Genomic DNA, 57,671 nt, shown 5'->3' with positions numbered 1-57,671 from the left:
GACCTGTGCGCCCACGTTCACCTGCACAGAGGGTTTAAGAATGCCGGTGGCCAGCACGGTTTTTTCAATATCACCGCGATCGATCACCTGCGAGACCTGCGGCACAACGCGGTCAGACAACATGCTGTGCAGCACCCAGGCGCCGCCCGCCAGCAGAATAAGCAGCAGTGCGACCAGCAGAAAAACGGGTTTAGAGAATTTTGCGCTCAGCACGGGACGTTTTTTTATGACGGCACTCACGCCGGTTCCCCCTGAGGCAGCCTGCCCGTCTCCGCCGCGTCCTGAACCTCTTGCATCTGTTCATTTCTCAGCACGCAGATGCGGTCAAACAGCGGCAGTGCCGTTTCACTGTGCGTCACGGCGATCAGCGTTTTGCCGTATTCACGACAGTGGTCGATCAGGGTTTGCATCACCTGCAGCGCGGTCTGTTCGTCAAGGTTGGCGGTGGGTTCGTCCAGCACCATCACCGGACAGTCGCTGTACATGGCACGCGCCAGCATCAGCCGCTGACGCTGCCCCAGCGACAGGGCGGGATGGCTTTCGCGGATCAGCGCGTTTTGTTTCCCCGGCAGGCTGTCAATCACATCGGTGAGCTTCAGGCCGCGCAGGGACGCATCAATGCGCAGCTGTTTTTGCGCGTCGTGATGGCGATCGAACAGCGTGATATTTTGCAGGACGCTGGTGTTGAACAGGATGTCCCCCTGGCTTTGCAGGAAGAACAGCTTCTGTGCCTGACGGGCGCTTACCGGCTCGCCATCCACCAGGATTTCGCCGGACTGGGGCGCGATAAGCCCGGTGATCACTTTCAGCAGCGTACTTTTACCGGCCCCGGACTCGCCGACAATCGCCAGGGTTTCCCCCCGGCATAACGCCAGAGACACGTTGCTGAGCACCGGCTTGCCCGGCTCGTAGGCAAACTGCAGCGCACGGTAATCGAGCCGCTGGGTGAAGTGGACGGGCGCTACGAGCGCCCCGGCGTCCTCGTCTTTTTCTGCCTGCGGAAACAGATCGGCAGCCCGCGTATCAATGACGTGCAGCTGGTTCTTCTGCAACACCGAGAAGAAAATCTGGGTGATATAGGCGGTAAAAATCTGGCGCACAAAGCTGTAGGCGAAGAACTCCCCCAGCGAGATGTGGTTGTCTTTCAGCAGCGGTAAGGCCAGCAGCATGAAAAACACCATCTCCAGGCTGCCAATCAGCTGGTACAGGCTGCTCTTGACCTGTTCGTACACCTTCTGCTTCTGCCTGACGTCAAACAGGGACGCGGCAAAACCGGCAAACGCCGTCTGACGCTGAGCGCTCAGGCCCGCCGATTTCAGCGTGGCGAAGCCCTGGATCGACTCCAGCAGGAAGTCACTTTGCTCCGCGCTTTTCACCTGCACCTGCTGGGTGTAATAGCGATCGCGAAAAATCGCCCAGACGCTGACCAGGCCCATTAAGGTCACGCCCACGGCGGAGATCGTGGCAAGCAGCGGGCTGATGTAACACATCACCGCCAGCGCAATCACGCCCACGATCCAGTCTGTGCGCAGACTGTTATCCAGCTCGATTTTCTGGGCCGCCGCCATCTGCCAGTTGGCGAAGCGACTGTAGATCTCACCCGGACTGCGTTTTTCAAAGTACGCGAGCGTATTGCTCAGCAGGCTGGCGAACCCCCTGACGCTTTGCATCACCACAAACCGTTTGATAAAGCGCTCGGTGACGCTGCGCACGACAAAGGCCAGCAGGGTTGATACCACAAACGCCAGCAGGTAGTAGAAGTACGGGAAATCGCGTTCACCGCCGGAGGAGAACACATTGTTGATGGCCGAACTGACCATCACCGGCATGATAAACAGGGTCAGCGACACCAGAAACGCCAGCAGCATCAGGCGGTAAATGCCCGGAATCCCTGCCGTCTGTTTCAGGCTCATGCAGTCCAGCGCGCGGAAGCGCCGCGTACGCTTGTGGGCTGCCACGGCGGGCTTTTCGCCGATGGCGTCTTTATCCAGCACCAGCGCATAGCCGCTGATTTCGGATCGCAGCGCGGCAATGGGTAACAGCTGCTCGCCAATCGCCGGGTTCATCACGCACACATAGCTGCCCTGGCGGTAGGCCAGCAGGACATAATGGCTGGCGCCGTAGTGCAAAATGGCCGGTAACGGCAGTTCTGCCAGTTCATCCAGGTCGAAAGCCACCGGATACGCCGGAATACCCAGGTCGGACAGGATGGTGCACAGGGTTGACAGTGCGGTGCCGTGGGCCGACGCCGGATACTGTTCGCGCAGCACGTCCAGCGGCACATCCATTCCCTGGGTTTCCGCCAGCATAGCAACACAGGCCAACGCACATTCATTGGTTTCCGCCTGATAAACGATTTTTGGAATACTATTTTCCATAATTTAACCCCTAAAACGCCCTGTTCTTTTCTCTTGTGATGGCTGTTTAGTCATTAATAAAAAACAGTGAGTGGGAATGCCACAGCATCCAGTCAGTCGAATAATCCCGAATGCTTTGCTCGATAATGCGCGGCATATCATCCTTGAGTTTTCTGGCTGCTAACGGATCGTGCACCTTTATTTTTAATCCGTTATCAAAATAAAGATGATAAAACACCACCTGCGCGGACATCATTCTGGCCAACCGGATAATTCCGCTGTGTAAACTGGCCGGACGATCAAATAAACGGCAAGGTAATTTCTCGGCTTTGTCTTTACTGGCAAACTGGGTGAAGTCCGGCGTAATGTCGGGGAATAAAATAATATTGCGTTTATTCTCCGCCGCCGCCATCACCGAGGTCATTAAGTTTCCGGCAATATTTTTATTATCTTCATGAATCGAACAATAGGTGAGATCTAACCCACCCAGCCGCCGCTCGGCTTCGGAATGCGCATCCGCACTGCGGGAGGTGATCACCGTGGCTTTCCCCGGATAGGCCGCCGCGCCCACCATTGTAGTCAGAACGTCCGAGACCATGTGCAGCGGCGCCAGAAGCACCGGCTGCCCTGCGCGCTGGAGCGGCTCCACCACGTCGTTAAGCTGTGCCGAACAGGCCGCCAGCTCGCGCAACAACCGGCGATTCTGCCCGTAGGTCACTGCCTCAATCAGCAACTTTCGCCGCTGGGTCAGCCAGATATAATCAAATTTTTTATTATCCTGCAGCAGACACTGACGGTTAGCTTCCGCCACCGCTGCGCGCCATTTCACATCACGCGGGATTAATTTTAAAAAACGCCTGACGTGGGCAAACGCAAAAATAATACGGTAATGAAAACACCGAAATAATAAACAATGCGCCCTGTAGCCAGCCAGCTGGAACTTATACGCCAGCCACTGACTTCTGGCGGTGAGGTTCCGCCAGAACAGCGCGCACCACAGGGCATAAAATTTCATTATTACTCCGGTGCCTTACCTGTTTCTAAAATAGAGAGCAGTTTGTCAGAGAAGGCCGGGAAATCACGATCCTGAATCGCCATCCATTTTTTCGCGACAATAAAGGTCGGCGTGGCGTTGATATCGTAATACTGCGAAACGCGCGTCATATAATCCAGACGCGCTTTCACGTCGGCGGACTGACTGACTTTGTGATATTCCGCGACGTTAATCTTATTTTTTTCCAGCCACGCGTCACGCTGAGTCGCATCACTTAAATCAATCTTGTCTTTCATCACCGCATCATAGGCGCTCTGGCGATGGGCTTCTTCAATCCCCATGACTTCCAGCGTGGCGAACACCGGCGCATAGCGCGCCAGCCCGGCCTGACTGTCCAGGCTGAGATGTAAACGCACCAGCTTTTTACCCGCCGGCATCCGTTTTTCCAGCTCGTCTACGTTCTTTTCGTTGATCTCACAATAATGGCAGCCGTAAGAGAAGATCTCGATAATATCGTCGCCGTCGGCAATCGGGCTTTTATCCAGTTTGTCGGTAGAAAGCGAGGTCAGCACCTGCTGCTCTGCACTGCTGGTTTGATTTAACACGAAGATATGGAACCAGGCGGTGGTAATCACTGCTGAAATAACCGCAACAAAGACGGTATAGGCCAGCACGTAAGAAATTCTTTTTTTCATGGCGGGCTTCGATCCTGAATACAACAATAAGGCACATTCAGTATTTATCAGGAAGGCGTTGTATATAATACACAACGCCTTTAAGAATAAATATTACTGAAATTTACTCTTATTTAGTGATAAAGAGCGATATCTTAGCCTGCGTTTCCGCAGTTGATGATAGCGGCTGGGGTGAAAGTTTTCGTCACCACACCATTTTTATCGGTACAGGTTTTTACTGCGTTACATACCGTGGCGTCGCCCACCAGGTTCAGCTCAAAGCTGTTTACACACGTTGTTGTTCCACCGACAACTGCGCTTGCTTCAGACATATTGATTTTTTTCATCTGTGATTTCCTTATTTTATTATTACGATTAAGTAATATGAGCATGATATCAGATGGCATATTTCATGCTATGCCATGCCAGGGTGATCGAGGGAATTGCCTCCCTGGCATACCGTAATGATCGTCTTACATAAACATGTTACAGAACGTCATTATCGGACACGGCGCATTCTAGTGGCGGTTTTTTAATTAGGCAATACACTTAAAACGCCGCATGTTAATTAAAAAGAGTTATTGTGTTATTAAGGCCATCAGATCTTTCTTATATAAGATACTGCCTTATTCCGAAGGCAGACTTTATTTCCCTATCTGACACCGATTTTATTTTTATCTACCAGGGATATTTCTGAGAAAAAAACAGGCTGAATGGATCGTAAAAAATAATTTTTTTAAAATTTTTTTGATGTGGGTGGGGATGGGGCGGGTTTTGGGTGAGTGAGGGGCGCACTGGGCATGTCGCACAGAACGAAAAGCCTGAGAAAAGCGCTGGTCGCGTGAAGGAGATGAGGCGTTAACGCTCAGGGCTGTGTTCACGAGCAAAACCCCTCCCTGTCTCATGGGTTGCGTTCTGCGCGGACCTGGGTGATCCGCTCAGGGAGGACAGGCTGCAAGCGTTACGTTGAGGCACGGCGTTTATTATCAAACCGGTTCAGTAAACCTGTGACTGGCAGCCATGTCTGAACACAGGACAGGCTGGTTAACTGGCTTATGCTGAGGAGCGTGTGCCAAACTTTAGGTTGGGTGGCCCTGTGGATGCTCTGCTGTGCAGGTATCGGGCCATGCCTCACAAAATCTCTGCGCATCCTTCTCGCTCTAATTGTATAATAGACCGCCTATTGGTGATGAAGGTGTTAATCGATATGAAAGTAAGCGAAGTATTGAAAGCATCGACAACAGATGATCTCAGAAAATTTGGCTCCTACTTCGAGCTTAAGAACAGTTTTGAACAAGAACTGAATAATAAGCTCGAGGTTAATGGCTGGGATTCCTTCTTCATTAAAATTAAAAAGCTTAAGAACATTGTCTCTTCAAACAAAGAGGCATTAGAGTCTGCCTGTAATAAAGAAGACTTTAAGCAATCAAAACAAGAAGTGTCGGACATTCTGACAATCAATGTCAAAGCCAAAAGCTGGACGGAACTGAAGCAAAAAGTTGATTCATTCATTTTTGTTTTTTGTTCAAGCGTTTTTGATCCTTACGCGCATTACGAGCAAACAAAATTAAAAAAATTCAAAGGTAGCTCAAAGCTGGAAGGTATCGACATTGATATTTCAAATGAAAAACCATCGCTGGAAAGTGTCCTGAAAAAATACAGGAGGTAATGCTTATGGATAAGTATGATGCCGCTAATGATCATTACTGCTATCCGGGTAGCGCTGTATTAAAAAACAAGCTCAATATCGAAGAGACCGATGTGCTTGAAAAGGCTGAAAGAGAGATCACTGCGATAACAGTGAACGACATCGTGTTCAGCCAGCCACCCTACAACCTGGCTTATATGTGCCAGCTTCACAGACAGCTTTTTTCAAATCTCTATGAATGGGCAGGTACGCTGCGAACCGTAGATATTTCTAAAGGCGGGACACGGTTTTGTCATTGCGACAGGATCACCGCTGAAGCCAATAAATTATTCACTAAATTAAACAACGATAACTGGCTGTCGGGTCTTTCTAAAGATGCTTTCTGCGATAAAGCGGCTGAATACTACTGCGAATTTAACATGATACATCCCTTTCGCGAAGGGAATGGCAGAGTCCAGCGCTTATTATTTGAGCATCTTTCTCTTGCTGCTGGTTACGACCTTGACTGGGACCATATCGCACCAGAAGAATGGGTTCAGGCTAATATAGACGGTGTTTATGTGAACTACGAACCGATGTCTCAGATATTCAGGCGCATCGTTACACCTTACCCATGACAGCTAAAACAGCATTTTTCATGAACGCAGCACACATCCTTTAATGACGCGTCTTCATGACAGGGAAATGTGGTTATGCGACAGAAAACGCCCCCTTCCCTGACACCGGCTCAAATCGCGTGTTTTTAACAGTCTGCCCCAGCCTCAACCGCGCTTGAAACTGCCTTGATCTACCTGGATTTTCATATGTCTGTGAGATGGCAAAGAGGGAAGCTGGATACAGGTCGAAAATCGATGAACTTCTCTGAAATCAGCGAGATCTTTCTGCGTGCCCTTTCGCAGTTTTCTCTTTTCACACTCGATGCGTTCCCGCCTCCCTGATTAAATCATCAGGTAATTTAGCGCGATACGAATGTGGGGCAACACATCCGCATCGCTGATCACAATCACTATTAAGTAAGGAATAGTAATCATGACTGCCATCGATTGTATTTCAGGCCACCACGAAGCTAAAGAGACAAACTACACCCAGCGCTATGCGACCGTGGGTTATGTGACCCGCACTCCAGATTACCGCCGCATTCCGGCGATTACGCTTAAAGGCTGTTGGTTGAAAACAGCGGGTTTTCCCATTGGGGTGCAACTGGATGTGAAAGTGACCTGGGGGCGGATCATTATCAGCTTTAAGCCCAGGGACGTGATCAACGGGACGCGGGTGAGATCGATTGAGGAGCTGGCATCACTGCCTGTGCATATGAGAAAACGGGTGATGAAGGCGATTGGGTTGACTGACTGGTAAGGATTGATGGGCTTGCCCCTGCGGAGGTGGGGGCGAGTGGGGTTTGTTATGTTGTAAGCAGATGCAGGGTTGCTATGACGGAAGCAGATTTAGCGAAGGTGTATAGTGCCATACGCAATCACAGGAAATTTCGTATAGATAGTTATAAAATAGTCAGTGAATAATTAACTCTAATCATACATTTTAAATGCAGTGAAATGAAAACACTCAATAGATAAAAACAGGTTAAAATTATTCTTGTTTAAAATCATAATTTTCAAGAAGTGAAAGGGTAATAACATGTTATTCCAATTAAATCACAACAAAAACAAAGCTTGTCATTTAATATGAATAATGTATAATGGAAAAGTTTTAACCTTTATTCGGAAAGCCATGAAAGCATTAGATTTATTTGCGGGAGCAGGTGGTTTTAGTTTAGCTGCTCATAATTTAGGATATGTTGATGTTGTCGCTGCAATTGAATTCGACAAGGCTGCCGCTCATACGTATAAAGAAAATTTAATTAATCGTTTGAAACGAGAAACAAAGCTTTTACAAAAAGATATACTTTTAGTAAGCCCTAAAGAGCTTAGAGCTGAATTAAAATTAGAAAAAAAAGAATTATCATTGATTCTTGGTGGGCCACCTTGTCAAGGTTTCTCAAGCCACAGATTAAAAGATTCGGGCGTTAATGATCCACGAAATAAATTACTCTTAAGGTATTTTGCTTTTGTTGATGAGTTTCAGCCAAAAATATTCTTAGTTGAAAATGTATCAGGTCTTCTATGGGAGCGTCACAAAAGTTACTTAGACGATTTTAAAAAACTATCTAAAGACAATAATTATACACTTACTCATTGCTCCATATTGAATGCAAGAGATTATGGGGTACCACAGAATCGTAAAAGAGTTTTCATTTTGGGTGTAAGAAATGATATTTATAAAGATAAAAAAGAAATTCATTTCCCTCCTTTAAAAACACATTTTAGCCCATCTTCTTTTGAAGTTAAGTTTGATGGAAAAAAAGCGTGGCGTACAGCATCTTCCGTTTTCGAGAAACTGACTCCAGCTTTGATTGAAAGATATTTATCAGAACATTTTAGTAAAAAGAAAAACTATAATAAAGATGAAATTCTTAAAATGCTTGAAAGCTTAGAGTTTGAATCTAGTCCTGTAAATATAAATGATCCTTGTAACATACATATGAAACCTACTCCAAATATGGAGGCGCGTTTTAATGCTACAGTTTTAAACGGTAGTCGTGCTGATGCTGGATTAGAATTTCAATTAAAATGTCACAGTGACGGGTATGAAGGACACAAAGATGTATATGGCAGAATGATGATACATTTGCCCTCAAATACTATCACAACTGGGTGCCATAACCCATCTAAAGGAAGATTCGTTCATCCGTGGAAAAACCATGGAATTACCTTAAGACATGCAGCACGGCTTCAAACGTTCCCAGATGATTTCCTGTTTACAGGAAATACAACAGAACAAGCCAGGCAAATAGGCAATGCAGTCCCTCCTCTTCTCGGAGAAATATTAATATCATCAATCTCACAACTTATAGTCTAATTTTCAGAAAAATTAAAATAATCTCAAGAGGCGAAAATGGTTATTTCAGCTAATTTTCAAACAAGAGCAAGAACCATTGATCACTTAGGCAGAGAGCAAATAGCCGACTGTCCTACAGCTATTTCGGAGTTATGGAAAAATTCATACGATGCATATGCAACAAGTGTATCGCTTAATATTTTTGATGGAGAAATTCCTGTTGCCACACTTGTCGACAACGGTCATGGAATGTCAATTGAAGATGTAATCAATAAATGGCTAACAGTTGGCACTGAATCTAAAGCAACAAATAAAGAAGTTCCTATAGAAGAACGTAACGGTATAGTCGATAAAAGAGAGAAGCAAGGTCAAAAGGGTATCGGTAGATTGTCCTGCGCTGCTTTAGGCTCTTTGATGCTACTCATATCAAAAAAGAAAAATAATAATTATGTAGCATGTTTGCTTGACTGGAGATTATTTGAAAATCCTTTTTTAATGCTCAATGATATAAGTATACCCATTACCGAGTTCAATTCAAAAAGTGAGCTATCAAATATATTACCTGACATGTTTGATGCATTAATGAGTAATATTTGGGGGGATGGAAAAGATGCCTCACGTGATAAAAGAATTGAAAGTGCTTGGACTGCATTTAGCGAGTTAGAAACCGAGCAAAAGAAAGAAATTACGCAACTTGCAATTGAAAAAACCGCTATAGATGTTTATTTTACAGAAAAACATTTTCAATCTTGGCCCGTTTGGCAAAATAATTCAGAATGTGGTACTGCAATGTTCATTGCTGATATACATTATGATTTGACAGCCCAATTATCTTTAGAATCAGGTTCAGAGGCGGAAGGTTCTGAACTTAGAGCTAAAGAGCGCTTTATACAAACCTTAAATAGTTTCGTTAATCCATTCCGCCGTGACGATGAAAGTAAGGTTTCTGATTTTAAAACAAGCGTATTAGTGTGGAATGGTAACCTCCAGAGATTGATTATTGATGAGGTGAGAAATTTCGATATAACCGATTTTGAACAATTAGAGCATATAGTTGAGGGGAATATTGACGAAACTGGTTTTTTTAGTGGAAGAGTTAAAGCTTTTGGAGAGTGGTACGAAAATATAACTATAAAACCAAAAACTAATTATAAGACAAGAATTGATACTAGATTTGGTCCTTTCTTCATGAGGTTAGGTACATTTGAAGTACAAAAAAAGAATACGACACTGTCCGATGAACAACATACTAAATTTGATACAATACGTGAACAGTTTGGCGGCGTAATGGTATTTCGTGATCACTTACGAGTTATGCCATATGGTAGGGAAGATAACGATTTTTTTGAAATTGAAAAAAGACGTACTAAAAATGCAGGTCTGTATATGTTTAGTAATAGAGCCTGTTTTGGTGGTGTATCAATAACTAAAGAACACAACCCTAATCTCCGTGATAAAGCAGGGCGAGAAGGGATAATCGATAATAAAGCTTCCAAAATTTTTCGAGAAGTTGTAGAGCATATATTAGTTGAAGTTGCTAAAAAATTCATTGGCCGTTCTTCTCATATTAGAGAAGAAAAACTCGAAGAAATTAATGCAAAATATAATGCATCCAAGGCTGAAGAAGACAGGAAAAAACTTCTTAAAAAAGAATTAAAAAGAATTAAAGCATCCATACAAAATAATATAAACAAACTCAGTCTAATCAATAATAATTGATCCGAAATATCTAAAAGTTTAACCATCGAAAATAAAAATATAGATCAAGAAGAACTTCTCTTTTTACGAGAAGAAGTTGATAAACTCGATGCCGAGCTAAAATCTTATTCTTTAGGAGCTGTGCCACGGAGTTTAGGCAGTATTGAAAAAGATTACAGGGAATACAGAGATATAGAATTAGATGCAAAGCGCCAGTTAAAAGACATAAGTAGCTCATTGAGTTTCGCTTTAGAACAATTAGTTGTTAAAGATGATATTGAAATAGCTGCGAAAGATTTTCGTAGTAAAGCGGCTATATTGCATGCAAAGATACGAAAATTGGCTACAAAAGGAAGACAATCTCTTAAAGATGAACAAGAGAGATTTGAAGAAACAGTTAGTGCGATAAATAAAGCTTTTCATGAAAAGGTATCAGCGTATCTTACTGATCTTGATAATAAAAAAATTGGTCTTAAACAAACCCTCGAGTTAATAGAACTAGATTATCAAATTCAAGATATAGAAGTAACACAAAAATTATCTCCTTATATTTCAGCATTCGAAAACCTCAAGGAACAAATAGACCTGGAAAGTTTAGCTATTGTTTCAGTCAATGAAAACTCACGTTTGAAAAAGCAAGTTGAACAAGTCAATGCGTTAGCGCAGTTAGGGATTACTGTTGAAATAATAGGTCATGAGATTGAAGGATTTGACATGACTATTGAGCGCGGAATCAAAAATTTGAGTAGTTCGTCACTTGATCCATTGCAAAAAAGTGCATTGTTAAGTATAACTAATGCTCATGAGTCTTTAAGTGATTCTTGGCGGTTTTTAAGCCCTCTTAAATTATCTGGAGAAAAAGTCCGTGCGTTACTAACAGGACTGGATATATACACATATGTTAACAATTTTTTCAAAAACAAATTAGAAAATGATAGCATCTATTTTAGATGCACCAGCGATTTTGAAAAATTAGCCATATATGAGCAACCATCACGCATATATCCCGTTTTCATTAATTTGGTCAATAATTCAAGATATTGGGTAAAGGAAACCGAAACACTTACCAAGGAAATATTATTCGATGTTAAAGATGGCATTGTATATGTTTCCGACACTGGTCCTGGCGTTGACATGGATGATGTAGACGAGTTATTCACTATATTCTTTTCGAAAAAGCAAAGAGGTGGTCGTGGTGTCGGACTGTATCTTTGTAAACAAAATCTTGCAGTCAGTGGTCATTCAATTTTTTATGAAACCCGTGATGAAAAAAAGATTTTAAATGGTGCTAACTTTGCCATCATTTTTAAAGGATTGAAAAATGCAAACTAACATTGCTTTTGATTACAGGCCACATTTAAAGATAGCCTATATTGAGCCGATCCGAACGGTGACTGTAATTGATGATGAATATCCTACTTTAGATGAATTAATCTCAAGAAAGCCGAATAATTTCAAAGAAGAAAATATTGGAAGGCTTAGAGATATAGTAGAAGTGAGCCGCGATGTAAAATATAACTGGCTACTAGACATATACAATGGCCAAGAGACAAATATAGAATTAGGAACAGTCTCTAACAGACTTCACCATAGCGACCTTTTAATCCTTGACTATCATCTCGATGGTGAAGATTCAGGATATTGTAAAAAATCAATCGATATAATTAAAAACTTATCAAGTAACAGGCATTATAATATTGTTGCCGTCCATACTAAAGGTTATACAGGTGATAAAGGTACGGTTCAAGATGTACTGATTGATATAATTATTTCGTTACAAGAAAAACCTAAAATTTGTATAATTTCTGAAAGAGAATTAGCAAAAATAAATTCAGCTCTTGATGATTGGGAAATTGAAAACTACAACATAAAAGAAATGATTCTTTCTTCAATATCCACTATCGATTTGTTATTTATTATCAATACGTTCAAGAATAAAATTCAAGATCCTCGTTTTGAGCATGTATATTTAGATGTATTCAAATCTTTATATGATAGCAAGCCTGAAAGTATTGAAATAAGCAAACGAGACCTCTTGAGGTGGTTGTCGTTTGAAAAATTTAAATTCCATGAAAATTTCTTTTCGGAAAGCACATCAAAATTTTTCGAATGGGGAAAAAATGAAAAATGTAATTGGGTAAAAACTGAAGACTTATTTCTAACTGTGTTAGGAAAAAAAGATACACCTATTAGTGAAATTCCAGATCAACTTATTGAAGCGATGGCAGAGTCTAAACCTCACCCGCATAAATTGGTATTGTCTAAACTTAGACATGAAATTGAATCTAATGGCAGTTACGCTGCAAGTAATATTCTTAATAAAAAGTTACTTCAGGCGGCTTGGCTTAAAGAACTTTTAAACAATGATAATCTCGCTATCAAAACTTCTGCCTGGCAAGCGGTGACCAAATTGTGGGAAGAACTTGCTTACGAAATAAAACATAGCCTTGATGATTTCACTATTAGTTTAGTTAACTCAATAAATAAAATGGAAAATCCTCTTGACTACTTTATTGAAAAAGAGACACTTGAAAATATTACTGACCAAGTTATTCAAGCTAATTGTTTCAGTTGTTCAAAGAAAATCAGCACACATCACTTAGTAACTGGTCATATATTGACTTTTAATGGAAATTATTGGCTTTGTTTAACACCAATGTGTGATCTTGTTCCCGGCCAAAAAAATAGTGATAATGATCTTATATCTGTGACTTTAGTACAAATGTATGATGCAAGAATAGCCTTGAGGAACATGCGAGAAAGTATGTGCGATTCCCTTGGAATTTCTCAATTGCCAAAACTATCGAAAATAGATGAAACAAAAGAAATACTCAAATATGCAACACAGAATAATCTTCTTTTTATTCGTCATCATAACAAAGATGAAGAAATAAAAATACTTAGCTTTACTTATGGTCTCGATGGAAAAGCAAATCCTAAGGCGAGGGATTATTATGTTGATAGACAAGGCGTATTTAATGAGGACGATAAAAAGGTTACTTTAAAATATGCCGAACCCTCTCCTAAAGGTAACGATGTGAATATTTTGACCACAGACGCAGAGATAATAGCTGAGTTAAGATATGAATATGCCTTGAACTTACTAAGTAGATTAGGAGTATCAAAGTCAAGAATAGGCTTAGACTTTATTAATTAATAATATCATAGGACTACACTGCTGTTTTCAAATAAGAAAGCTGCAGTGTAGTCCTAAACATTTATCACTATAATTTTTAATTTTCAATGCTTTTCTTATTTTTTATAAAGCCCTTAACTATTGAAATTTTTTTAAAAAAATATTATTTCATCAAATGGGATTATAAATATTTAATCAGGGCTATATGATTTCTGATTTACACTGCGATATGAGATACAATCCGGAATGCCTTGATGGCCGCATAGTATTTATTAGATTAATTATTGAAACATACAAATTAGGTTAATTTAAAAAAATTTATGCATAAAAATATCGAACTAATTTCTAATTTCTAATTTCTAATTTCTAATTTCTAATTTCTAATTAATGAATTATGTACGTCCTCAAGGTTATAATTAGGTATTTGAAATAATTTTCAACTAAAAATTTATAATTTCAGACACAAAAAAAGCCGCCCTCAGGCAGCTTCTTAGTCCTACAACTCACTTCACTTGGTGCCGAAGGCCGGACTCAAACAATGATTCAAATCATTGTTTTAATTATTTTTTTTAAAAGAAAAACCTGAAATGCCCCCACTTATGCCCCCTACTTTATTTTAGCGATTTCAACTAGCAGATTCTCAATAAGGTTAAAAAATAGTCGTGCGGAAAACTAACAAACCCACTGGTTAGGTTCCTAAAGACGGAACCTAACAAAACTCTATGCCTTTTTGGTAGAGTTATATGCATTTAAATTGATTATTTGCAAAGCCAACGCCCAGCTTTTGCTGATTCTATAATCATATGAATAGTAAGAAGTTTTCGGTCAATATCTGGGGCTTATTGAGACTTAGGCTATAAGAAATACGTTCCACCCACCCCTTCTACTGTATCTATTTAGCAATGCACTAATGAATGTCTGAATATCATATCCGCCGAATTGGTGTTCATTCATAATCAAAATAGGTTAATTAATGCTCAATATTTTCTCGTAATCTCCACTGAAAAAAGATTTTATTAATAATCCTTCATACTGTTCACCATTAATTTTAATTCATTAATATCAGTCAGTTAAATAGTGACTAATGGGTGAAGGGTGATGCATATCCGTCACCACAGATGTAAGATAAACATAAAAAAGCCCGCTTTTACCTCGTCACGCTACTGTTCTGATCAAGCCTGAAACTTTACTGTCACTGGCCACAGACGTTCCGGATACGGACCGAATCGTCTGTGGCCAGCCTTTTCAGTTCTGCGGCCGCTTTTGCTTCGTACGTTCAGTATAAATCAGCAGTAGCAGGCTTTGTCACTGCGGGTCCGAAAGCATACCGCTGTCGTTTGAAGTGTGCTGAACGCAGCGTTTCATACCTTACTGTAACGATGTCGGCGAGATACGTCAGCTCATAGAGACCAACGCACGCAGTGTCGGTGAAGGTAATGAACTGGTGTTAAACGCCTCAGAAACCATGAAGGCATTCTGTCTGCGGTCGGCAGACTGACGGATACGGTCGAGGAAATCACTTCAGCCAGCGCTGAGCAGGCTCATGGTATTGAGCAGGTAGGAATAGCGGTGACTGAAATGGACAGCACCACGCAACAGAATGCGTCACTCGTCGAGGAATCTGCGTCAGCTGCTGCCAGCCTGGGCGGTCAGAGCGGCCCTTCGGTTTTATCCCCTGTCGCTCCGGCACGTCTTCCGGCGACGGTCATTAATAAACCTGAAACAACGGACGACGGCTGGACACATTTCTGATGTAACACGGTTCTCAGTATCTTGTCCCTAAAGCCACTGTAACTGATTTGGACATGCACCTTCCCGCATAAATCCTTTAAAAAAGGATTTATGCGGTAAAATGTGATACTCAAGTATTCTCGGCTTGCTGACAGCAGATTAACAATTGCGACAGCAGTGATCTGAACAGCAAATGGGCGTGCTCAATCAACGGATTTAGATAATCCTTTGAGTTCTGCAATACCTTCATGATGAATTTCTTCATCCGCCTCGTCAACAGCCCTGGAGATGGTCAGCAGACTCTGAAGTTCACTCAGCAGAAGCGCGGCGTCAGACTTAAGCAGGTCATCGCATTCAGCAGAGTCGATGACCGTGTTGATCGCCTTATTCGCGCTTTCGATCATTTCAGTGACACCACCCTCTTTACTCACAGCCAGAACAAGCGCACTGATAAGCAGAGACTGAGCCTCAACACGAGCTGTTAACTGCTTCATGTCGGCATCGATGTGAGATATCTTTGCCAGCATGCTGAGTACAACGTTTTTCATTATCTTCCCTTTGAAAATAAAGCCTAACTTTTAAAATCTCGTATTTAGGCCCTTGCTATCAAAGCGAGGCGGCTTTTTCAAGTCAATCCTGGCAAGTGCCCTTGAAATTTACCGCGTCAGGTGAACGCATCTGCCAAAAAACGACTTTTTTAAACATCCTGATGCAGTGACAGCGCATCAGGATGTTTGGTTTTCCTGAGAAGGCAGAGCCTGAATGATTTTTTCCTGTACGTGTCTTACCCCGTCGCGCAGGCGGGCCAGCGTTTCATAAGGTATGCCCATTTCACAAATCATCGCCGTCGGCACGCCGGCTGCCCGGCTTTCCAGTTCACGGCCTGCCTGGGTCAGGCGGATGATGACCCTTCTTTCATCATGACCGGTGTCGCGCGTGCGGCTGATAAAGCCGGCCTGTTCAAGTCGCTTAAGCAGGTGGCTGAGCGTGCCGGATTCCAGGTGCATGCGCTGCCCGACCTCGGACACCGTCACACCGTCTTTTTCCCAAAGTGCCAGCAGTGTCAGATACTGCGGATAGGTCAGCCCCAGCGGTTTCAGATGCGGCTGGTAAAGCTTTGTCATGGCCAGCGAAGCCGAGTACAGCGCAAAGCAGAGAAACTGCTCAAGGTTCTGGGGCTGAACGCGTTTATCTTCGCCGCTATCTTTAAAGTCTGTCATGCCGTTGCTCCTGATGAGGTTGAGGGCCGGCAGGCATTCGGTTAATCGTTTGATGCGACAGACGTCAGGGAGCCGGAAAAACAGGATATCACGGACAGGAATGGATGGCTTAAACAACTGCCAACTGCCGATGACAGCAACAATATCGACATCAATTAAATTGCACCCAATTTATTTTTGGTGAACTCTGGAGTTCCCCCCTGTTGCCGCCGATAGAGTCTGATACTGATTTGAGATCCGGTAAAAACGACAGAGTTTTCGACGCAACTGTGCCAACAGGCTTTGTTTCAGTAATCATCTGCAAGGGTATTTCGGGGAACGCATTCAGCCAGATAGAAGCTGGCCTCCGGCAGAATGTTACGCCTGACAGGCGCGGCAGCAGGCCCGGCTTAATATCAGTTAATGACAGCACTAACATATACACGGCAGCACTTCCTCAAAACGAGAAAAATATGAAAATATCTACCCGCCTGACCGCAGGCTTTGGCCTGCTTATTCTCCTGTTTATTATCTGTACAGGGACTGCACTAAATGCACTGAACCGGGCCCGCGAGGGTATGGACGTGATTGTAAACATCAAAATGAAGAAGTATCAGATTGCAGAAGAGATGCTGGGTGAAATAAGACAGATGGCCATTGACGTGAGAACGATTGGGCTACTGGCAGATACTAACGCAATGAAACCTCTGGCAGAGCGGATGCAGGAAACGCAAGCGCAGTTTACGGCCAACCGTCAGGCCCTGGGGGACCTGCTGGAGAAGGATTCACTCCCGGCCGGTCGTAAGGCATTTAAAAGGTTGACGGATACGGAGAGATCTTTCTTCGCCACCTTCTCGAAGGCCAGCCAGCTCGGTCTGGCCAATCGTGATAAAGAGTTTATTGAGTGTCTCACAAAAGAAGTACAGCCTATACAGGACACAATGTTGAGCGATTTGCTGATCGTGACTGGGATACAACAGAAAACCAGTAGTTCTGAAGTGGCGAAGAACAGCGCTTTAGCTTCGCAGTCATCTCTCATCCTGATTTTACTGGCTGGCGCATCAATTATTGTCAGCGTGGGTGCCTGCATTGTCATTATCAGAGTGCTGATGCGTCAGTTGGGTGGTGAGCCCGCGCAGGCTCAGGTGCTGGCATCGGCCATTGCGGCAGGTGACCTGACGACCCAGGTTATACTTCGCCGTAACGATTCAACCAGTATGCTGGCCTCTCTTGATGGCATGCAGGCAAACCTGCGCGGCCTGGTGTCGCAGATTAAAGAATCATCATCGTCCGTAGCGCTCGCCGCCGACGAAATCTCACAGGGCAACACCGAACTGTCCTCACGTACCGAACAGCAGGCTGCGGCCCTTCAGGAAACGGCCGCCAGCATGGAGCAGCTTTCGGCAACAGTAAAAAGTAACGCGGCAGGCGCTCAGCAGACGGCGGGCTCAGCGCGTGAAGCCGCGAAGCTTGCCCGCAGCGGTGAAGCCGATGTGCAGCGTATGTCTGACACGATGCATGACATCTCAGCAAGCGCCACAAAGGTGCGTGACATCACCTCCGTGATTGAGAGCATTGCCTTCCAGACCAATATTCTGGCCCTGAACGCTGCGGTTGAAGCGGCGCGTGCAGGTGAGGACGGTCGCGGTTTTGCCGTGGTAGCGGGTGAGGTCAGGATGCTCGCGCAGCGCAGCGCCACGGCAGCCCGTGACATCAAGGTTCTCATAGAACAGGCTGTCGCGCAGGTGGAAAGCGGCGTGACAGTGGCTTCTTCAACCGGACAAAGCATCCTGAAGATTGTCGGCATGGTCGGCGAACTGGCCGAATCCATGGACGAACTGTCGCTGGCGTCCTCTGAGCAAATGCAGGGTATCTCTCAGGTCAGTATCGCTGTCAGCCAGATGGACGGCGTGACGCAGAATAACGCGGCGCTGGTTGAGGAGTCATCCTCTGCCTCGCAGTCGCTTTCCGGGCAGGCTCACGCCCTGCGCAACATGGTGGAGACGTTTAAGGTATGAGTCACGATACAGACAACGAACGGGAAGCCGTACAGATGTACGAGACCCTTCACGCTATGAAGGAGGGTGTTGACTTTATGGTGAACCAGCTAACTCGGGGGAATTACCTGAAGACATCCACGTTTGCTAACAACCTGCTTCATCTGAACCGGGCTTTTGAGCCTGTGCAGTCAAGGATGGCGGAGCCCGGGCTTATGGTCGTGCTGCTGCGGGAAGACGTCCTGCTTGCCGCCGACCTGATTGCGACCGGCAGGGCGATTGCGATGATGAATAATTTTCTGGTCTGCGTCACTGGTCAGGAAGCTGACGGAATACCAGAGAAAACAAAAGTACCGGTTTAAGCTGACCAGCTTTACGGGCTTCATACTCTGCATCCCAGACAAAGTCCGGCAGGTGCTGCCGGGCCGCTCCGCTCAGGATGCTATAATTTAAGGCTATTTGCTTTGCGGAGGCTTCATGGGTTCCAGAGAGGATACCGACGAAAAAGCGCTGGCGTTGACAGGTTTAGTTACCAGGCAGTTACTAAGAGGAAAAGACAGCGTAAGGCAAGAAGACATTATTTCTGCGCTAATCTGCGCTAAACCGCCTCAGCCATGAAACCAGTGACAGTGACTGGGCGGTGCGGGTCAGATGTGAAAAGGCTGTGAAGATGATGAAGCGCATGATGAACTGACTTATGTTAATCATCACCTGCTCTCTAAACGAGCAAACGGTCAACCGCTGCTGTCAGTGTGAGTTGAGCTGTCCTGAGAACCTTTTTCCATTAGCAGAACTTCCTCTGGCGGCGTTAAGCTCCCCGTTTACCGCGCTGTTTAAGTAACCTCCGGTCTCCAGTATTGCATCCTTTATGGCCTGACGACGTGTATCGCAGGTCTCGGTTCTGAGCATCCGCTTTAGCCGGGCCGAGAGCATTTCCGAACTGACTTCAGCGTCATCATCCAGCAGCGATAATAGTGCTTCTCCAATGACAATGTTGATTATTTCTTCTTCACTTTTGAACATATAAACCTTCCTGTTTCCTGGCATAAAAGTCCATTTCAACGGACAAGCGGTATTGCTCTGGAGCGGCATTTCTTTTTGTTTGATTTTTAATCTACACCCTAATCCACCAAACTTATAATTTTAAATGGCACTGTTTTTTTCGTAGGGTCAGCAAAACATTAAGTTCTTAAGCTTTAGATGCTCTGATGTTAACTAATCAGCGTCATTTACCGAGACTCGATTTCTTCCGGCCCGTTTAGCCTGATAAAGGGCTTCATCAGCACGACTCAGACCATCTTCGCGCGCGCTTTCATTACCAATGAAAACGGCCACCCCGGCTGAAATAGTCATTTTTCCTGCCCCGGGGAAATGAGCCATGCTGACTGTGAGCCTTATACGTTCTGCAGTCATTATACCGTCAGCCAGGCCCGTGTGCGTAAGAATTACAATGAACTCCTCTCCCCCGAACCGACTGACAATGTCAGTGGGTCTGCAGGCCTGTCTGAGTAACGAACCAAGACTGACCAGAGCATCATCCCCTGCATCATGACCGAATGTATCGTTGATGTTTTTAAAGTGGTCAATATCAATAGCAATAACGCAGTGTTCCGAGGTGTTAATTAACCGATCAGCCATTACAGTAAAGCCGCGGCGGTTATACATACCGGTCAGTGGATCGGTCATTGCCTCATCACTAATAGCAGCCATATGTCCTGATACGGCCTTTCGGTGATCCCGAACGGCTTCAGTCAGACAATCGGCTTCGTAATACCATGCTTTTACGCCGCGAACTGACTCAGCGGTGGCATTACTACCGCCTTCACGCACCATTTCGGCAAGCTTTTCAAGAGGTAATGCAATTCGCCCTGCAAGCAGTACCATGATACCTGTGGTCAGTGCCAGGATACCGATAATGAACCAAAGGATATTCCGAACGGAGTGAAGAAGAATGGCATTAACCGTCTCAGAGGTCCCCGCCATAAAAACATTCCAGCCGGTTGTGCGCAGATTTGCATAACCGATAAGTAGTTTATGCCCTTCGTTCTCCGTAATGAACCTGCCGTTTTGCGTGTCGGCCAGTCGTTTTTGAAGTGATGCAGGAAGGACCATTTTCTCGCCGGTCTTTGACTGATCATGGCTGAAAATAATCAGCCCCTCGTTGCTGACAATACTGACCACGGCTTCTCTGTTTAAAAAATGCTGGCTCAGGATATCGCTCAGCATGCTTTGCTTTTTGAGATAAATTGTCCCCCCGATATAACCAAGATAATTGCCTTCAGGAGTGAAAAGCGGTTGAGAGATGAAAATGACGTAGTTGCCCGTCGCCGACGTAAACGGAGATGAGATAAATGGCTTTTTTGTATCAATAGACTGACGACTGGCAACCGATTTCAGCTTTACACCAACAAGTTTTATGCTTTCCGGAGATGTCGCAGCGATAACCGCATCACTATTGACGACTACTACGGTATTGAAAAAGCCGGACTGCAGTCTGAGTCTGTCGCTTTCATGAGCAAGATAGATAACATCATCCAGCGTTTTAATCTGAGAGGCGCTCCATTCCAGCTCCTGCTGCGCTGTCCTGAGATAACGGTCGGTTGTGTCAGCGAGCTTTTGAGCATAAGCAATATTGTTTTCAATCAGGCTTTCTTCAATGTTTTTTTTCTGAAAAAGAAAAATCGCCCCCATCATCAACAGGCACGTAACGATAATGCCTCCCGCAGTGAGTGATGTCAGCAGAAGCCGGAGATGAACTTTTCTTTTTAGCATGGCATAAACCCGGACAATTAATTTTTTTCAAATATACCTGTCAACAGTGCGTTGAAACGGCCGATTAGATTACTAAACAGGTTGTTTTTCTCTTCCTGAACTCACATCAGATCAAAGCGGTTAGCGGCATTTCGGGCCAGTTGAGAAGTAAGAAGTGATGTTTTTTCAAGTAAAGCCGAAGCGCCTTTTACTGCATTCGAGACGTAGCGAACAAAATGAGAACCGTTTTTCAGCGGCCTGAATCTACCAGGAAGAGCCGCTGAGAAACCGTACCTGAGAGCATCGTAAAGATGTGCTCAGTATCTCTATGGCTGATGAAGATCTCCCCTCGCGTCAACGCTGAGAATGGACACAAACAATAAATCTAATTCATGGATTGACAGGCACAAATATGCATTATTATGTCTACACTTAAGTAAGAAAGTTACTTCTTTGACAGAAGTGTAGAACAGTTTAAAAAAATACTTATAAGTACTGAAGCCTTAAAATTTCTCTTAATAAATTTATTAATAAAGCTGTATTTGCAGCTTTCACTTTTCCTTTTTTTCGTACCGGCTTCAGGGCGGTGCGGAGGTGCTACACATGCTGACCAATCTTAGCGGCGACGAGGAGCGACGGCATCGCGCGCTCCTTACGCTGCGCAGGCCTGACGAAAGCCGGGATGATGTACTTCAAAAGTTCGTGCGACTCGCCAGTCAGGCTCTGGGTATTCCTGGCAGCTTCATTTCTGTGCTGGATGATGAGAAGCAGTATGTCAGAGCAGCCCGGAATTTTAACCTGAAAGAATCCTCACGCGCTGACTCGCTGTGTCGGCACGTTGTCGATAATGATAAGGCAATGGTAGTGCCTGACACTCTCCACGATAAACGGTTCAGTACCCACCCCCTGATAACCGGTACGCCTTACATCCGTTTTTACGCGGGCACGCCATTGAAGAACAGCGAAGGCGTTATTCTGGGAACACTCTGCGTAACCGATACAGCACCGCATGACTTCGGCGCCGAAAAGGTTGCCACGCTTAAGTTACTGGCTGCGCTTGTTATGTCTTTTCTGGAGGTCTGGCATGCTGCAAGCTTCGCCGATCCCGTGACTTCCCTGCCAAACCGTCAGCGTCTGATGCGTGACCTTCAGTATCTGAAAGCCTCGGGGGATAAAACGCCACGGCGCCTTATACTTATTGACTGTATTGACCTGTCGCATGCTTACGAACTGGCGCGTTCAATGGGGATGGAGCCTGTGGAAAGCCTTTTGAAAGACGTATCCACGCTCCTCCCGCTGCGGCTGAAACCTGCACAAACGGATACGATTTACACGGTTGCAACGGGACGGTTTGCGCTCCTTACGCGTGCCGACAGCAAACTGAATGCGTCCTGGGTGGTGGACAAACTTCAGGGCATTCATGCTGATATCGGTGACGGGCTTACCGTGGCGCTGACTACCCGGGCTGGCGAGGTGGATTTTTCAGCAGATTTGCTGCCCTCTCAGGAGGTGCTTCGCCGTTCTGTCAGTGCACTGTATGAAGCTGCAGGAGAGAATACCGGGTGGAGGCGCTTCAGCGAAGCGTCAGACGAGCGTCGAACGCGTGATTTTACTCTGCTCAATGATTTGGCTTCATCGCTGCGTAATAACACCGGGCTGTATGTAGTTTACCAGCCTAAAATTTGTCTCAAAAAGGGTATTCCTGTCGGGCTTGAAGCACTGATTCGATGGCGCCATCCTGTATTTGGCGAACTCTCACCGGCGGCGTTCATCCCGCTTGCAGAGCAGACAGATTTACTCAGCGCCCTCACCGACTGGGTATCGGACCAGGCGATTGCACGTCTTGTCAGGTTTCGTCACAGCCCTGTCCAGTTACCGGTCTCGTTTAACGTGAGCGGTCAGGATCTGTCACGTCCGGATTTTGCCAGCGCACTTGAGGATAAAATGATCCGTGCGGGTATCCCTGCCGAACTTTTAGGGATTGAATGCCTGGAGACCGAGCAGATAATCGAAAACGCGGCTGCAATAAAGACACTCGAAGCGCTGAAATATAAAGGTTTCAGCATCTCTCTGGATGATTTTGGTGCCGGGCACAGCAATATTAACTATCTCCGCCGTATCCCGCTTGACGTTATCAAGCTGGACCGTTCACTCATTACCGGCCTTTCTTCTGACACAGCGTCGCGTATTATTGCCCGCAGCATTATCAGTATGCTCAAGGAGCTGAATTATGAGGTGCTGGCCGAAGGGGTGGAAAATGAGGAAACCGTTGCGGCTCTTACGCAGTATGGTTGCGATCAGGCTCAGGGGTTCTTTTACTCGCGACCTCTTGCCGACCCTGAACTCGAAGAATGGCTTACGTGGAGGCTACGTGAGCGCTATTAAAATGCTAAACGCTTACAGCTCTGCAGCCGATTTCGCACTGAATTGCAGGACGTTAAAAGTATTGCGCTGTAGCGCGGCCTGCCTTGAGGCTAAGACCTGTTATGTAGTTTAAAAAAAGGCTCAAACTGTTCTTTACCAGCTTTTGTAACATTAACTTTTTTGACCTGACCTGCTCCCTGGAAACTAACATACCATGATGCAAGCAACGTCCGCTTCTGGCTCTGGCTGAAGATTCATGGAGTTTGCAGGAAAAGATGGGACTGATTCGGAGCCCTGTATTGAGATCCGGAACATTTAAAGTTTCGGATAAGCGAGACGATAACTGTCTCTGTAACGCGAACTAACCTCTGAGAAAAAGTTGTACTGGTTACTTTATGCTGGCGGCTTTACCGGGCTGACAGCAATTTTTATGTGGCTTTTGTCCAGCCTGCAGCATCATCGCCTCTACGCCTTCTCGGCACAATGATAAAACCCGGAATTCCCCTCAGGCCCGTCATAGCTTATCGCGTTAACGTGTCCCGGATAAACGCATCTGACTTAACCTCATCCGCCCCTGGCCCTTCCGGCTTTTACTGAACGGATATACCTCAGGTGACAGAAGATAAGACAGGCAGTTTATTACGCGCGGATATGTCTGTGCCGCAATGATCGTTTCGGGCAAGGAGCAGACATTTCCCTGATATCAATAAAATTTGCCCTGATGAACTTTTCAAAAAGCAGGGTTAAAAACGCTGCTGGCGCAAAATCTCATCTGGTAAAGCCGGCGCTTAACATCGTTTACCGAACGGGCCGGACGGCGCGGGTGCAGAACAACGCTCTGAGGGAAGGTGTAACGTCCCGCCCGGCGCTGCACACAATATCAATTTCAGCGTAACAAGCACAATTGTTGTGTGCGGCCCGCTGTATGATGCATCTCAGGAATATGGGCGTTTCAGCGAATCGCGGGAACTGGCTTAATCAGACCAGGCGGGCGACGGCCCCCTCAACGTGGTTGCTGGCGGTATTAATGCACCGCAGGGAAACCGGAGCATTCTGCCCTGGTGTCGGCGTGTCCGGCTCCCCTGCTTCTTCAATAATTACTATCGGCAACTGAGGTTAATTCTGCAATGAATAAAGGAAATAAATATTTCCTTTATCCGGATTAATCCCGGAAGTCGTTTCGATCTCATACGGATGAGTTGCACGGCAAAGCACATCGTTTCATATCCGCTTAAGACACAAACAGGATATGCGTATCAGGATAAAAAACACAGTGGTTCAGCGGCGCGCATTGCGCGATTAAGGCAGCAGCTGAAACATAAGGACACTGCAGGGGGATATACACAAAAGCGTGCAGTTAAATCAAGTTAGTCTAAATTAATTATAATTCAAATAGTTACAGAGCATGTTTTAACTGTACTTTTCCTTTAAGGCGAGACTACACTGAAAGCGTGAATAAAAAGACACCAACGCAACAAGACAGCACTTCTGTCCGTGACAACGGACTTTTACCCCTCCCCAGGAAAAAAGAAGGTTTACATGTTCAGGAGCGAACCAGAAAAAGTGAAAATTGTGATTGCCGAAGCAATCATGACGCTGATTCGTAATGACACTGACGTCAGTAATGAAATGATATCTAAACAACTGAATCTGATGCTGGAAGCTGAGACTGACGAGTCCCGTCGCAGAACAATCAGACAGGCAATCAAACAGTTTGACCGGCTTTTGGGGAGGGCTGTATATTTTACGGATGGCTCAGTTATGCCAGGACAACCTTCCGGGCCTTCATCACAAAAAACGTCGTCTCAAAAGAGAGCTCCGGTATTAAAACAACCGGGCTGACATACACAGTACCCTGCTCCGGGTCAGTGTAACCGGTGTTTCAACATCTGCAATGCCCTCTGGCAGGCATCTTTTACATACCAGTCATCGTTATCACTGCTGAGCTTATTCAGTGCATTTATCAGGTCTTCTTTACTGACTCTGGGTGAGTTAAGTAAAATCTGGCGGGTGATACTGCCAATCAACTCAAGCGCGTTTTCGCTGGTGTCCTCAACGGAACCCATGAAACCTCCACAAAACGATGTGTTTAAAGTTTACCCTTTCAACGAGACGACATCCCGGGCCATAATTGCAGGCCGTCTCGCTCAACAGTACTTTCATGCGGGGCGCTTTCTGAATCAGTCAGCCGTCCCGTTCTCATGGCTGATGAGGCTCTGTTTAGCCGTTTTAATCCGGCTTGCTGTCAGACTGGCTGCAATGATGAATATCAGACACATCAACGCCTGCGACCGCACAGAAACATGATGGTCAATCAGGACGCCCATGATGACCGGTGAGGCACCGCTGGCGATAACCGTACCGGCCTCAACGGCCGAACGCACCTTTGCCAGCAGGGCCGGCCCAAAGAGCTGGACCCACAGCGCGGTGGCCAGCGTGGAGGCAATGGCCGACGAGATACCGGTCATGATGAGGTAGAACGGCGTCACCCACAGGCCGTTGCTGAACCACAGTGCAAACATTCCAGCCCCCTGCGGCATCAGAAACCAGGGCAGCAGCCTGCGTGGCGTCAGCCTGTCAATCAACGGGCCGAATGACAGCAGCGAAACTGCCTGAGTCAGGGCATAGGCGATAAACCATGCGGCGACCCATGACAGTGCCCACCCCTTTTCTTCTGCGAGGCGCGCCTGGTGAAAGAAGAAGCCGGTGGTAATAAAGGGCGATGCAAGCACCACCGGCAGGGCCAGCAACAGATTACGGTTTTTCCATATGGAGGGGGCACGGACTTTCCTGTCCCCCCGTTTTCTGAACGTGCGGAGTGGCTTTTCGGCGCGGCGTGGCAGACAGGATATCGCCAGCGCAACGCCCGCGATGAGTATCACCGCGTTGATGAGCCAGGCCGTACGCCATCCCGTCAGGTGACCGACCTGCACGGCCGCCACAGGAAAAAACGCCTGCGCCAGCGACAGGCCCAGTGCGATGGCGCCCAGCGCTTTGCCCGCGTCCAGTGGAAACTGTCGGGCAGTTGCGGTCAGGGCGGTGTGGACCATCAGCCCCTGCCCACCCAGCCTGAGCAGGTAAAAGCCGACGCAGAGCATCCATGCAGTCTGCGCACCTGAAACCAGAAGGCAGGCCACCGTCAGCAGAAAGGTGACGGCCAGCGTAAACTTCCGTGTGGTGGTGTAATCAATCAGCCGTCCAGCCCACGTCAGGGTGAGGGCACTCATCACCGTGCCGGCTGCATAAAGGCCGCCAAGCCCGCCGTCGCTGAGTCCGAAAGCCTGCCGCCAGTCCTGTCCGTAAAGCGACACAAAGTAAGTCTGTCCGAAACTCGACATGGCCATCAGTATGGCGCCAAAGCCGAGATGGCTGCCGTGCTGATGTATAAAGCGAAATAACTGACGCATGATATTCCCTGAGCACGGCTTACGAAGGTAGCGTGCAAAGCCGTTGCTACGGAGCCCCTGTCCGGGTACCGTAACATAATGATGAAAACGGCCCGCGGTCGCAGGCCCCTGTGGTTTAACGCAGCATCAGTAAGGGCTGACGACTCTCAGCCAGCATGGCTGAGGTGTTGCTTCCGATGAAGAACTGACGAAGCCGCGTGTGTGCCCATGCCCCCATCACGATTAAATCAATGGCATTCTCTTCCGCATAAAGGCGCAAAGCATGCGGGACAGAATCGTCTTTGAGTAACCGGGCTTCTGCAGAGATACCTGCCGTCTCAAGAATCAACCGGGCATCAAGAAGTGACGCCTCGTTGCCGTTAACCATCACGACATGGCAGGCCAGGTCGCGCAGAAGCGGACTCAGGGTCAGTCTGGTCAGGTTTTTACGACCTGCCTCACTGCCGTCCCAGGCAAAGAGCACGCGTGAGGGCGCAGTGAACGTTTCCGGCACGACCAGAACGGGTTGCTTCTGCAGACGGATGACGTTTTCAAGGTGACTGCCCACCCGGTGTTCCGTGCCACGACGGCCCATCACCATCAGCCGGACGTCGTCCAGCTCCGTCAGGATTTCATCCAGAACACCGTGCAGCTGCAGCTGGCGCACCGCTGAATGCCCTGCAACCTCCAGCCGCCCGGCGCACCCCGAAAGGATGATATTTCCCTGCGCCCTGAGGAGCCGGTTACGTTCGCCCTCGACCCGGACCAGCTCTTCGGTCAGCAGCTCTTTGCTGTCAATGCCGATGATGCCGCTCAGGTCGGAGACGGCCGGATGGCCGTCTTTTTCCACAACGTGCAGCAGAGTCAGGGGGGCTGAGAGGCCGGCAGCAGCCCAGGCTGCATAATCACAGACCGCCCCGGTTGATGGTGAGCCATCCACGCATCCAATAACGTTATTTTTCATCACTGTCGCTCCTTTCGGTTAGTGTCCGCCCATGAGTTTTTCCACTTCTTCCGGCTTGTCATGTACGCCAAACCGGTCGACGATCGTGCGGGTGGCATCATTCATGCCGCGTATTTCCACCTCTGAGCCCTCGCGCCGGAATTTGATAACGGCTTTATCCAGCGCGCTGACGGAGGTTATGTCCCAGAAGTGAGCGTGGGTGACGTCAATAACCACGCGCTCAGTGGCTTCGCGGAAGTCAAAACAGTTCATGAAACGATTCGCTGAGGCGAAAAAAACCTGCCCGGTTACGGTATAAGTCCGGACGCCGTCCTCAAGGGCTGATTTGACCGTCATAAACCTCGCCACTTTGGTGGCAAAATTCAATGAGGCAATCAGCACGCCGGTCAGCACGCCGAACGCCAGGTTGTCGGTCGCCACCACCACGACCACCGTTGCCAGCATCACCACGCTGGTCGAAAGCGGATGGCGACGCAGATCCGTAATGGAGCGCCAGGAGAAGGTGCCAATCGACACCATAATCATCACCGCAACCAGGGCCGCCATGGGAATCTGTGACACCCAGCTTCGCAGAAAGATGATCAGACACAGCAGCACCACACCGGCAGTGAGGGTGGAAAGTCGCCCGCGGCCGCCGGATTTCACGTTAATCACGGACTGACCAATCATGGCGCAGCCCGCCATGCCACCGATGAACGCCGTGCAGACGTTAGCGATACCCTGCGCTTTGCACTCACGGTTTTTGTCGCTGGGTGTATCCGTCATGTCATCCACGATGGTCGCGGTCATCATTGACTCCAGCAGCCCCACCACGGCGAGGCCGGCAGAGTAAGGCAGGATAATCAGCAGCGCATTCAGGTTCAGCGGAATGTCCGGAATCAGGAACACCGGCAGGCTGTCGGGCAGTTTGCCCATATCACCCACGGTGCGAACGTCCAGATGCAGATACACGGAGACGGCCGTCAGCACCACAATGCAGACCAGCGGCGAGGGCAGGGTTTTATTGAGATACGGAAAAAGGTAGATGATGGCCAGGCCCGCGGCGGTTAACGCATAGACATGCCAGGTGACGTTGGTCAGTTCAGGCAACTGCGCCATGAATATCAGGATGGCGAGCGCGTTAACGAAGCCCGTCACAACCGAGCGCGAAACGAAGCGCATGAGAGCGCCCAGCTTCAGGTAACCGGCGATAAGTTGCAGCAGGCCGGTAAGCACGGTTGCCGCCAGCAGGTACTGCAGGCCGTGGTCTTTGACCAGGGTTATCATCAGCAGCGCCATGGCACCGGTTGCCGAGGAAATCATGGCCGGGCGTCCACCGAAAATGGCCATGACCACGGGAATGCAGAACGCCGAATAGAGGCCGACCTGCGGGTCTACGCCGGCAATGATGGAAAAAGCGATCGCTTCAGGAATAAGCGCGAGCGCGACAACAATACCGGCAAGGACGTCACCACGGACGTTACCCAGCCAGTCCTTACGCGTCGAGGACAGCAGCATAATAATTTCTCAGATTTTGAATAGAGTCAGCCCGTAAGGGCAAAAATTTCAGGTGCGAAAAGTCACATCCGCAGACGGGATGTTTAAGGATGCGCGACTGAGATTACTCAGTGCGACGGGGAGGGTTACGACTCAGGGTGGCGTAAGACGCATGATTTTTAAAATTCTCCTTTACGGCAACAGGTACCTTCAGGACTGAAATAAGCCAGCTTGAACGCATGATGAGCGCCGGCAATGAAACCAGCTCTTATCAGAGCTGGTGCTTAACTATAAACGAATAAGCGATGAGATCAACGTTTGTCATGTCGCATTCGGATCGTCGCACTTCGGCAGCCAGTCGGCGCTGCTTTCGTCCGTCAGGCCGAGGTTGGTCTGCACGCCGGTTTTCGTGCGCCGCTTCAGGTAGGTCCTGCCGTATTCGCGCAGGATGCTCTCCAGGGCCTGGCTGAAGGTCTTCATGCTGAGCGGGTTGCGGTAGCCGTTGGCCTCCATGTACGCCAGATAGGCGTGGTAGAGGTAGCGCTTCGGCTGCAGGGGCCGAATGCTGGCGTTGCCCATGTGCAGGCCGTTCGGCTCGGCGGTCGCGAACAGGTAGCCGCAGAAGTCCACCATCGGGTCGGCGTCGCGCTTGATGCGCATGGCCTCGCCGGAGTTCTGCTGCTGCTGAAGCAGCGCGCGGGCGTCCTGCGGGTTGCTGAAGCGCTGCATCAGCTGGCGCACGATGACGGCCAGCTCCGCCTGTATCTTCTCCTTCAGCTGCGGGTCGCGCTCGTTTGCCGGAATGATTTCCGCGAAGTGCAGGATGACGCGGCGGCGCGACACGCCCCCGCTGCGGTCGGTGAAGCGCATGGGGTTGTTGTTCACGGCCAGAATCACCGCCGGGATGTGCGTGGAGTAGGCATCGCGGTACTTGGGGTCAACGGACACCGCATCGCCGCCGGTAATCGCCTTGATGCCCGCGCCGTCGCCGCTCCACTTCTCCTGGTCGGGCAGGCGGATAAGCGAAAAGCCGATGACCGAGGCGCGCTCGCGCGAGGATTCCAGCGTCTCGATGGTGGCCGACACGGCGTTGTCGGTTCCCGCCAGCATGGTGGCGATTTCCGCCATGATGCTCTTGCCGCTGCCGCCGGGGCCGGTGACCTCCAGAAACAGCTGCCAGTCATAGCGGTTCGCCAGCACCATGAACAGCGCGGCCAGAATCACGTCCCGCTTCTCTGCACTCCGCCCGGCGGCGCGGTCAAGCCACTGCCAGAAGTGCGGCGCGTGGCGCTCCAGCGTTTCGCCGGGCACGGGGCGGGTGTAGTCCACGTCGCTGACCGTGCGCAGCCAGTTCTCGCGCCGGTGCGGGCTGAAGGTGCCGCTGCGGGTGTCCAGCACGCCGTTGCGAAAGCCGATGAGCTGTCGCTGCGGCGCGGCCTGCTGGGGCAGCATCAGCTTCAGCGTGTCCACCACGCCCGCCACCTTGCCCGCCGAGAACGGCGCGCGCAGGCGCTGAAACAGCTTCGCCACGTCGCGCCCGAACTGATTGCCGGAAATCACCTTCCACGCCCCGGCCTCATAGCGGCAGAGGATTTCGCCGCTGGCGTCCACGGCCAGATTGCGCCCGTAGTGCTCGGCGACGCGCTCCGCCTTCTCGCTGGCGCTCATGGCCGTAAACTCGGCCTCGCTCATGGTGTCGAACGGGCTGGCGGCGGGCGAGGCGGAGGCTTCCCGCAGCGCCTGCCGGGTGGCGTCCTCCCCGTGCGCGGTAAAGGCGTCGTTCCAGTCGCCGAACACCGGCGGCAGGGCCACCGTTGCGTTGCAGGCTGCGGCGGCGTATTTCGCCTTACGCTGGCCGTCGCCGTTCAGGTCGCGGTCGGCGGCAATCACCAGCGGCAGCGACGGGTGCTTTTCACGGACGAGGCCGGCCAGGGAAAGGAGGTTCACGGACGACAGGGCAATCCACACCGCATCCCCCGTAAGCGCGTGCACCGTCAGCCCGGTGGCGTAGCCCTCGGTGAGCCAGATGCGTTTCGGCGTGCCCTTACCGCTCAGGACGTGGCAGGCGCCTTTCACCTGGCCGCCCTTAAGCGTGCGCTTGTCACCGGCGGCGTTAATCAGCTGGACGTTGACCAGCGCGCCGTCCGCGTCGTGCAGCGGCACCACAAGGTCGCCGGGGCGGTAGGACGTCAGGGCCACCTTATGCGGCTTCGTGAGCGTCAGGCAGGTCTGCTCCGGCAGCCCCTTACGGGACAGGTAGGCGTTGCCCGTGACCGCTTTTGCGCTGCTCACCAGCTGCTGCGCCAGCGCGGCTGCCGCCGTGCGGGCGGCCTCGTCGTCCGGCTCCGCCGGTGCGGCCTCAGTCACCGGCGGCAGGTTGCCGGTCAGGTCGTTCACGCGCGCGGCGGCCCCGGTCAGGCTGACGCCCAGCGCCTTCTGTACCAGGTCCATGCCGTCACCGGCCCCGCACTGGTTGCAGAACCACGTCCCGCGCCCCTCTTTATCGTCAAAGCGGAAGCGGTCTTTGCCGCCGCACACCGGGCACGCCGTGTGCCGGTTCTTCACCACCTTCACGCCCAGCGCGGGCAGGATGCGGGGCCACTGGCCCCGCGCGGCGCTGGCCGCGTCGGATACGGTCATTTTCATTGTGTTTTCCCTCAGTGCAGCGGCGGCGCGTCGTGGATGCGCCCGCAGAGTTCGTCCATCACCACCTGGCCTAAAAAGCTCAGGCATGGGGCGGCCTTCAGCGGCCCGGCGGTCAGCAGGTCGTCGAACAGCGCGCAGGCAATCTCCAGCCCGCGCGCCCGGCCGTGCTGGCGCAGGTAGAAGCCCTCCAGCTCGGTCTCAATGGCGCGCTCCAGGCGGGCCAGCGTCAGGCCGGAATGTCGCTTTTGTTCGCGGCACAGGGTGAGCCAGGCGCAGGCCACGGCGCGGCGTGACAGTGCGGCGCGCAGCTCAGGGGACAGGGTGCGGGCGTTCATGCGCTCACCTCCCCGTTCATCCAGCCGTCGCGGCAGCGGGTCACCACGTCGTCCAGCTGGCCGGTGATGAGAAACAGCAGCGAGGCCAGCTGTTCGCTGTCGGCAGGCTCCGGCGGGGTGCAGCAGTCGCGCAGGGCCGCCGCGTCGCAGGCCAGACGCCCGGCGTTGCGCAGGTGCTCCAGGCGGGCAAGGTCGTCAAGGGTAATGGTGGCGTGGTTCATGCGCGCACCTCCGTGACCGGCAGGCGGGCGGCAAAGACCAGAACACAGTCGCGGGCCAGCGGCTGGCGGGCGGCGCGTTCGGTGGCGGCGGTAGTAAGAAGCATCTGCACGCGGGCGTAGCGCTCACAGCGGCGCACGGCGGCAAACACAAAGACAAATTCTGAATGCGGGGAATTAAGGACGGTAGCCATAAGGGCAGTCTCCCTGAAGTAGCGGTTATCGCCACCACCGGAGTTCCTACGCTCACTGGTGGTGACCCGGACGGGGGTAGGAATACCGGCCTTCAAGGAAACCGGCCAGCCCGAAGGCTGCCCCGCCCGGGCCACCATTACGAGTACGGCGCAACGGATACAGAACCGTTGCCCGGATAACGGGTGCACTGAGGCTGAGACACAAAAAAAGACGCATGGCGCGTCTGGTGTCGCCTTGAAGTAACTCGGGTTCCTACGCCCGGCTGCCGATTTTGCGACAGCAGAAATACTGTACCAGGGAAGGCCCCCGGCGTGCAAGCCGGGGAAAGCAGGAAAATGCAGCATGACGGACAGTCTCAGCGGTGGGTGAAGGTCATGCCACACGCCCCTGACCACGGGCGGCGATTCGTTCGTTCATCCAGGCGTTCACCTCACTGGCCGCCCACGCGACGTTCTTGCCGCCCAGTGAAATCTGCGCGGGAAAGGCGTCGCGGCTGATGAGGTCGTAAATGGTCGAGCGGGACAGACCGCAGACGTGAATGACCTCCGGCAGGCGCATGAAGCGCTCCTGAACCGGTGGCGCATAAGGGGCTGACGGGGCCGCCGGGGCGGAAGATGGTGCGGTTAAAGCGGTGTGCATGGGCTACCTCTCGTTGATTCCATACAGAGCCGGACGGGTACGTCCGGCCTCGGGCAGCTCTTTATTCTGAGTAAATTTCTTACGGAATCAACAAGTGAAATTTGTCTGGCGGCTCATACACCGGGCGCAACTTTTGTGCGGTTTGCCAGTGTTTGCCTCTGTTTGCCATATATTGACATATAGTGACATTTTGATTTTTTCCAGTAACGAAAAGGGATAGATAAGGGGCTTTATATGGATATTTATTATAAGTGGTGCAGGGTTTTAACCGTCACCGGGGGTGAAGGATGGTGAACAGTGGGTGAAGAATGCTTTTTAAACTGTTCACCCTCTAATTCACTGTATTACTTATCTTTTTCTTTCTGGTGAAGAATAGTGAAGGATTTATATAAAACTAAAAGCTGAGTAGTGGGTTTCGTGAGACCTTTCCCTGGCTGGCCAGAAGAAGGGCTTTTTGTCTGAGTCGTCACACAATGTCATCCGGTGGCACCGCCTGTGCCAGCCCCGGCACAATTGACTGACTGAAAACGACCACACAGGAAAATGAGATGGCCCTGAAATGTCCCGAATGCGGTCAGGTGGCCCATACCCGCACCAGCGCCTATGAGGCTCCGTCCGTCAAGCGCACCTGGTATCAGTGCCAGAACCTCAACTGCTCCTGCACGTTCACTGCGCTGGAGAGCGTCGAGAAAATCATCATGAAGCCCAACAGGCTTGTGGCGGCAGAGCCGGAGCCAGAAAATGATTCGCCGGTGCGCCAGCCGCAGACGCTGGGCCGCTACGGTTCAGCCTGTTCCCGCAAAGACCGGCACGAACAACCCTGAAAGAAAAAATACGGTCAAAAACACCTAATGCCCGGCATATGCCGGGCTCTTTTTATGTCTGTTGCGTGAGTGCATGTCTGTGCTGCATGAAATCGCATGAATTTCCGGCACCTGAAAACGGCAGCAAAGGCCAGAAGCGGTGCGCCCCGGAGCCACTCATGCGGGTGCATGAAAACCACTATATTAAGTGCGCAGGCGTGGCGGGGCTACGAGTGCGCGCAAAGCTCCGAGTTAGTTAATTATTTTTTCAGTTAAGGTGCTTCCAGCCCCCCTGTTATCCATTGAAACATGATGAAGAAAATTTATGACCCTGCTCTGATATTGTCTTTTTTATGGCACTATTCTTAAAAATATGTAATGAATAGCTTGATGTGAGGCGGTTCTTGTCAGTGTCGCAAGATCCTTAAGAATTCGTGGCATGAGAGAGTTAAAGGATGCTGAATCATGTATATGGATTAATTGGTGTTGTTGGTACCATAATCACCATTGCTACTAGCTTCATTCGCAACCAAGATATTTCACAATGGTTACTCGTTTGTTCTGGATGGTTAGCTGCTCTTCTTATTGGATGGTTTACGCACAGAACGATTAAAGCAATTAGTAACAACCACAAGGAGGTAATAGAAAGTAATATGGAGGCAATCAAGAGTCATAATGAGTTTAATAAAAATTTGATAGCAGAAAACAAAGGCTTGATTCAAGAACTTGCAAGAACTTCAGAACAGAAAGAAAAGATGGAAGGTATAGCCGCTTACCTTGCCACTCAGAACCCTCAAATTAACGCTATGCCAAGAACAGCAAGCCGATCAGAAAATACCGACTCGGAGGCTAATTAAATATGAAAATATACTTTGAAAATTACTCTTACTATCCAGCTTTGAGAACCCGGTCAGCAGAAATGACCGGCTTGAGTAATTTATCACATGAAAAAAAGCAAAAAATATTGCCTTTAATTTCTCTGGGGAAATGGCCTCGCTCAGAAGAAATACAAGTATCGTTAGATAAATGCTTAGAAGTTATGAGTAACCTCCCATTCATTTTGGATGTTACAAAGGAGAATTCTCATCATTGCGCTTCAAGCTTCGAACTACTCTCTCCTGAAAATAGCTTTAAAAATTGGATAAAATTTTGCTCCAGAAATGATAATGTTATTCCAGTCGTTCAGATGCCAGACTCAGCAAAACTTAGAGACATATCTATCCAGGCAAGAACCTTAGAAGAAATTAAAGGCTCAATTGCATTTAGAATTAGAAATTTAAATACAGACATCAGTAAAACTCTGACATCTCTTGTGTCGATGAAGTCACCAGAAAATGCCATAATTTTTATTGACCTAGGTTACATTAGAGGTAATATTTCTGCTATAACAGCAGCAGCAGTAAATTCGATTAATCAGATTAGAACTGAGATTCCTGAAGCCATAATTAGTGTGTTAGCAACAAGTTTCCCCAGTTCAGTTGCAAATTTTTGCCTTGAAAATGGACAATCTGGATATATTGATGTTATTGAGAGAGAATTTCATCAGAATATTGGTGGAAGTGATGTCGCTATTTATGGCGATCATGGTTCAATTCATTCAGTAGTGTATGATAATGTAATTGGGCGATATGTTCCTAGAATCGATATAGCGTTAGATGATTCATGGTATTTTGAGCGCCGCCCAGGAATGAATAAAGAAGGATTCATTGAAGCTGCGCAATCAATTTTGGCTAAATATCCTCATTATCAAAAGGAAGACTCTTGGGGGGCAGCAATGATAAAAAATGCTGCAATAGGCGATATAGCAGGCATGGGAAGCCCAGCTAAGTGGATTGCTGTTCGAGTGAATCTACACTTGAACAAGCAAATTGATCTATCTGAGGCTCTACAATTAGGTTTTGATCATGATGAGGATGATCTTATCTAATAAAAGCTAGGGAAGATTAATCTTCCCTAGCTCACAACTCTTTTAAGTACTTTTTCTGGAATATAGGAAATATCTTCTCCATATTTCCTAACTATAGAGTCAATATCAACTTTATGGTATTCATTTAAGGATTCATTCGAACAAGCCTTAAACTCGAACTTAACCAAAGCATCATTCTTTCTTTTGGCCTTACTCAATAAATAAAGATCGTTTATAGATATTTCTTTATTATCATGAAGTCTAGATAAAAATTCATTAGAAGTAGCATGATACCGATTTTTAATAGAGGTAATTACAAATTTCCTAATTTTATTCAAAGTTAATTTAGATGCCAAAACCTCAAGGTGATCCCTATGATGTTTATTAGAAGATTTAACTCCATACTGATTAAGTAGATCTTTAAGTTCAGATTTTAGCAAAAAACCCAAATAAACAAACTTATTTAATCGAGAGCAAACTCGTCCTTTCTGAATTACTTTAAAACGTACACCACTATTATTAGACTGGAATTCCACAACTCCAACATTCGATGAAACCCGCTTAGATACTTCACAGGTGAATTTTGGTGCGCACACAATTGTAACTTTTTCGAAGCTAGAATTGAAAATTGCCAACTGACCATCCAAACGTTTAAGAGAGTCAAAATCACTTTTTATTTCATAGGCTTGCAAGCTCCCATTAGCAATAGCCAAATCAGCTCGTCTACTCCAGTTAGCAACTACCATTTCATTAATTATAGTTGCATCACTAAGCATTCCTTTTTTATATAGCCAATCAATTAAGGCTATTTTTACGTCCTGCTCTCGCAATAATTCAGCCATAATATTAACACTCACTTCAAAATTAATTTAATTATAGCAATAAACAATAAAAAACCCAAACAATATCATTCAAAACAAATTAAAAAACCAACCAATACCTACTATTTAAAAACCTTAGCACTTTGAATATTCATAAGGCGTAATATATTGATTACGGTTCATATCCAAATAATCAGCCCACCACTGCACCATTAATCTTCGTTCATCTAAATGCTCAGAAGTATGAATATAAGCCGCACGTACATTATTACGCTCTGTATGGCTCAACTGACGTTCTATCGCGTCATCGCTCCATAAGCCTGACTCACCCAATGCGCCACGCGCCATCGTCCGAAACCCATGCCCGCAGACCTCGGTTTTTGTATCATATCCCATCGTTCGCAACGCACTATTTACTGTGTTTTCACTCATAACCCTGGTTGCATAGTGATCCCCCGGAAAAAGCAGATCTTTATCACCACTAATCTGCTTTAACTGACCTAACAAAACCATCGCCTGCCGACTGAGAGGAACAATATGCTCCTCTTTCATTTTCATGCCACGATACGAGTAACGCACGCCTTTAATTTCTTCTCGCTTTGCAGGTATACGCCAAAGGGATTTATCGAAGTCGAACTCATCCCAACGAGCGAAACGTAATTCACTGGAACGTACAAAAGTGAGTAAAGAAAGCTCGACCGCGATCCGTGTCATTACACGGCCACGATATGCAGCAAGACGAGCAAGAAACTCAGGGAACCGGCTGGAGGGTAAAGCGGGATAATGTCGCGCTTTGGTTGTCGATAGCGCACCAGCCATATCACTGGCTGGATTTGAGTCGATGTAATCGTTCTGTACTGCATAACGCATAATAGCCGTGACACGCTGCTGAAGTCGCTGCGCAACGTCATGCTTACCACTGGCATCAACTTTTTTAATCGGGACCAATAGGTGACTGGTTTTGAGCTGGCGAATGTCGGACGAGCCGATATAGGGGAATATATATAGCTCAAGATAGCGAAGAACGCGCGCTCTATGGTCTTCACTCCAGCGCTTGTTACTGGCATGCCATTCGCGGGCGATAGTTTCGAAAGTATATGCCCCCGAATTCTCGGCCTGAGATTCTTTCTGTTCAGCTTTTGGATCAATGCCCTGTACTAATAGCTTTTTAGCTTCGTCGCGCTTTGTTCTGGCCTGAGCAAGCGTCACAGTAGGCCAAACACCAAAAGCGAGGCGATCCTCTTTTTTGTCAGAGGGGCGTCTGTATTTCATGCGCCAGTATTTAGAACCCTTGGCCGAAACCTCGAGATACAAACCGCCACCGTCGGCCATTTTATAGGTTTTGTCTTTTGGCTTTGCGGTCTCGACCTGTCTGGCGTTGAGCTTCATTTGGGGGCACATTTCTAATCGAAGTTAAGATGCCCCCAATTATGCCCCCAACGGCATCCGGATTTCAACGGACAACCTCGGACGGCTCAGGACGTAAAAATCGCTGAAATCATTGATTTTTAAGGGATAATTGGACTTTCTCGGATGGTCTTGGAGGTACTAATGGTGCCGAAGGCCGGACTCGAACCGGCACATCTTTCGATGGTTGATTTTGAATCAACTGCGTCTACCGATTTCGCCACTTCGGCACTGAAGAGGATGCGGAAAACGTTGGGGATTATACCGTTACGTGCCCAGCACGCAACCCTATTCCGCTGTGTTGTGCGCTAAGCGGCGAAAAAACACACGGAACCCGGCAAACCCGCCCTTTCACGCTGCCAGAATCCTCCCAAACCGCCTTCCCCTCATCATACCGTCGGAACTTTCTCATCCGCACCGCCTCTTAACAGCATGAAGCATAAAACCAAACCGAGGTCGAAATGAAAAAGCGCCATATCCTCTGCGCCCTGGCAGCCCTGCTGCTGGCGGGCAATGCGTCAGCGGCAAGCTGGCAGGATCAACTCAGCAGCGCCGCCAACCAGCTGAGCCAGCAAAATAACGGTGCATCCGGTCAGCAGAACGGCGGGCTGTCGATGTCCTCCATTACCAGCCTGCTCAACAGCAACGACAAAGCCATGAGCGCCAACAGCATGACCAACGCCGCCGGCGTCATGCAGTACTGCGTGGAGCACAACGTGGTGAAAAATAACGTGCAGTCGGTGAAGGACCAGGTGCTGAGCAAGCTTGGCCTGGATACCACCGCCGCACAGCAGCAGAAACCGGATTACACCCAGGGCGTGGCCGGGCTGCTGAACACCGGCAATGGCCAGCAGCTAAACCTGCAAAGCCTCAGCAACTCCCCGATGGGCGAGAAGCTGAAAACCAAAGCCTGTGACGTGGTGCTGAAACAGGGTAAAAACTTTATCTCCTGACAGCTACCTGCCAGCCCCGTGCTGGCAGGTCGATCGCCTCTTCCGGCACGGCATTCTCCCCGCGCATTACCGCCCTGTTTACCGCATGCATCACCCTGAATCCCAACACCTTTAGCCATAAGTTTCCCTTCTTAATGCGTTGAGCGTTATAGTGATGTTTTGATTTGAACAGGACAGCACGCATGAAAGGTATCAACATCGCCATTTACTTCGATCCAGACCTGATCACAGCCTGCGTTAATGCGTCAGAAGGGAGCTTCGTTAATAAAAAGTTCGAGTACGACGACGGCGTGATCGAAGAGATCTACCAGTGGCTCGAACAGTACGATCCTAACCGCACGCATATCTGTTTGATCGAAAACGAAAGCGCCGAACTGCTGGCCGACGAACTGGTGGATCAGGGCTATCACGTCCACCAGATTACCAGCCACCAAATGCTGACCTGGTTCGCAACCGAACCGCCTTCCTCGCCCGACGGCACGCCGATGCGCGCCATGCTGCGTTATCTGGAGCAGGAACATCCGCGCGAATATGAATCCCGCACGCCGCAGACCGAAGCCCTGATGGAGATGTTCGACGAGCTGGATGCGCTGGAGATGGTGGAAGACAACGAAGACGAAGACAACCTGCCCGCCGACCTGCTTCGCAGCATGAAAAAGCACAAGATCAGCGCCAGCGATGCCGCACAGCGCCTGATCCCGGACGTGAATGAACGTATCCGCGAGCACCTGATGCAGTACCCGGAGCTGATGACGCCGGAGATCCTGCAAGACTTCTTCCCGGAACTGCTGGAAGCGCTGGAACGTCCGAAACATTAAGCGGGTTAAGGTATGCTGGAGTTAATCAAAGCGATCGGGTTGGGCTTAGTGGTGATATTGCCGCTCGCCAACCCGCTTACCACCGTGGCGCTGTTTTTGGGCCTGGCCGGTGAGATGAGTTTTCAGGAGCGCAACCGTCAGGCGCTGCAGGCGAGCATCTATGTGTTCGCCATCATGATGGTAGCCTGGTACGCGGGCAGCGCGGTGTTGCACACCTTCGGCATCTCCATTCCGGGGCTGCGCATCGCGGGCGGGCTGATCGTGGCCTTTATTGGTTTTCGGATGCTGTTTCCGGCGAAGCCGGTGGGCCACTCAGTTGAAGCCAAACACAAGCACGATGAGCTGGAAACCGCGCAGGAACCGGTGAACATCGCCTTTGTGCCGCTGGCGATGCCCAGCACCGCCGGGCCGGGGACGATCGCGATGATCATCTCATCGGCCTCCACGGTGCGCAGCGGGGTGGATTTTCCCGCCTGGGTACTCAACGTGGCCCCGGTGCTGACCTTCCTGGTGGTGAGCGTGATTTTATGGATTTCCCTGCGCAGTTCGGGGGCGATCATGCGCCTGGTGGGCAAAGGCGGCATTGAGGCGATCTCGCGTCTGATGGGCTTCCTGCTGGTGTGCATGGGCGTGCAGTTCATCATCAACGGCGTGCTGGAAGTCATTCACACCTTCCACTGACGGCCTGAGCCGCCCGCGGTTGGGCGGCCTGCCACCTAAGACAAATCGGCTAAGACGAAACTGGCATAGCTCAGAACAAACCGGCATTTTGACCTGCTCTGCCGCGGGTTAAAGTAGGGTTATCAATCATTAAGGATAACCGCTATGCGCAAACCGCTGCTCCTGCTTACCGCCCTTGCTCTCTCCTCTGCCGCCCACGCGGCGACGCCGAAAGATACCTTCGTGGTCGCCGTGCCGCTGGACGGCATTATCAGTTTCGATCCGGCGGAAAGCTTTGAAACCGTCAGCACCGGCAGCCTGCGCAATATCTATCAGACCTTACTCCAGCCGGACAATCAGGACCCGCAAAAACTGTCCCCGCTGGCGGCGCTGCGCTGGCAGCCGGGTAAAACGCCGCACAGCCTGGTGTTTGACCTGAACCCGCAGGCACGCTTTGCCAGCGGCAATCCGTTAACGGCGCAGGATGTGGTGTTCTCTTTAACCCGCGCGGTGAAGCTGAACAAAGCGCCCTCGTTTATCCTGGGGGAATTTGGCTGGACGCCGGAGAATATCGACCAGCAATTCACCATTATTAACGACCATCAGGTGGAGCTGCGCTGGCCGGCAGAGATTGGGCAGGATCTGGCTCTGCATCTGCTGACCGCGTCCGTCTCCTCCATCGTTGACAGCAAGCTGGCGCAGTCGCATGCCGCCAACAACGACTTCGGCAATGGCTGGCTGAAAACCCACTCGGCGGGCAGCGCGGCCTATGCGATCAAACAGTTTGTGCCCCTGCAGGCCCTGGTGCTGGAGGCCAATCCCAACAGCACGCAGAAATCGCACCTGAAACGGGTACTGCTGAAAGGCGTGGCCGATCCGGGCACCCGTCGGCTGTTGATCCAGCAGGGCGATGTGGATGCGGCGTACCAGTTGGGGCCGGATCAGCTTGCTTCGCTGAAAAGCGATCCCAACGTGCACATCGCGGCCTTTCCCTCCAGCCTGATCTACTACCTGGGTTTTAATACCAAAAGCCCGCAGCAGCCTGCGCTGGGTAATCCGGCCTTATGGCAGGCAGCGCGCTGGCTGGTGGACTACGACAGCCTGGCGAATCAGTTGCTGAAAGGGCAATATCGCGTGCACCAGAGCTTCCTGCCGCAGGGTTTTGACGGCGCGCTGGAGACCACACCGTTCCACTACGATGTCGAAAAAGCCAAAGCGATCTTAGCCAAAGGCGGCATTAAGCCCGGCGCGCATATCGCGCTGTCGGTGGTGAATCAGCCGCCTTATATCGATATCGCCCAGGCGCTGCAGTCGAGCTTTGCCAAAGCCGATGTGAATCTGGATATCCAGCCGGTGGCGGAATCGGAGCTGTGGAGCAAAATGCGCAGCCGCAACTTCGAATCCATCTTTACCTACTGGGGCGCGGACTACATCGACCCGAACACCAATGCCAGCACCTTCGCCTATAACGTACCCAACGGCAGCAAAACCCTGGCCTGGCGCGTGGGCTGGGATATTCCGCAACTGAGCGCCCTGACCCGCAAAGCCGCCGGAGAAAGCGATGCCGCACAGCGTCGGGCCGATTATGTGTCCCTGCAACAGCAGTTACAGCAGAACTCGCCTTACGTGGTGATGTTGCAGGGCAAGGTGCAGGTGGCACTGCGCAAAAACGTGACGCACGCGCAACAGGGCATTGGCGTCACGCTGCTGAATTTTGAAGAGGTGGAGAAGTAAATCTGAGGGCGGCGGGCAATCCTGCCTGACGCCTTGCCCATTCTCAGAGCTGACGGCGGCGGGCTTTTAAATATCCGCACGCCCCAGGCCAGTCTGTTGGCAACCCTGCCAGCGGCATTCGTTGTGCGCCTGGGTAAGGATGGCCCAGCGCCTGTTACGGACGCTGGCCGCGCCCTGTGCGGTGCCCTTCTCAGGCGGTCGCCATCGGTAAAAGTCGGTGGCAGCCAGGCCGCCACCTTGCGATTACTTGTGTTTCCAGCTGGTGGACACCGGATTGGTCACGGTGTTCTTTTCCTGCGTGTAAGTGCCGTTCTGCTGGGCAATCGCCTCGCCGGTATCCACAATCGCGTTCTGAATAAACACGTTCTGCTTGTCGCCGCGCACAAAGGTTAACTGGTGGAAGGCGGTTTTATTGCCCCAGTCAGTGGACGGCAGCGAGATAAAGCGCACGGTGAAGGTCTCATCATCAAACTTACCCTGCATCACGTAAACGCCGTAGTGGTTTTCGCCCTGCGAGATGATTTTATAGGTGCCGTTGTCGTAGTAATAAATCTCGGCATCGGGGAAGGGTTTTTTGTCGTACATTTTACGGTAGTGCAGCACCTGCTTGATGGTCGGCTGGCCGAAGCTGACGGTCAGGTTTTTACCATCCGGCGAGGTGGTGAGCCCTTCTGCCTGCGCGGTCACGCCGCTCATTAACATCAACAGACTTGCGGTTGCCGTTGCGATTGCTTTCACGTGATTCTCCTGGTCTGGTTCCATGGATAAGATGCGTCAACGTATTGAGACTGCACCCGAAATGTACCCTGGCGTAACTGTTTATCAGAGTGGTAATTTTCACGGTGATTAGTTTTAGGAACAGTCCGATTCGGGGAGCGTTCGCCGAATAACAGGGTAGGATTCAGTACCATTCTGACCTGTGGCGCACGGGGCGCAGTCGGGCATTTTTCACTTACTTATCAGGCAAACTGCTAAGATCAGGATATGGATAAACAACTCGAACTAAAACGGACGAAACGTCTGGCGCTGTCGCTGCTGCTGCTTGCCGCCGCCACCTTTGTGGTCACCCTGTTTCTGCCGCCCAACTTTTACGTTAGCGGCATCAAAGCCATTGCCGAAGCCGCGATGGTCGGTGCGCTGGCCGACTGGTTTGCGGTGGTCGCGCTGTTTCGGCGCGTGCCGGTGCCCTTTATCGCCCGTCATACGGCGATCATCCCGCGGAATAAAGATCGTATCGGGGAAAATCTTGGTCGCTTCGTGCAGGAAAAGTTTCTGGATACCGATTCGCTGCTGAACCTGATCCGCCGTCACGATCCTTCTCAGATGTTAGCTTCCTGGCTGAGCGCCCCCGGCAATGCGGATCGGATCGGCCGCCATCTGTTACAGGTGATGCGTGGCTTTCTTGATCTGACGGATGACGCCCGGATTCAGCACTTTATCCGTCGGGCAGTGCACAAGGCGATCGATAAAGTCGATCTCAGTCAGAGCGGCGCGCTGATGCTGGAAAGCCTGACCAAAAACAACCGTCATCAGGAACTGCTGGATGCGGCGGTGGATCAGCTGCTGCGCCTGCTACACAAGCCCAGTACCCGGGAGTTTATCGCCAGCCAGCTGGTGCGCTGGCTGAAGCGTGAGCATCCTATCAAAGCCAAAATGTTGCCAACTGAATGGCTGGGCGAGCACAGCGCAGAGCTGGTGGCGAATGCGGTGGATTCCCTGCTGGACGATGTGGCGCTGGATCAGGGCCATGAGCTGCGTCTGGGTTTTAACCGTGCGGTGGATCGTTTGATTGAGAAGCTGAAAAACGATCCCGAAATGGCCGAGCGCGCAGAGGTGATCAAAGGCTGGTTAAAAGACGATCCCACGCTCAACCGCTATATCGGTGAACTCTGGGGCGATCTGCGTAACTGGCTGAAAGCCGATCTGAGCAGCGATGATTCGAAAGTGCAGGACAAAGTCCGTCTGGCGGCGCTGTGGCTGGGTGAAACCCTGGCCGCCGATGAAGGGCTGCGCAGCTCCATGAATCAGCATCTGGAAGACGCCGCCCGCAGCGTCGCGCCTGAGTTTGCCGGCTTTCTGACGCGCCATATCAGCGACACCGTGAAAAGCTGGGATGCCCGTGATATGTCCCGGCAGATCGAACTCAACATCGGTAAAGACCTGCAGTTCATCCGCATCAACGGGACGCTGGTGGGCGGCACCATCGGCCTGATTCTCTACCTGCTGTCGCAGATTCCGGCGGTACTGCCGGTGGTAAAAGTCTGGCTGGCCTGAGTTACAACGGCGCTGTTCCTCTTTTCAACCGCATTGTTAAAGGGAGGTGAATATCACCTCCCTTAGGTGCGGCCTGAACGTGATTTACCTGAAGGTCTTCACGATAATTTCAAGCAGTTGCAGTAGCGCAACCATGAGCTTCAGAAATACGCGTGCGATTTCTATCCATCTCATACGCTGACTCCTGTGGTCAGGAGCACTTTCAGCCTGCGTACCTTTCCGCTGCCTGTGACAGGCTGATCAGGTTGATACTGCATGATGTGCCCCAGGAGGTTAAGGCACTGACGGCACCACCCGTTTCAGCCAGGACTTGTCTGTCATGGAATGCCGCTTTCACAACCCGGTGCGGCCTCAGAGCACATCACTATCAACGTGGAAAAGCATAACAAAATAACTTTATAGACAAAGCGTTAAGACCCGTTATTACGAGCGCTGCCGCATAACGGCTAAGGAAGAACGAACAATAAAACCTCACCCACTTGCGCTATAGCGGATTTGTTCGTATATTTCAAAACGTTGATACTGCATGGTGTGCACCGCACTTAACCGTGCTGATGTAAACAAAAAACCTCGCCTCACCAGCGGGGTTTTTTGTTGTCTGTGGCTGGCGCTAAACGGCGGCTACGCCTTATCCAGCGCCGCCTGCGCCACGGCCATAAAGTGTTTCACCCTTTCCAGATCCACATCGTTCCACCACACACCATCCACCTTGAGCGCGCTGGCCACAATCACGCCCTGGGTGCGGCCCAGAATCTGGCAGACATTGGCTGGCGTCACGCCCGAGCCCACCAGCAGCGGCAAGGCGGTGGCGGCACGAATGTCGTCGATCTCGTCCAGGGTGGCGCTGTCGCCGGTGCGCTGTCCGGTGGCGATCACCGCGTCCGCGTCAAAGAAGTCGACATCGCGCGTCAGCTCCTGGATAGAGCGGTCGGCCACAATCGCATGGCTGCCGTGTTTGACGTGGCTGTCCGCAAACACCCGGATATGCTCGGCGCGCAGCTGGCTGCGATAGCGCAGGGCTTTGGCGGCAGCGCCTTCTATAAAGCCTTCGTTGGCGATGTAGGCGTTGGCCCACTGATTAACCCGGATAAAATCGGCTCCGCCCGCCAGCGCGGTGGCAAAGGCCGGCAGTGCCGCATTGGCTAATACGTTAATCCCCAATGGCACACCGAAACGTTCACGTACTTTTTCCGTGATGACCGCCATCAGGGCGGACGTTTCCGGGCCAATATCCTCGGGTTTTGAAAACGGAATATCGCCGTGGTTTTCAATGATCAGGCCATGAACGCCGCCGCAAATATAATTTTCCGCATCGCGCAGGGCGCGCTCAATTATCGCCTTGACCGGTTTCCCCCGATATTGTGGCGCACCGGGAAACGGGTCACAGTGAATAACGCCAATCACCGCTTTAGGGCGGGAAAATATCGCTTGTATTGCATCATTTTTTCCTGCTGATATAGCAACCATCTTTTCTTCATCCTGTTCAGGGAAACACTATGCGTGTGTATGTGGCCGGAAATATCACTGTCGATGAAACCTGGTCCATTGCCGATATTCCGCTAAAGGGCGCATCCATTCATGGAAATAAAATGTCGCAGGATATCGGCGGCAAAGGCGCGAATCAGGCCATTCTGTTATCCCGCTGCGGCATTGAAACCCATTTAATTGCCGCAACGGGACAAGACAGTAATGGAATATGGATTCGCCAGCAGCTCACGCAGGAGCCGCTTTATTTGCTGCCGGCTGAACCTGTTCACCCCTTTAGCGATACCTCGCTTATTTTAAACAGCGCGGACGGTGACAACGCCATTATTACCAGTACCGGGGCCGCCGAGGCGCTGAGCCTCGACACGATCGTCAGCCATCTGGCGGCGGCTCGCCCAGGCGATATGCTGCTACAACAGGGCAATTTCTCGCCAGAGAAAACCCATGCGCTGTTCCAGCTGGCGAAATCGCGCGGCCTGATCACCGTGTTTAATCCCTCGCCAGTCCATGCCGGATTTAGTGCCTGCTGGCCGCTGGTGGATATTGCCGTGGTGAATCAGCACGAAGCCCGGCAGTTGCAGCCCGAAGCGGTCAAAACGTTAGTGGTTACTCACGGTAGCGCCGGTGCCTGGCTGATTCAGGGCTCCCAGCGTACGTTTTGCCCTGCCCAGCCCGTTCAGGCGCTGGATACCACCGGCGCAGGCGATACCTTTCTTGCGGTGATGCTGGCGTCGGCGCTCATCCGTCAGGTTCAGACAGATAAGTTAGCGCTTACTCATGCCAGCCAGGCCGCCGCCATAACGGTGAGTCGCCGTGGCACGCTAAGCGCCTTCCCCTCCGTCCACGAACTCGCCGCGCTGCTGCGTGCAGGCGGCGAGTAAGCAGTTACTTAAACATCGCGCGATAGCTGTCCACGTTGGCTTTGGTCACGACCGTGGCCGGTACCAGAATGGTTTTAGGTACACTTTTGCCTGCGGTAATCTGGTTCAGCGCCTTCACGGCTTCTTCCCCCATTTTTTTCGGGTCCTGCTGCAACACCGCCGTGACGTAACCGTTATCAATGCCGGTGATAGCTTTTGAGGTCAGATCCCAGCCGAACACCTTGATGTCTTTCTGGCGTCCCTGGTTCTCCACGGCCGCAATCGCCCCCAGTAAGGCCGGTTCGCCGGTGGCATAAATGGCCGTTAAGTCCGGGTTCCCGGTGATCAGGTTCTCAGCCGCCGTCATCGCGTTATCCTGCACGTTCTGACCGTCAACCACATCGGCTACGGTGATGCCAGGATTGCTCTTGATGGTGTCTTCAAAGCCTTTTTGACGTTGGTTTTGGACCGCAGAATTCAGTGCCCCCACAATCCCCAGCCGCGCTTTGCCACCCATATTTTTTGCCACATAGTCGACAAAATATTTACCGATAATCTTACCGCCTTCCAGATTATCCACGCCCACCTGCGCCGCCTGTGGACCAGCCGGTAATACCGCATCAATCGCGATTACCGGAATTTTTGCGGCAGCCGCTTCTTTAATGGCAGGCATGATGCCGTTCACATCAATCGCGTCCACCATAATGCCCTTTACGCCCTGCTGAATATAATTTTCAATGGCGTCGTTTTGCGATACGGGATTATCGTTGGCGTTAAAAATCACTACTTCTTTACCGCTGGCTTTCGCCGCCTCCTGTGCGCCCTTATTCATCTGATTAAAAAACAGGGCCTGCTGGTTAATCTGTACCAGCGCATAAGTCGGTGCTGCGTGAGCCAAAGAAAAAACAGAACCCGCTGCCAGTAAGCCCGTTGCCAGCGCAACAGAACGCAATTTTCTGGTGTTAAATGACATCATCATAAAATTCCTCGTCGGGAATACGCGATAACCAGTCGATCTCCGCATCGAAATGCAGAGGGATTATTGTTGGCGGGCAAATATCGTAGGAAGGGCTTATTCAGCCTGAACCTGAATAACGTCGTTTCTGTTCACTGTCCATTATGGTGAACACCTGAAACGGGTTAAGCCGGTTTGGGAGTGACTCCCGGGTAATGCGGTAAACTGTCTCTACCATTCTCTTCCGCTCAGTTTTTGTCAAGCGAATATTTTATCGCCAGGCCTGACGCAAAAATACTGTATCCGTTGCGCGTAACTGTGTTACAGATAGCCGATTCTGGGCAACATGGCTGTGGATATGATCAAAAAACGGGTGCTGTTATCCGACGTAGCGACGCTGGCCGGGCTGTCAAAAGCGACCGTATCCCGCTATATGAATCAAAGCATTATGCTGCCGCAGGACACCATCGACCGTATCGAAGCCGCCATTCGCCAACTGGATTATCGCGGCAACAGCCTGGCACGCCGTCTGAGCAAAGGCGGCAGTGAAACCTTAGGCCTGGTGCTGCCCGATATCACCAACCCCTTCTTCGCCGAACTGGCGGACGCGGCGGAAGAAGCCGCTTCGGCCCACGGCTACAGCCTGGTGCTGTGCATCACCCGTAACCATCCCGGCAAAGAAAGCCAGTTTATTCGCTGGCTGGATACCTGCCAGGTGGATGGCCTGCTGTTTACCACCAACCACCCGGATAACGGACTGCTGCGTAAGGAAATTAACCGCCATCAGCGCATTGTGCTGCTGGATGAAGATATTCCCGGCAGCCTGGTGCCAAAAGTCTTTGCCGATAACGTGCAGGGCGGTCGTATTGCTACCGAAAAACTGATCGCTGCCGGTCATCGTCACATCGCGTTTGTGGGCGGGCCGGATGAACTGATGAGCGTGCGCGAACGCTATCAGGGTTTCTGCACCGCCATGAAGCAGGCAGGCCTGGACGTTCCCCCCGAGTGGGTGATGTACGGCGAATACCAGCGCACCTTTGGAGAACAGGCGCTTCAGCATCTGTTCAGCCGGACGCACCGCCCGACCGCCGTGTTTGCCGCCAGTGATTATCTGGTGCTGGGCTTGCTGGATGGCCTGCGCGCGCGCGGGCTGCGGGCTCCCGAGGCGCTGTCGCTGGTGGGATTCGACGACGCCACCTATGCAGATTTTACCCAACCCCGCATTTCCACCATTCGCCAGCCCGCCCGGGAACTGGGCCAGACCGCGGTTAACATCATGCTGCGCATCCTGAATGACGAAGCCGATATCCCCGCCGAAACCCGTCTTGCGGTGGAATGGGTGGCGCGTGATTCCATACAAATTTGCTAACTGCGTCCCAAAATGGCGCAAAAGCGCACAATTTTAGCGCAAATAACGAGCTTTTTGATTTCTCAGCGTTATAGTTAGTAAACCGGTTTACCAGAAATTAACATTTAAACGTGTTCAAAAACAACTGGTTAGGCCGCGTGTGTAATGCCTGTGCTGCAGGCTGGCACGGATGCTGCAATAGCGTATCTGGCAAGCAAATATCGTTACAGCGGTTGTTCAGAGGTTATGCATAAAGGCTTTATCTGGCAGGTAAACCGGTTTACAAGGGCGTAAACCGTGCAGGATAACGCTTTTTTACCTCCGTTCAGCTTTTCCCGTGAGTGGTGATGGGAGTTATCGAATGCAGCAATTACATACTGCCCCGGCACGGGTAGAGATGGTGAATATCACCAAAACCTACGGCGCGATACGTTCCCTGCGCGGCGTCAATTTACAGCTGGCGCCTGGCGAAGTGCTGGGCCTGGTGGGCGATAACGGCGCGGGCAAGTCCACGCTGACCAAGGTGCTGTCTGGCGCGGTGGTGCCCACCAGCGGCACGATTCGTATTGATGGAGAACCGCAGCATTTCAGTAATCCTGCGGATTCACGCCGCTGCCATATCGAAATGGTTTATCAGGATCTGTCGCTGTGCGACACGGTCGATGTGGCAGGCAACCTGTTTATGGGACGCGAGCCGATGAAATCGATCCTCGGCATTCCCTTTCTCGATCAGGAAAAAATGCATACCGATGCGCGGGAAATGCTGAAAGGTCTGGGCATCTCCATTCCCGACACGCGTTTGCTGGTGCGCAATCTGTCTGGCGGACAACGCCAGGCTATCGCCATCGCCCGCGCGGCCGCCTTTGATCCCAAAGTCCTGATCATGGATGAACCCACTGCGGCGCTTGCCGTGGCCGAAGTCGAAGCGGTGCTGGAACTGATTCGTCGGGTGTCGGCGCGCGGCGTCAGCGTGATCCTGATTACCCATCGCTTACAGGATCTGTTCCTGGTCTGCGACCGGATCATGGTGATGTACGAAGGTACGAACGTGGCAGATCGCCGGGTGGCGGACACCGACCTGAGCGAGATCGTCAATCTGATCGTGGGCGAAAAATTTGTCGCCCGCTCTGCGGCGACGCACTGAGCGAGGTAACAGGATGACTATCATGAATCTGAGCGGTTCCCGTATGGCCCAACACTCGTTGCCGCGTCGCCTGCTGCACAACCACTCTGGCGTGGTCAGCATCGCGCTGTTTTTTGTGTTCTGTTGCGTGGTGTTTTCCCTGATCACCGGCAACTTTCTCAGCAGTGCCAACTGGCTCAATATTATTCGCCAGAGTGCGCCCTTGTTGATCGTGGCCACGGCCATGACGCTGGTGATCACCACCGGCGGGATCGATCTTTCCGTGGGATCGACGCTGGCGCTGGTCGGTGCACTGTCGGCTATCGCACTGAATAGCTGGGGACTGCCCTGGCCGGTCGTGTTGCTGGGTGGCCTGCTGCTGGGCGCGCTGGTCGGTGCCATCAACGGGTTCTTTATCGCCTATGAAGGCATTCCCGCCTTTATTGTGACGCTGGCGACCTTAGCCGTGGTACGCGGCGTGGCGCTGCTGATTACCCAGGGTTACTCCATTCCCATCCCTGCCGACAGCCTGTTTGCCTTGATGGGCCGCGCTAAGGTGCTGGGCGTGCCGATGCCGGCACTGATTGGCATCGTGGTGCTGATTGTCGGCCATATCGTGCTGAACCATATGCGTTTTGGTCGTTATGTGACGGCGATTGGGGCGAATGCCGAAGGCGCGCGCCGCAGTGGGATTAACACCAAAGCCGTGACCATGAAGGTGTATATCATCAGCGGGATGGCCGCCGCGCTGGCGGGCATGATTATTACCGCCCGTCTGGGCAGCGGTTCATCTAATCAGGGCGAAGGATTCGAGTTGCAGGTGATCGCGGCCGTGGTGCTGGGCAGTACCAGCCTGTTCGGCGGCTTCGGCACCGTGATTGGTACGCTGCTGGGCGCGCTGTCGATCGCCATTATCCAGAACGGTCTGATCCTGTCTCATATCTCGCCGTTCTATACCCAGATTGCCACCGGCACCATCATTCTGCTGGCGATCTGGCTGAACACCCGCATTCTCAATCCGACCCGCGCGGCGGCGAAAGGATAGCCGATGAAACACTCCATTTTTCGGCATCCGGACCCTCTGCCGCTTGGCATCCACAGCGGTTATGTCATGACGGTGCTGGGGCCGCTGCCGCTCAGCGAGATGGGCGTCACACTGATGCATGAACACATTCTGCTGGATGCGTCCGGCAAGTGGGTGCCGCCCTGCTGCTGTGGCGATCGCCATTTAGCGGACATGCCGGTGAGCATGGAAAACCTGGGCGAGCTCTCACTCAACCCGTTAATCAGCCGCGACAACTGTCAGCTGTTTGATGTGGATTTGGCGATTGAGGAGCTGATGAAGTTCCGTGCGCTCGGCGGTGAAACGGTGGTCGATCCGACCAATATCGGCATCGGACGCGACCCGAAAGCCCTGCAGCGCATCGCGCGTCTGACCGGGCTGAACATCATCATGAGTACCGGCCTGTACCTGGAACCTTCGCACCCGGAGTGGGTGAAAACCCTCAGCATTGAAGAGCTGGCTGACAAGCTGATTTACGACCTTGGTGGCCGGGAAGACAAACCCGACGTACTCGCCGGGTTGATCGGCGAGATCGGCGTGTCCAGCCGCTTTACCGCCAGCGAGGAGAAATCCCTGCGGGCGGCGGGCCGCGCCAGTGCAGCAACCCGGGTGCCGATTGAAGTTCACCTGCCCGGCTGGGAACGGCTGGGCCACAAGGTGCTGGATATCCTGGAACACGAAGGAGCCGATCTGCGTCATGTGGTGCTGTGCCATATGAACCCCAGCTTTGCCGACAAGCGCTATCAGCGTGAACTGGCCCAGCGCGGCGCGTTTCTGGAATACGACATGATCGGCATGAGCTATTACTACGCCGATGAGTCCGCTCAGTCACCGTCCGACGAAGAGAACGCCCGCGCTATCCGCGAACTGATTGATGACGGCTTTATCGAGCAGATTTTGCTGTCCCAGGACGTATTCCTGAAAACCATGCTCACCCGCTACGGCGGCCACGGCTATGGCTACATCCTTAAACATTTTGTTCCGCGCCTGAAACGCCACGGCGTCAGCGGCGAACAACTTGAAACCTTAATGATTGCTAACCCACAGCGCGTATTTGGTGGGTAAGGGAGAAGCGTAATGCAGAAGAACATTTTACTGGTCGGCGAATCCTGGACCAGCACATCCGTACACGTTAAAGGCTTCGATCAGTTTGCGACCGCCACCTGGCACAACGGCGCAACCGACTTTATGGCAGCGCTGGCAGACAGTGATTATGCCATCACCTATATGCCCGCCCATGCAGCGGCGACGGCGTTTCCGCTGACCCTGGCGGGGCTGCAACAGTGGGACGCCATCATTCTGTCGGATATCGGTGCAAACACGTTGCTCCTGCACCCGGATACCTGGCTGAAGAGCCAACGCACGGCGAATCGCCTGACGCTGATCCACGATTATGTGGCGGCGGGCGGTGCCCTGATGATGATTGGCGGCTACTTCAGTTTTCAGGGCATCAATGGCGGCGCGCGCTATCGCAACACGGCGGTGGAAAAAGTGCTGCCGGTGCGTTGCCTGGCCTGGGACGACCGGATTGAAACGCCCGAAGGCTGCTATCCCAACGTGACGGAATCCCACGCGGTGTTTGCCGATTTGCCGGGCGAGTGGCCGTGGCTGCTTGGCTATAACGAGGTGGAAATGCATCCCGAAGGCAAGCTGCTGGCCACCGTCGCCGGCACGGATCATCCACTGCTGGCGGTGCGCGAATATCAGCAGGGCCGCTCACTGGTGTGGACCAGCGATATGTCGGCCCACTGGCTGCCGCAGGAGTTTTCCCAGTGGCAGGGCTATCGTCAGCTGTGGATCAACTGCCTCGACTGGTTAACGGTACGCCACTGATGACGATCACCCGCACGGCGGATCTGGCGTTACAGTTGATCCGCTTTGATACCATCAATCCGCCGGGTAACGAAGCCGCCTGTATGCAGTTTTTTGCCGACTGGCTGGGGGAAAACGGCTTTGAGGTCACGCTGTCCACCTTCGGTGAAGGCCGCCGTAACCTGATAGCCCGGATGTCCGGCGATCAAGACGGACCTGCGCTGGCGTTTACCGGGCATCTGGATACGGTGCCGCTTGGCAATGCCGACTGGCAACACGATGCTTTTGGTGAGATCGCGGGCGATCGGCTCTACGGTCGGGGATCGAGCGATATGAAGGCGGCCGTCGCCGCCTTTGCTGTGGCCTGCGTTACGCACCAGCAGGCGATTCGGCAGGGTACGGGCGTTGTCCTGCTGATCACCGGCGGTGAAGAAACCGGCTGCGACGGCGCGCGGGCGCTCATCGAAAACGTCACGCTGCCCGAGGTCGGGGCGCTTATCGTGGGCGAACCTACCGCGAATTATCCGGTTATCGGCCACAAAGGCGCACTGTGGCTGCGCTGTGAAACCCGGGGGAAAACCGCCCACGGCGCGATGCCGGAGCTGGGCATTAATGCCATTTACCTGGCGGCTGATGCGCTGGGTAAAATTCAACATTTCTCACCCGGCGCGCCGCATCCACTGATGAAGCAGCCGACGATCAACGTCGGGCGCATCTCTGGTGGCCTCAACATCAACTCCGTGCCTGACCGCACGCAGTTCGACGTGGATATTCGTAGCGCCCCCAATCTTGAGCACGCCACCATTCGCCAGCAGCTCACCACCTTACTGGGTGAAAGTGTGACGGTTTCCACGCTGGTGGATCTGCCTGCCGTGCTGAGTGAAGGCGATCAGGCATGGATTCAGGCGGTTTATCAACGATGCCAGCCACTGCATGATGCACCGCTGGTGCCGCGGATTGTGCCCTACTTTACCGATGCTTCACTGCTGTTGCCCGCGCTGGGCAATCCGCCCTGCATTATTCTTGGCCCCGGCGAGCCGTCGATGGCGCATCAGACCGATGAATATTGCCTGCTGAGCAGGTTAGACGAGGCGGAGACGCTGTATGGTGCGTTGATTTGTGACGGGATAAGCTGACCACCAGGTACTCTTCTGAAAGGGTGTTATGCTGATGAAGTCGCCGCCGCAGACGTGAGCGCATCACCTTAACGTCGCGCGCTAGCGCTACCCTGAGGTCAGCTAAAAGGAGCCTTTATGAACGGACCCAACCCCGCAAATCCTCATCCATTGCCAGGCTTTCCACAAGTGTGTTTTATCAAGAACACCCTTCGCAATCCCAATATCATCGTGGGTGATTACACCTATTATGACGATCCGCTGGACGCGGAAAACTTCGAGCGTAACGTGCTTTACCATTACCCCTTCATCGGCGACAAGCTGATTATTGGCAAGTTTTGCGCCATTGCCAAAGGTGCGCAATTCATAATGAATGGGGCCAATCACAAAGTGTCCGGCATCTCGACGTACCCGTTTCAGATCTTTGGCAACGGCTGGGAAAAGGTGATGCCGGGCGAAGGCGATCTGCCCTACAAAGGCGACACGGTGATCGGTAACGATGTGTGGATAGGCTATGAGGCGCTGATCATGCCCGGCGTTAAGGTAGGTAACGGCGCGATTATCGCTTCCCGTTCCGTCGTCACCTCGGACGTGCCAGCCTACACGGTCGTCGGCGGTAATCCCGCGAAGCCCGTCCGTGCCCGCTTTGCCCCAGAGGTCGTGGCCCAACTGGAGTCGCTGGCGTGGTGGGACCAATCACCGGCATGGATTACTGCGCACCTTGAGCAGATTGTGTCGGGAGATGTGGAGGCGCTGCTGGCGTGCCAAAAGTAGCCTCGGGAATCAGTCCGTTGTGCTGCGGTGCAGACCAAATGTCTGATTAATGGCATCAACAAAACTGCGAATTTTCACCGTCTGACGTCGACCTGCGGGGATTAACATATTCATTGGCCGCGTAGGTCCATCGTATTCAGGCAAAATCTGTATAAGTCGGCCTTTTTCGATCTCTTCATTCAGCACATCGGCCGGGCCGAGCGTCACACCATGTCCTTCCAGTGCTGCGTGCAACAGCGCCTTCCAGTCATTAGAACGGAAGCGACCCTGTGGTTTTACTTCCTCAACCCTGCCAGCGCGTTGAAAATGCCAACGACAAGGCATGGACGGTGACCAGATGCCATACACCAAACACACGTGATCCATCAGGTCTGCGGGCGTTGCGGGCATGCCCATTCGTGCCAGATAGGTGGACGAAGCGCAGGCAATCAACCGATAAGGCTTAAGCGGATACGCAACTAATGAACTGTCCGTTAATTCACCAATACGAATCACTACTTCGTACCCTTCTTCGAACGGCTCAACTAAGCGGTCGCTAAGTTCCAGGTCAACCTGAATTTCCGTATAGCGTGCCAGATAACGGGTAATAAAAGGTGCCAGAGTGAACGCCCCGAAAGTCAGGGGCGCGCTCACCTTTAGTGTGCCTGAAGGTGTGCTTTTCATCTCCATGGCAATCGCGTCGGCCTCTTCCGCCTCTGCCAGAACAACCTTGCAGCGTTCATAATAATTACGGCCAACATCCGTCAGACTTTGCCGCCGCGTCGTGCGGTTCAGCAGCACCGTGCCCAGTCGCGTTTCCAGGCTGGCGATATGTTTTGCCACCATTTGAGGTGAGAGTCGAAGCTGCTCGGCTGCCGCAGCAAAGGAGCCGGCCTCTGCGGCTTTGACAAAAACATTCATGCTGGTAAGCCTGTCCATCATTCCCTCTTTTTTGTTGTTTATCTTGCTCTTAACTGCGTATTTATCAACCAAATATTTTTAATTAACGTGAGTGCTATCGACAATACTGGAGGACGACATAATGAAAATCGGCATTATTGGTGCAGGGTTTGTTGGACGAGCGATCGCCAGACTGGCAACCCAGGCAGGCCATCAGGTGATGTTAAGTAACTCTCGCGGACCGCAGACACTATTTAGCCTGAAACCTATGATTGGCTGCGAAGCTGGCACCGTAGAGGAAGCGGCGGACTTTAGCGACATGGTGGTGATTGCCGTGCCACTTAACGCTGTGGCACATCTTCCATCATCACGACTAAAAAATAAGCTAATAATTGATGCGGTAAACTACTATCCCGAGCGCGATGGACAGATTGCAGAACTGGATAACGGTACGCTAACCACTAGCGAAAGACTGGCCCAGCAGTTCCCTGACGCGACCGTCGTAAAAGCGTTTAATGCCATTCAGATGACCGACCTGGAGGTTCAGGGGCTGCCTGCAGGCGATGCGAACCGACGTGCACTGCCGTTGGCAGGGGATGATGAGCAGGCTAAAAAGCGTGTCGCTACGTTATACGACACGTTTGGCTTCGATCCGGTCGATGTGGGGCCGTTAGCTGAAGGCTGGCGTTTCGAACGCGGGACGCCAGTATATTGCGTACGCATGACACGCGCTCAACTGAAGGCCGCGCTGGCAGGCACTTCCCGTCGCTGAAACAGGTTCAGGGCGACAGGGCATCGCACCTTATGTCTGTGACAGGCATCCTTAGCCTGAAATAACGTTTTATTGTCTGCCCGCCCATTAAAAAAGGCCGCATCGCGCGGCCTTTCTGACTGTCAGCATTTAGCGCCGTTTTATCAGCATAAACAGACTGATGGCAAAGAAGGCAAAGCTTGGCAGGATCGCGCCAAAAATGGGCGGCAGGCCGTAGACCAGGCTGAGTGGACCAAAAATCTGATCCAATACGTAAAACAGAAAGCCGAAGCTGATCCCGGTGACCACGCGGACGCCCATCGAGACGCTACGCAGCGGACCAAAGATAAACGACAGCGCCATCAGCATCATGACCGCCACGGACAGCGGCTGGAAGATTTTGCTCCACATATTGAGCTGATAACGGCCAGCTTCCTGCCCACTTTGCTTCAGGTATTTACTGTAATCATAGAGGCCGGTAATCGACAGCGCATCCGGGTCCAGCGCCACCACGCCCAGTTTGTCTGGCGTCAGATTCGTTTTCCATTCCCCGCCCAGACTCTGTGAGCCGGTAATTTGTTTCGGATCGGTCAGATTCGACTCATCTACCTGGGACAGAACCCACAGCTTCTTGTCTTTATCCCATTTAGCTGTCGCAGCATAGCGGACGCTCTGTAAACGGCGATCGTCATTGAAGCTGTAAATGCTGACGCCGTCGATTTCATTGTCGCCTTTCACGCGCTCAATATAGATAAAGTTGTTGCCGTCTTTGGCCCACAGGCCGCTCTGGGTTGACACCAGCGCACCACCGTAGAGCTGCTGAGCGC

55 protein-coding genes, 1 tRNA gene and 1 pseudogene (2 of these 57 running past the window's edge) are annotated in these 57,671 nt (G+C 51.0%); 29 read left to right on the top strand and 28 right to left on the bottom strand.

The features are described from left to right. From A6A26_RS07980 to A6A26_RS07960, 5 genes are all read right to left on the bottom strand, one after another. A protein-coding gene (locus A6A26_RS07980) for an efflux RND transporter periplasmic adaptor subunit (protein ID WP_082875226.1) crosses the window boundary here: on the bottom strand, positions 1–123 show its start. The gene continues 948 nt to the left of window position 1, outside the view; the window shows 123 of its 1,071 coding nt (coding positions 1–123); its start codon is at positions 121–123; the stop codon falls past the left edge of the window. 113 nt (positions 124–236) lie between these two features. Further along, positions 237–2,378 carry a peptidase domain-containing ABC transporter gene (locus A6A26_RS07975; RefSeq protein ID WP_063878241.1) on the bottom strand — a complete coding sequence of 714 codons (2,142 nt, stop codon included), beginning with the start codon at positions 2,376–2,378 and terminating at the stop codon, positions 237–239. A gap of 46 nt (positions 2,379–2,424) precedes the next feature. Next, positions 2,425–3,372 carry a lysophospholipid acyltransferase family protein gene (locus tag A6A26_RS07970; protein ID WP_063878240.1) on the bottom strand — a complete coding sequence of 316 codons (948 nt, stop codon included), beginning with the start codon at positions 3,370–3,372 and terminating at the stop codon, positions 2,425–2,427. A 2-nt stretch (positions 3,373–3,374) separates the two neighbouring features. Further along, positions 3,375–4,046, bottom strand: a complete 672-nt coding sequence (locus A6A26_RS07965; RefSeq protein WP_063878239.1) for a DsbA family protein — start codon at positions 4,044–4,046, stop codon at positions 3,375–3,377. A gap of 134 nt (positions 4,047–4,180) precedes the next feature. Beyond that, the gene (locus A6A26_RS07960; protein WP_063878238.1) at positions 4,181–4,372 is read right to left on the bottom strand and encodes a DUF4762 family protein; all 192 of its coding nucleotides are present in this window, start codon (positions 4,370–4,372) and stop codon (positions 4,181–4,183) included. 722 nt (positions 4,373–5,094) lie between these two features. Here A6A26_RS07960 and A6A26_RS07955 point away from each other — a divergent pair. From A6A26_RS07955 to A6A26_RS07930, 7 genes are all read left to right on the top strand, one after another. Further along, positions 5,095–5,694, top strand: a complete 600-nt coding sequence (locus A6A26_RS07955) for a YhfG family protein (RefSeq protein WP_156506649.1) — start codon at positions 5,095–5,097, stop codon at positions 5,692–5,694. 5 nt (positions 5,695–5,699) lie between these two features. Then, positions 5,700–6,290, top strand: a complete 591-nt coding sequence (locus A6A26_RS07950; protein WP_063881091.1) for a putative adenosine monophosphate-protein transferase Fic — start codon at positions 5,700–5,702, stop codon at positions 6,288–6,290. Between the two features lie 412 nt (positions 6,291–6,702). Continuing rightward, a complete protein-coding gene (locus tag A6A26_RS07945; protein ID WP_063878236.1) occupies positions 6,703–7,029 on the top strand; it encodes a SymE family type I addiction module toxin in 327 nt (108 codons plus the stop codon). 372 nt (positions 7,030–7,401) lie between these two features. Continuing rightward, on the top strand, positions 7,402–8,589 hold the full coding sequence (locus tag A6A26_RS07940; protein ID WP_063878235.1) for a DNA cytosine methyltransferase: 1,188 nt from the start codon (positions 7,402–7,404) through the stop codon (positions 8,587–8,589). A gap of 36 nt (positions 8,590–8,625) precedes the next feature. Further along, positions 8,626–10,287: an ATP-binding protein gene (locus A6A26_RS25960; RefSeq protein WP_253851875.1), complete on the top strand. Its 1,662-nt coding sequence runs from the start codon at positions 8,626–8,628 to the stop codon at positions 10,285–10,287. A gap of 120 nt (positions 10,288–10,407) precedes the next feature. After that, entirely contained in the window at positions 10,408–11,598 is a 1,191-nt protein-coding gene (locus tag A6A26_RS25955) for an ATP-binding protein (protein ID WP_253851874.1), read from the top strand. Next, positions 11,588–13,423 (top strand): response regulator receiver domain, encoded by a 1,836-nt coding sequence (locus A6A26_RS07930; protein WP_063878234.1) that lies wholly within the window; start codon positions 11,588–11,590, stop codon positions 13,421–13,423. The genes A6A26_RS25955 and A6A26_RS07930 overlap by 11 nt, the downstream gene beginning before the upstream one ends. Before the next feature lie 737 nt (positions 13,424–14,160). On the opposite strand, the gene A6A26_RS26250 is transcribed toward A6A26_RS07930, so the two are convergent. Further along, on the bottom strand, positions 14,161–14,232 hold the full coding sequence (locus A6A26_RS26250) for a DUF1493 family protein (protein WP_156506704.1): 72 nt from the start codon (positions 14,230–14,232) through the stop codon (positions 14,161–14,163). A gap of 554 nt (positions 14,233–14,786) precedes the next feature. Here A6A26_RS26250 and A6A26_RS24715 point away from each other — a divergent pair. Next, positions 14,787–15,154 (top strand): annotated as a pseudogene (locus A6A26_RS24715) (methyl-accepting chemotaxis protein); the annotation flags it as partial. 182 nt (positions 15,155–15,336) lie between these two features. On the opposite strand, the gene iraP reads toward A6A26_RS24715, so the two are convergent. The 3 genes from iraP to A6A26_RS25410 form a co-directional block, all read right to left on the bottom strand. Continuing rightward, a complete protein-coding gene (gene iraP, locus A6A26_RS07925; RefSeq protein WP_063878233.1) occupies positions 15,337–15,681 on the bottom strand; it encodes an anti-adapter protein IraP in 345 nt (114 codons plus the stop codon). A gap of 177 nt (positions 15,682–15,858) precedes the next feature. Next, positions 15,859–16,353, bottom strand: coding sequence for a MarR family winged helix-turn-helix transcriptional regulator (locus tag A6A26_RS07920; RefSeq protein WP_063878232.1), 495 nt, complete (start codon positions 16,351–16,353; stop codon positions 15,859–15,861). Between the two features lie 151 nt (positions 16,354–16,504). Further along, positions 16,505–16,777, bottom strand: coding sequence for a hypothetical protein (locus A6A26_RS25410; RefSeq protein WP_156506648.1), 273 nt, complete (start codon positions 16,775–16,777; stop codon positions 16,505–16,507). 28 nt (positions 16,778–16,805) lie between these two features. On the opposite strand from A6A26_RS25410, the gene A6A26_RS07915 reads away from it, so the two are divergent. Continuing rightward, positions 16,806–18,350 (top strand): methyl-accepting chemotaxis protein, encoded by a 1,545-nt coding sequence (locus tag A6A26_RS07915; protein WP_063878231.1) that lies wholly within the window; start codon positions 16,806–16,808, stop codon positions 18,348–18,350. Next, a complete protein-coding gene (locus A6A26_RS07910; RefSeq protein ID WP_063878230.1) occupies positions 18,347–18,691 on the top strand; it encodes a hypothetical protein in 345 nt (114 codons plus the stop codon). Before A6A26_RS07915 ends, A6A26_RS07910 begins: the two co-directional genes overlap by 4 nt. A 385-nt stretch (positions 18,692–19,076) precedes the next feature. On the opposite strand, the gene A6A26_RS07905 is transcribed toward A6A26_RS07910, so the two are convergent. Both A6A26_RS07905 and A6A26_RS07900 read right to left on the bottom strand, forming a co-directional pair. Beyond that, positions 19,077–19,352, bottom strand: coding sequence for a hypothetical protein (locus A6A26_RS07905; protein ID WP_063878229.1), 276 nt, complete (start codon positions 19,350–19,352; stop codon positions 19,077–19,079). Positions 19,353–19,544: 192 nt separating this feature from the next. Beyond that, complete coding sequence (locus tag A6A26_RS07900; protein ID WP_063878228.1) at positions 19,545–21,101, bottom strand: sensor domain-containing diguanylate cyclase; 1,557 nt, start codon at positions 21,099–21,101, stop codon at positions 19,545–19,547. Positions 21,102–21,683: 582 nt separating this feature from the next. Here A6A26_RS07900 and A6A26_RS07895 point away from each other — a divergent pair. Together A6A26_RS07895 and A6A26_RS07890 are read left to right on the top strand one after the other, a co-directional pair. Next, positions 21,684–23,465 carry a putative bifunctional diguanylate cyclase/phosphodiesterase gene (locus tag A6A26_RS07895; protein WP_063878227.1) on the top strand — a complete coding sequence of 594 codons (1,782 nt, stop codon included), beginning with the start codon at positions 21,684–21,686 and terminating at the stop codon, positions 23,463–23,465. A gap of 1,518 nt (positions 23,466–24,983) precedes the next feature. Then, positions 24,984–25,286 (top strand): hypothetical protein, encoded by a 303-nt coding sequence (locus tag A6A26_RS07890; protein ID WP_063878226.1) that lies wholly within the window; start codon positions 24,984–24,986, stop codon positions 25,284–25,286. Between the two features lie 23 nt (positions 25,287–25,309). Here A6A26_RS07890 and A6A26_RS07885 read toward each other — a convergent pair whose 3' ends face one another. The 9 genes from A6A26_RS07885 to A6A26_RS07845 all read right to left on the bottom strand — a co-directional run bounded on the left by A6A26_RS07885 (position 25,310) and on the right by A6A26_RS07845 (position 33,303). Further along, positions 25,310–25,510 (bottom strand): hypothetical protein, encoded by a 201-nt coding sequence (locus A6A26_RS07885; RefSeq protein WP_063878225.1) that lies wholly within the window; start codon positions 25,508–25,510, stop codon positions 25,310–25,312. A 114-nt stretch (positions 25,511–25,624) separates the two neighbouring features. Continuing rightward, entirely contained in the window at positions 25,625–26,851 is a 1,227-nt protein-coding gene (locus A6A26_RS07880) for an MFS transporter (protein WP_063878224.1), read from the bottom strand. A 115-nt stretch (positions 26,852–26,966) separates the two neighbouring features. Then, positions 26,967–27,794 (bottom strand): universal stress protein, encoded by an 828-nt coding sequence (locus A6A26_RS07875; protein ID WP_063878223.1) that lies wholly within the window; start codon positions 27,792–27,794, stop codon positions 26,967–26,969. An 18-nt stretch (positions 27,795–27,812) separates the two neighbouring features. Next, positions 27,813–29,291 carry a SulP family inorganic anion transporter gene (locus A6A26_RS07870; protein WP_082875160.1) on the bottom strand — a complete coding sequence of 493 codons (1,479 nt, stop codon included), beginning with the start codon at positions 29,289–29,291 and terminating at the stop codon, positions 27,813–27,815. A 300-nt stretch (positions 29,292–29,591) separates the two neighbouring features. Then, entirely contained in the window at positions 29,592–31,916 is a 2,325-nt protein-coding gene (locus tag A6A26_RS07865) for a phage/plasmid primase, P4 family (RefSeq protein ID WP_063878222.1), read from the bottom strand. Between the two features lie 11 nt (positions 31,917–31,927). Then, the gene (locus A6A26_RS07860) at positions 31,928–32,251 is read right to left on the bottom strand and encodes a DUF5375 domain-containing protein (protein ID WP_063878221.1); all 324 of its coding nucleotides are present in this window, start codon (positions 32,249–32,251) and stop codon (positions 31,928–31,930) included. Next, positions 32,248–32,472, bottom strand: coding sequence for a hypothetical protein (locus A6A26_RS07855; RefSeq protein WP_028723020.1), 225 nt, complete (start codon positions 32,470–32,472; stop codon positions 32,248–32,250). Before A6A26_RS07855 ends, A6A26_RS07860 begins: the two co-directional genes overlap by 4 nt. Beyond that, on the bottom strand, positions 32,469–33,008 hold the full coding sequence (locus tag A6A26_RS24705; protein WP_082875159.1) for a host cell division inhibitor Icd-like protein: 540 nt from the start codon (positions 33,006–33,008) through the stop codon (positions 32,469–32,471). Before A6A26_RS24705 ends, A6A26_RS07855 begins: the two co-directional genes overlap by 4 nt. A 28-nt stretch (positions 33,009–33,036) precedes the next feature. Next, a complete protein-coding gene (locus A6A26_RS07845) occupies positions 33,037–33,303 on the bottom strand; it encodes a helix-turn-helix transcriptional regulator (protein ID WP_063878219.1) in 267 nt (88 codons plus the stop codon). Positions 33,304–33,851: 548 nt separating this feature from the next. Here A6A26_RS07845 and A6A26_RS07840 point away from each other — a divergent pair. The 3 genes from A6A26_RS07840 to A6A26_RS07830 all read left to right on the top strand — a co-directional run bounded on the left by A6A26_RS07840 (position 33,852) and on the right by A6A26_RS07830 (position 36,033). Then, on the top strand, positions 33,852–34,127 hold the full coding sequence (locus A6A26_RS07840; RefSeq protein ID WP_063878218.1) for an ogr/Delta-like zinc finger family protein: 276 nt from the start codon (positions 33,852–33,854) through the stop codon (positions 34,125–34,127). A gap of 434 nt (positions 34,128–34,561) precedes the next feature. Further along, on the top strand, positions 34,562–34,963 hold the full coding sequence (locus A6A26_RS07835; protein ID WP_063878217.1) for a hypothetical protein: 402 nt from the start codon (positions 34,562–34,564) through the stop codon (positions 34,961–34,963). A gap of 2 nt (positions 34,964–34,965) precedes the next feature. Further along, a complete protein-coding gene (locus A6A26_RS07830) occupies positions 34,966–36,033 on the top strand; it encodes a beta family protein (RefSeq protein WP_063878216.1) in 1,068 nt (355 codons plus the stop codon). 26 nt (positions 36,034–36,059) lie between these two features. Here the strand turns inward: A6A26_RS07830 and A6A26_RS07825 are convergent, their stop codons facing one another. The 3 genes from A6A26_RS07825 to A6A26_RS07815 all read right to left on the bottom strand — a co-directional run bounded on the left by A6A26_RS07825 (position 36,060) and on the right by A6A26_RS07815 (position 38,470). Further along, positions 36,060–36,854, bottom strand: a complete 795-nt coding sequence (locus A6A26_RS07825) for a sce7726 family protein (RefSeq protein WP_063878215.1) — start codon at positions 36,852–36,854, stop codon at positions 36,060–36,062. 114 nt (positions 36,855–36,968) lie between these two features. After that, positions 36,969–38,222, bottom strand: a complete 1,254-nt coding sequence (locus A6A26_RS07820) for a tyrosine-type recombinase/integrase (protein WP_063878214.1) — start codon at positions 38,220–38,222, stop codon at positions 36,969–36,971. A 163-nt stretch (positions 38,223–38,385) separates the two neighbouring features. Continuing rightward, positions 38,386–38,470, bottom strand: a tRNA-Leu gene (locus A6A26_RS07815). A 231-nt stretch (positions 38,471–38,701) separates the two neighbouring features. Here A6A26_RS07815 and A6A26_RS07810 point away from each other — a divergent pair. From A6A26_RS07810 to A6A26_RS07790, 4 genes are all read left to right on the top strand, one after another. After that, on the top strand, positions 38,702–39,193 hold the full coding sequence (locus tag A6A26_RS07810) for a YjjA family protein (RefSeq protein WP_063878213.1): 492 nt from the start codon (positions 38,702–38,704) through the stop codon (positions 39,191–39,193). A gap of 182 nt (positions 39,194–39,375) precedes the next feature. Further along, positions 39,376–40,011 (top strand): hypothetical protein, encoded by a 636-nt coding sequence (locus A6A26_RS07800; RefSeq protein ID WP_063878211.1) that lies wholly within the window; start codon positions 39,376–39,378, stop codon positions 40,009–40,011. A gap of 12 nt (positions 40,012–40,023) precedes the next feature. Then, positions 40,024–40,692: a MarC family NAAT transporter gene (locus A6A26_RS07795; RefSeq protein ID WP_063878210.1), complete on the top strand. Its 669-nt coding sequence runs from the start codon at positions 40,024–40,026 to the stop codon at positions 40,690–40,692. Between the two features lie 144 nt (positions 40,693–40,836). Beyond that, entirely contained in the window at positions 40,837–42,405 is a 1,569-nt protein-coding gene (locus A6A26_RS07790) for an ABC transporter substrate-binding protein (protein ID WP_063878209.1), read from the top strand. A 243-nt stretch (positions 42,406–42,648) separates the two neighbouring features. On the opposite strand, the gene A6A26_RS07785 is transcribed toward A6A26_RS07790, so the two are convergent. Continuing rightward, positions 42,649–43,143 carry a hypothetical protein gene (locus A6A26_RS07785; RefSeq protein WP_063878208.1) on the bottom strand — a complete coding sequence of 165 codons (495 nt, stop codon included), beginning with the start codon at positions 43,141–43,143 and terminating at the stop codon, positions 42,649–42,651. A gap of 246 nt (positions 43,144–43,389) precedes the next feature. Between A6A26_RS07785 and A6A26_RS07780 the strand changes: the two genes are divergently transcribed. Next, positions 43,390–44,679, top strand: coding sequence for a DUF445 domain-containing protein (locus tag A6A26_RS07780; protein WP_063878207.1), 1,290 nt, complete (start codon positions 43,390–43,392; stop codon positions 44,677–44,679). 621 nt (positions 44,680–45,300) lie between these two features. On the opposite strand, the gene A6A26_RS07775 is transcribed toward A6A26_RS07780, so the two are convergent. Then, entirely contained in the window at positions 45,301–46,146 is an 846-nt protein-coding gene (locus tag A6A26_RS07775) for a BtpA/SgcQ family protein (RefSeq protein WP_063878206.1), read from the bottom strand. 29 nt (positions 46,147–46,175) lie between these two features. Between A6A26_RS07775 and A6A26_RS07770 the strand changes: the two genes are divergently transcribed. Further along, a complete protein-coding gene (locus A6A26_RS07770; protein ID WP_063878205.1) occupies positions 46,176–47,045 on the top strand; it encodes a ribokinase in 870 nt (289 codons plus the stop codon). 4 nt (positions 47,046–47,049) lie between these two features. Here A6A26_RS07770 and A6A26_RS07765 read toward each other — a convergent pair whose 3' ends face one another. Next, positions 47,050–48,000, bottom strand: coding sequence for an ABC transporter substrate-binding protein (locus A6A26_RS07765; protein WP_063878204.1), 951 nt, complete (start codon positions 47,998–48,000; stop codon positions 47,050–47,052). A 325-nt stretch (positions 48,001–48,325) separates the two neighbouring features. Here A6A26_RS07765 and A6A26_RS07760 point away from each other — a divergent pair, with 325 nt between their 5' ends. The 7 genes from A6A26_RS07760 (at position 48,326) to A6A26_RS07730 (ending at position 55,214) form a co-directional block, all read left to right on the top strand. Then, positions 48,326–49,348, top strand: coding sequence for a LacI family DNA-binding transcriptional regulator (locus A6A26_RS07760; RefSeq protein WP_063878203.1), 1,023 nt, complete (start codon positions 48,326–48,328; stop codon positions 49,346–49,348). A gap of 376 nt (positions 49,349–49,724) precedes the next feature. Beyond that, positions 49,725–50,471 (top strand): ATP-binding cassette domain-containing protein, encoded by a 747-nt coding sequence (locus A6A26_RS07755; protein ID WP_162287595.1) that lies wholly within the window; start codon positions 49,725–49,727, stop codon positions 50,469–50,471. A gap of 22 nt (positions 50,472–50,493) precedes the next feature. Then, positions 50,494–51,495, top strand: coding sequence for an ABC transporter permease (locus tag A6A26_RS07750; RefSeq protein WP_162287594.1), 1,002 nt, complete (start codon positions 50,494–50,496; stop codon positions 51,493–51,495). 3 nt (positions 51,496–51,498) lie between these two features. Then, positions 51,499–52,578 carry a phosphotriesterase family protein gene (locus A6A26_RS07745; protein ID WP_063878200.1) on the top strand — a complete coding sequence of 360 codons (1,080 nt, stop codon included), beginning with the start codon at positions 51,499–51,501 and terminating at the stop codon, positions 52,576–52,578. 12 nt (positions 52,579–52,590) lie between these two features. Continuing rightward, on the top strand, positions 52,591–53,346 hold the full coding sequence (locus A6A26_RS07740) for a glutamine amidotransferase (protein ID WP_063878199.1): 756 nt from the start codon (positions 52,591–52,593) through the stop codon (positions 53,344–53,346). Positions 53,347–53,351: 5 nt separating this feature from the next. Further along, on the top strand, positions 53,352–54,461 hold the full coding sequence (locus A6A26_RS07735; RefSeq protein ID WP_172823919.1) for a M20 family metallopeptidase: 1,110 nt from the start codon (positions 53,352–53,354) through the stop codon (positions 54,459–54,461). A gap of 117 nt (positions 54,462–54,578) precedes the next feature. Continuing rightward, the gene (locus A6A26_RS07730) at positions 54,579–55,214 is read left to right on the top strand and encodes a Vat family streptogramin A O-acetyltransferase (protein WP_063878198.1); all 636 of its coding nucleotides are present in this window, start codon (positions 54,579–54,581) and stop codon (positions 55,212–55,214) included. Positions 55,215–55,223: 9 nt separating this feature from the next. Here A6A26_RS07730 and A6A26_RS07725 read toward each other — a convergent pair whose 3' ends face one another. Continuing rightward, on the bottom strand, positions 55,224–56,132 hold the full coding sequence (locus A6A26_RS07725) for a LysR family transcriptional regulator (protein WP_063878197.1): 909 nt from the start codon (positions 56,130–56,132) through the stop codon (positions 55,224–55,226). 103 nt (positions 56,133–56,235) lie between these two features. On the opposite strand from A6A26_RS07725, the gene A6A26_RS07720 reads away from it, so the two are divergent. Beyond that, complete coding sequence (locus tag A6A26_RS07720; protein ID WP_063878196.1) at positions 56,236–56,865, top strand: NADPH-dependent F420 reductase; 630 nt, start codon at positions 56,236–56,238, stop codon at positions 56,863–56,865. A 129-nt stretch (positions 56,866–56,994) separates the two neighbouring features. Here the strand turns inward: A6A26_RS07720 and lptG are convergent, their stop codons facing one another. Further along, positions 56,995–57,671, bottom strand: the 3' portion of a protein-coding gene (gene lptG, locus A6A26_RS07715; RefSeq protein ID WP_063878195.1) for an LPS export ABC transporter permease LptG. The gene runs 400 nt beyond the window's last position; 677 of the gene's 1,077 nt are visible here — the last part of the coding sequence; its start codon lies off the right edge, out of view; the stop codon is at positions 56,995–56,997.

This window comes from Pantoea sp. OXWO6B1 (assembly GCF_001641135.1).
Classification (GTDB): Bacteria; Pseudomonadota; Gammaproteobacteria; order Enterobacterales; family Enterobacteriaceae; genus Pantoea; species Pantoea allii.
The sequence above is the reverse complement of the archived record's forward strand: the minus strand, read 5'-3'. Positions and strand labels throughout refer to the sequence as shown.

Excerpts from the sequence above, each read along its gene's own strand:
- A6A26_RS07910 (WP_063878230.1), top strand. The coding sequence starts at position 18,347 with ATGAGTCACGATACAGACAACGAACGGGAAGCCGTACAGATGTACGAG.
- A6A26_RS07790 (WP_063878209.1), top strand. The coding sequence starts at position 40,837 with ATGCGCAAACCGCTGCTCCTGCTTACCGCCCTTGCTCTCTCCTCTGCC.
- A6A26_RS07830 (WP_063878216.1), top strand. The coding sequence starts at position 34,966 with ATGAAAATATACTTTGAAAATTACTCTTACTATCCAGCTTTGAGAACC.
- A6A26_RS24705 (WP_082875159.1), bottom strand. The coding sequence starts at position 33,008 with ATGCTGCATTTTCCTGCTTTCCCCGGCTTGCACGCCGGGGGCCTTCCC.
- A6A26_RS07845 (WP_063878219.1), bottom strand. The coding sequence starts at position 33,303 with ATGCACACCGCTTTAACCGCACCATCTTCCGCCCCGGCGGCCCCGTCA.
- A6A26_RS25960 (WP_253851875.1), top strand. The coding sequence starts at position 8,626 with ATGGTTATTTCAGCTAATTTTCAAACAAGAGCAAGAACCATTGATCAC.
- A6A26_RS07950 (WP_063881091.1), top strand. The coding sequence starts at position 5,700 with ATGGATAAGTATGATGCCGCTAATGATCATTACTGCTATCCGGGTAGC.
- A6A26_RS07855 (WP_028723020.1), bottom strand. The coding sequence starts at position 32,472 with ATGAACCACGCCACCATTACCCTTGACGACCTTGCCCGCCTGGAGCAC.
- A6A26_RS07810 (WP_063878213.1), top strand. The coding sequence starts at position 38,702 with ATGAAAAAGCGCCATATCCTCTGCGCCCTGGCAGCCCTGCTGCTGGCG.
- A6A26_RS07750 (WP_162287594.1), top strand. The coding sequence starts at position 50,494 with ATGAATCTGAGCGGTTCCCGTATGGCCCAACACTCGTTGCCGCGTCGC.
- A6A26_RS07975 (WP_063878241.1), bottom strand. The coding sequence starts at position 2,378 with ATGGAAAATAGTATTCCAAAAATCGTTTATCAGGCGGAAACCAATGAA.
- A6A26_RS07770 (WP_063878205.1), top strand. The coding sequence starts at position 46,176 with ATGCGTGTGTATGTGGCCGGAAATATCACTGTCGATGAAACCTGGTCC.
- A6A26_RS07870 (WP_082875160.1), bottom strand. The coding sequence starts at position 29,291 with ATGCTGCTGTCCTCGACGCGTAAGGACTGGCTGGGTAACGTCCGTGGT.
- A6A26_RS07905 (WP_063878229.1), bottom strand. The coding sequence starts at position 19,352 with ATGTTCAAAAGTGAAGAAGAAATAATCAACATTGTCATTGGAGAAGCA.
- A6A26_RS07920 (WP_063878232.1), bottom strand. The coding sequence starts at position 16,353 with ATGACAGACTTTAAAGATAGCGGCGAAGATAAACGCGTTCAGCCCCAG.
- A6A26_RS07890 (WP_063878226.1), top strand. The coding sequence starts at position 24,984 with ATGTTCAGGAGCGAACCAGAAAAAGTGAAAATTGTGATTGCCGAAGCA.
- A6A26_RS07720 (WP_063878196.1), top strand. The coding sequence starts at position 56,236 with ATGAAAATCGGCATTATTGGTGCAGGGTTTGTTGGACGAGCGATCGCC.
- A6A26_RS07800 (WP_063878211.1), top strand. The coding sequence starts at position 39,376 with ATGAAAGGTATCAACATCGCCATTTACTTCGATCCAGACCTGATCACA.
- A6A26_RS07740 (WP_063878199.1), top strand. The coding sequence starts at position 52,591 with ATGCAGAAGAACATTTTACTGGTCGGCGAATCCTGGACCAGCACATCC.
- A6A26_RS07965 (WP_063878239.1), bottom strand. The coding sequence starts at position 4,046 with ATGAAAAAAAGAATTTCTTACGTGCTGGCCTATACCGTCTTTGTTGCG.
- A6A26_RS07915 (WP_063878231.1), top strand. The coding sequence starts at position 16,806 with ATGAAAATATCTACCCGCCTGACCGCAGGCTTTGGCCTGCTTATTCTC.
- A6A26_RS07900 (WP_063878228.1), bottom strand. The coding sequence starts at position 21,101 with ATGCTAAAAAGAAAAGTTCATCTCCGGCTTCTGCTGACATCACTCACT.
- A6A26_RS07865 (WP_063878222.1), bottom strand. The coding sequence starts at position 31,916 with ATGAAAATGACCGTATCCGACGCGGCCAGCGCCGCGCGGGGCCAGTGG.
- A6A26_RS07795 (WP_063878210.1), top strand. The coding sequence starts at position 40,024 with ATGCTGGAGTTAATCAAAGCGATCGGGTTGGGCTTAGTGGTGATATTG.
- A6A26_RS07895 (WP_063878227.1), top strand. The coding sequence starts at position 21,684 with ATGCTGACCAATCTTAGCGGCGACGAGGAGCGACGGCATCGCGCGCTC.
- A6A26_RS07780 (WP_063878207.1), top strand. The coding sequence starts at position 43,390 with ATGGATAAACAACTCGAACTAAAACGGACGAAACGTCTGGCGCTGTCG.
- A6A26_RS07880 (WP_063878224.1), bottom strand. The coding sequence starts at position 26,851 with ATGCGTCAGTTATTTCGCTTTATACATCAGCACGGCAGCCATCTCGGC.
- A6A26_RS07885 (WP_063878225.1), bottom strand. The coding sequence starts at position 25,510 with ATGGGTTCCGTTGAGGACACCAGCGAAAACGCGCTTGAGTTGATTGGC.
- A6A26_RS07775 (WP_063878206.1), bottom strand. The coding sequence starts at position 46,146 with ATGGTTGCTATATCAGCAGGAAAAAATGATGCAATACAAGCGATATTT.
- A6A26_RS07820 (WP_063878214.1), bottom strand. The coding sequence starts at position 38,222 with ATGAAGCTCAACGCCAGACAGGTCGAGACCGCAAAGCCAAAAGACAAA.
- A6A26_RS07835 (WP_063878217.1), top strand. The coding sequence starts at position 34,562 with ATGCTGAATCATGTATATGGATTAATTGGTGTTGTTGGTACCATAATC.
- A6A26_RS07765 (WP_063878204.1), bottom strand. The coding sequence starts at position 48,000 with ATGATGTCATTTAACACCAGAAAATTGCGTTCTGTTGCGCTGGCAACG.
- A6A26_RS07875 (WP_063878223.1), bottom strand. The coding sequence starts at position 27,794 with ATGAAAAATAACGTTATTGGATGCGTGGATGGCTCACCATCAACCGGG.
- A6A26_RS07725 (WP_063878197.1), bottom strand. The coding sequence starts at position 56,132 with ATGGACAGGCTTACCAGCATGAATGTTTTTGTCAAAGCCGCAGAGGCC.
- A6A26_RS07760 (WP_063878203.1), top strand. The coding sequence starts at position 48,326 with ATGGCTGTGGATATGATCAAAAAACGGGTGCTGTTATCCGACGTAGCG.
- A6A26_RS07860 (WP_063878221.1), bottom strand. The coding sequence starts at position 32,251 with ATGAACGCCCGCACCCTGTCCCCTGAGCTGCGCGCCGCACTGTCACGC.
- A6A26_RS07930 (WP_063878234.1), top strand. The coding sequence starts at position 11,588 with ATGCAAACTAACATTGCTTTTGATTACAGGCCACATTTAAAGATAGCC.
- A6A26_RS07945 (WP_063878236.1), top strand. The coding sequence starts at position 6,703 with ATGACTGCCATCGATTGTATTTCAGGCCACCACGAAGCTAAAGAGACA.
- A6A26_RS07840 (WP_063878218.1), top strand. The coding sequence starts at position 33,852 with ATGGCCCTGAAATGTCCCGAATGCGGTCAGGTGGCCCATACCCGCACC.
- A6A26_RS07730 (WP_063878198.1), top strand. The coding sequence starts at position 54,579 with ATGAACGGACCCAACCCCGCAAATCCTCATCCATTGCCAGGCTTTCCA.
- iraP (WP_063878233.1), bottom strand. The coding sequence starts at position 15,681 with ATGAAAAACGTTGTACTCAGCATGCTGGCAAAGATATCTCACATCGAT.
- A6A26_RS07960 (WP_063878238.1), bottom strand. The coding sequence starts at position 4,372 with ATGAAAAAAATCAATATGTCTGAAGCAAGCGCAGTTGTCGGTGGAACA.
- A6A26_RS07745 (WP_063878200.1), top strand. The coding sequence starts at position 51,499 with ATGAAACACTCCATTTTTCGGCATCCGGACCCTCTGCCGCTTGGCATC.
- A6A26_RS07970 (WP_063878240.1), bottom strand. The coding sequence starts at position 3,372 with ATGAAATTTTATGCCCTGTGGTGCGCGCTGTTCTGGCGGAACCTCACC.
- A6A26_RS07940 (WP_063878235.1), top strand. The coding sequence starts at position 7,402 with ATGAAAGCATTAGATTTATTTGCGGGAGCAGGTGGTTTTAGTTTAGCT.
- A6A26_RS07825 (WP_063878215.1), bottom strand. The coding sequence starts at position 36,854 with ATGGCTGAATTATTGCGAGAGCAGGACGTAAAAATAGCCTTAATTGAT.
- A6A26_RS07755 (WP_162287595.1), top strand. The coding sequence starts at position 49,725 with ATGGTGAATATCACCAAAACCTACGGCGCGATACGTTCCCTGCGCGGC.